A 56,052-nucleotide genomic window follows, 5' to 3' on the forward strand; every position below is an offset into this window, starting at 1 on the left:
GCAGGGGCACGAGATCGATTTCGCGCTGCTCGTCGACGGGCTGGCGGCAGAGCGCGGCCGTCGGCCTGGCGGCGCTCGTCGTAGCCGTGCTCGTCCATGAAGTGGCCGGCCCGCCCGCGCCGCCGCTGGCCGCACGCGAACCGCCCCCCGCCCGCGCGGCAGCGCCGGCCCCGTCCCTGCCCGTTCCGGCACCGCCGCCCACCGAGCACAGCGTGCAGGCCGCCACCATCGTCAATGACGCCCTGCCCGCCTCGCCGGCGGCGCCGGCCGTGACCGTGGCCACGGCGACGAGCGCCAGCGTACCGCGCAAGGCGGCGCCGCCCCTGCGCCAGGCGGCCGCGCGCGCGCCGGCGTCCCGGCCGGCAGCGGCGCCGCCGGGCGACAGCGACGTCGCCTTGCTGACGGCCATGGTCGCGCATGCACATCGACAAGAAAGCACGGCGTCCCCCGTGCGCGACGTGGTGCTGCGCCAGGGGGAGGAGGACACGGCTAGCCTGCTGCAGCGCTGCAAGCAGCTGGGCATGATCGAAGGCATGCTGTGCCGCTCGCGCATCTGCTCGGGCCGCTGGGACAGCGATTCCGCCTGCCGCTGAACGGGGGCGGCGCGAACGGCGGCTCCGCCAGGCTCAGGCGCGCTCGGACACTTCGATCAGGTTGCCGTCCGGATCGCGCAGGTAGATGGAACGGATGGGCCAGTTGGCGCCCGTGCGGGCCACCGGCCCTTCCTCGATGGCCACGCCCAGGCCGGACAGATGGGCGATCACGACATCGAGGGGCACGGCGGCGATGAAGCACAGGTCCAGCGAGCCGGGCGTCGGCAGTGCGGCCTTGGGCAGGAATTCCTTGCCGTACTCGTGCAGATTGATCTTTTGCGCGCCGAACTTGAACGCATGGCGTCCGGCGTCGAAGGTGTCCAGCTGCATGCCCAGCACGCGCGTATAGAAATCGATGCAGGCGGCCTTGTCGCGGGTCGTCAGCACCAGGTGGTCCAGGTGGGAAATCATGCTGTCCTCGGGGGATGGGGCGCGTCCATGCGCCCCCTTAAAAAACCTTCCATCAGCGCCAGCAGGGCTGGCGGCTGCTCCTGGTGCGGCGTATGGCCGCACTGCTCGACCATGGCCGGCATGGCGTTGAGCGCCTGCGCGACGATGGCATCGACCTGGGCCGCACTGCCATACTGGTCTGCCGTGCCCTGCACCACCAGCGCGGGGCATTCGACGGACGGCAGCAGGTATTCGATATTCCAGAACTGGAAGCCATAGCTGAGCCAGGTGTCGGCCCAGGCCTTGAAGATGGCTGGCGTCTTTTCGCCGTGGTACTTCGCCAGCGCGCGCAGCTTGCCCGCGCCGAAGGCGGCATCGGCCGTGCGGATGCCGTCGAGCGTCATGCTTTCCACGAACACGTGCGCCGCCTCCGTGATGATGCCGCGCAAGCGGGGCGGCTGCTGCGCCGCATAGATCAGGGCGATGCTGCCGCCATCGGAGTGGCCGACAAGAAAATGGTCCTGTCCCGGCAGCACGGCGGCGAGCACTTGCGGCAGCTCGCACAGGGCGTAGTCATGCAGGTAATGGATCTGGCGGCGGGCCGCCAGCGGCGAGGACAGGCCATAGCCGAGGCGGTCATACAGCAGGCCGCGGCAACCCGTGGCCTGGCATAGCTGCAGGGGAAAATCCTTCCACATCGCGCAGCAGCCCAGTCCCTCGTGCAGGAAGACCAGCCAGGGCTTGGCGGGATCGCCGTCGATCAGTTCGTAATAGATATCGTTTTCGGCGCTCAGGTTGAGTATCGGCATGGTCTGGGGCATGGGCTGGACAGGCGACCTATTGTGCCATTGTCCGCCCGCGTCTGCGCGCTCCGCCCATAAAAATATCCTGACGGAAAATACACGAACGCTTGCCCGCACGCTCTTTGCGCCAGCGCAAATTCACGCCGTCTTTCGCCGTCCGTGCGGGCCTTTTTGCCGCGCCACGGGCCTAGAATGAACGTCTCCCCCTTCGGAGCAGACGGCTACCTTATCAGCCAGGACGCGTCACTAGCAGCCGCGGCAACAGATAGGGCGTCTTGCCGCACGACGTCAGGCGCGGTGTCCAAACTATCGATCAGGAGTGCATCATGGAAATGAAAGTAGAAGACAGGACCGGCAGCAATCTTGCCGAACAAGAACTCGCCGACTTGCCCGTCCAGCAGGAAAGCAAAACGGCGAAAGGTACGGCCGCAAAGGATCTGAACCTGAGCGGTAATGCCTTCACCACGTATTACACGTGGCGCGCCAACGGCGTTTTCCACGCCGTGAATTTCGTCAATGGCAGCGTGAATGCCAATTCGCGCGTGTTCCTCAATATCAGCGAATACAGCACGGACCCGCAGCACCGCTTCATCGGTGCCGCCCGCATGGCGGTGTACAACATCGCCCCATACAACGGCGGCTTCCTGGCGTGGGTGGAAATTTCCTGGGGCAGCCCGCTCAATATCCGCTTCGACGTGTTCGTCGATCCCTGATCCGGGAAAGCCAGCCACGCAGCCGGCCCCTGCCACCAGCAGGACGGTAGCGCGTGCCATGGACCATTGCTGAAAGAAAGCGAAACAGCGACAAGCGGGCGCACAAAACAAAAGGGCCACGTGTTGCCACGTGGCCCTTAGCTGCTGCTTGTTCTGGCTCCCCGACCTGGACTCGAACCAGGGACCTGCGGATTAACAGTCCGTCGCTCTACCAACTGAGCTATCAGGGAAAGGAGGCCGAATTATATACGTCCATAATGCCCATGTCCAGTTGCAATCTGCCTACACCGAAAAAACCGGCCGCCGACGGCTGCCTGCCGTGACGGGATGCGGGGGCATGTCCTGTGCCACGGCGTGCGTGCGGCAGGCCGGCAGCAGTTGCAGCAGTTGCAGCGGCATGGCGCGCGGGCACGGGGTTTGCCGCAGGCTTACGCCAAACGGAGCAAGGTGGCGGAAAGCGCCTGAGTCCGTCTGCGCGGCGCCACGCAAGATAGTAGAATAGCCGGGCCATCCCCACACGGAAGGCGCAAACCGGCATGCCGGCAGCGGGGCGTCAAACGCGCCGCCGCACCGGTACGCACTTGCAAGGCCTGGCCTTGCCCCTGGCTTTTTGCTCTCAAGCTGACATGACCGAATCAAGCGCACCCGTGATGGACAAGCCCGGCAGCGGCGACAGCTCGGCCGAAATTGCCGAACATATGGCCGCCGCCATCGTGGCGCGCCAGTTGCCGCCTGGAACCCGGCTGCGCGAAGAGGCGCTGTGCCGCTTGTATGGCGTCAGCCGCACGAAGATCCGCGCCGCCCTGCTGATCCTGTCCAAGGATAAATTGATACGCATGGTGCCCGACAAGGGCGCCTTCGTCAGCCAGCCCACGGAAGCGGAAGCGCGCGACATCTTCGCGGCGCGGCGCATCATCGAGGCGGCCCTGGCGCGCACCTTCGTCGCGCGGGCCAGGCCGGCCGACTACCGCATGCTGGAACGGCACCTGAAAGCGGAACGCCAGGCGCTGGCCCAGGCCACGCCGCTGCGCTCGCAGCTGCTGGGCGACTTCCACGTGCTGCTGGCCGACATCGCCGGCAACGCCGTCCTGCGCGATATCGTGCGCGAACTGGTGGGACGCAGTTCCTTGATCACCATGCTGTACCAATCCGGCCACGATGCGGCCTGCTCGTGCGACGAACATGGCCGCTTTCTCGAGGCGGCGCGCAGCGGCGACGCGGACCTGGCCGCGCACCTGATGGTGGAGCACCTGACGCACGTGGAAGCGGCCTTGCGTTTCGACGGCAGCGCGGGTCCCGACAAAAAAGACCTGGTGGCGGCGCTGCTGATGTAAAAGGCCCGGCCCAAAGAAAAGGCCTCCCTGCGGGTGCACGGGAGGCCTTTGTTTTCTGCGGCAATGGGATTGCCGCCGAGGCACGGCTTATTCGCCCAGGTAAATGAACTTGAACAGGAAGATGGCGGCGATGATGTAGGCCACCACGGACACTTGCTTGCCCTTGCCCGTCAACAGTTTCAATACGGCATAGGTAATGAAGCCGAAGGCCACGCCGCTGGCCACCGAATACGTAAACGGCATCATCAGGGCCGTGATGGCGGCCGGGATACTTTCCGTGCTGTCATCCCAGTCGATGAAAGTCAGTTCGCGCAGCATCAGGCAGGCCACGTACAGCAGCGCGGGCGCCGTCGCATACGGCGGCACCGTGTGTGCCAGCGGAGCGAAGAACAGGCTGCCCAGGAACAGCAGCGCAACGGCCACGGCCGTCAAGCCCGTGCGGCCACCGGCCTGCACGCCGGCGGCGCTTTCCACGAAGGCCGTGGTGCTGGACGTGCCCAGGCAGGCGCCGGCGGCGATTGCCGTGCTGTCGGCCAGCAAGGCCTTGTTCATGCGCTCCATCTTGCCGTCCTTCAGCAAGCCGGCGCGGTTGGCCACGCCCATCAGGGTGCCCGTCGCATCGAACAATTCCACCAGGAAAAACACCAGCACCACGTTGACGATGCCGAACGACAGTGCGCCCATGATGTCGAGCTTGAACAGGGTCGGCTCGATGGCGGGCGGCGCGGAAACGATGCCGTTGAACTGGTTGCCGCCAAAGAAGAAGCTGGCGATGGTGATGGTGAGGATGCCGATCAGGATGGCGCCCGGCACTTTCAGGCGGTCCAGGGCGACGATGATGAAGAAACCGACGATGGCCAGGATGGGCGCCGCCTGGTGCAGGTCGCCCAGGGCGATGATGGTGGCGGGATTGGACACCACCACGCCCGCGCTTTTCAGGGAAATGATGGCCAGGAACAGGCCGATGCCGACCGTGATGGCCGTGCGCAGCGCGGGCGGGATGCTGTTGATGATCATCTCGCGCACCTTGAACAGGCTCACCAGGATGAACAGGCAGCCGGAAATGAAGACGGCGCCCAGCGCCACTTCCCAGCTCATGCCCATGCCCTTGACGACCGTGTACGAGAAATACGCGTTCAGGCCCATGCCCGGCGCCAGGGCGATCGGATAGTTCGCGTACAGGCCCATGATCAGGGTGCCGATGGCGGCCGCCAGGCAGGTGGCGACGAAGACGGAATCTTTCGGCATGCCCGCGTCGCCGAGGATGGACGGGTTGACGAAGATGATGTAGGCCATCGTCAGGAACGTGGTCAGGCCGGCCAGCAGCTCCGTGCGCACGGTGGTCCCGTTGTCCTTCAGTTTGAAATAGCGTTCCAGGAACTGCATGATTAACCCCTTGTTTTGGTAGAACCGGGCGCCTGCGTGTGGCCAGTGCGCTCTTTTTATTGCAATACGACTACTTTCCCGGCACGCTGGCCGGCTTGAAGGCCCACCAGCGGCTGCCTGCAAAATTCCACATCAGGCCGATGCCCGTCGCCAGCACCTGGGCCAGCCAGTAATACCAGCCCAGCTGGTGCACCAGCAGCCACATCAGCCCCGTATTGATGCACCAGCCTATGCCCAGCAGGGTGAAATACTTGCTGGCCGCCTCGCCATGGCCCTTGTCGCTCTTGAACGTGAAAAAGTAATTGAGCACATAGTTGACCAGCGAGCCGAAGATATAGCCGATGCCGGAAGCGGCGGCGGCGCTGATGCCCGCCCATTCCACGCCGCTCCACAGCACGGCATACTGCACGGCCGTGCCGGAAGCACCGACGGCGGCAAAACGGAGGAACTGGTGATGCAGGGCATGCGAAGTGGTCGATTCGGACATAGTGATTTTCAAATGGGCGGTAGCCGGGGCCGGGCAAGAATAAAAAATGGCTACGATTGCTCGTAACCATTTTTCAGCCTGCATTTTACTGCAAGTTGCGCCTGAGGTTCAGATTCACGCCCGCTTTGCCGCTGCCGCGTGCCGCCGGCGCAGCCACACCAGCAGCGCGATCAGCAGCAGCGCGCCCGCCACGCCAGCGGGCAGCATGAAGGGTTGCATGCGCGCCAGCAAGGGCTTGTCGCCGCCGCTGCGCGCCTGCGCCACGTAGGCGGGCGTGACGGATACGTCCGGATTGCCATACTGCTTCAGCACGTAATTGGCGATCGAGGCGATCTGCTCATCCGTCAATGGCTGCACGTAGGAACGCTGGTCGAAACGGGGCATGAAGGCTTCGTGCTCTTCCCCTTCGATCTTGCGCTCGACGCCGAACAGGATGGCCGACACCAGGTTGGCCGGCGTGGTGCCGCCCGTCGCCGTGTTGTGGAACAGGGCCGGATAGGCCTGGCCCGTGCTGCCGGCGCCGCTGGCCGAGTGGCAGCTGGCGCAGTAGCCGGAAAACAGCACGGCGCCGCTGTTGAGCGATTGATGCTCGGTGGAACCGGCCATGCCGCGCCGTGCCGCTTCTTCGCTGGCCGCGCTGCCATGGCTGAAAGCAGCCCTGGTTTGCCCGGGCGCACGCACGGGCGGCACGGTGCGCAGGTACGCCACGATGGCGGCCACGTCGTCGTCGCGCAGGAATTGCAGGCTGTTCTGGATGGCTTCGGCCATGCCGCCGGCCGCCTGTCCCTTGCCTTCCACGTGGCCCGTCTTCAGGTAGGCGGCGAGCTCCGCATCCGTCCACGCGCCGATGCCGCTGACCTTGTCGGACGTGATGTTCGGTGCATGCCAGGAACCGAGCGATGCGCCCGCCAGGGTCTGGCTGCCGATTTCCGCCATCAGCGCGTTGCGCGGCGTATGGCAGGCGCTGCAGTGCGCCAGGCCTTCGGCAAGATAAGCGCCCCGGTTGATCTGCGCACTCTTTGCCGGGTCCGGCACGTAGCGTTTATTGTCGAGGAACAAGGTGTTCCAGCCCAGCATGGACAGGCGCACATTGAAGGGGAATGGCAGGGCCGTCTGGCGCGCCGGCTCGTCGACGGGCTTGACCGCCTGCATGAAGTAGTAATACAGGTCGCCCACGTCCGCGTCCGTCAGCCGCGCATAGCTGGTGTAGGGCATGGCCGGGTACAGATGGCTGCCGTCGGCGCGCACGCCTTCGCGCAGCGCGCGGGCAAAGTCGGCCTCGCTGTAGTGGCCGATGCCGCCCTTTTTCGACGGCGTGATATTCGTCGCGTAGATCGTGCCCAGCGGCGAATCGATGGCGTAGCCGCCCGCGTACGGCTTGCCGCCGGCCGCCGTATGGCAAGCCATGCAGTCGGCTGCGATGGCCAGGTAGCGGCCCCGCTCCAGGCGCGCATCGGGCGTGGCGGCCGCCGGCGCGGCGGGACGGTCCGGCGTCAGGGTGACGGGTGGCGCCGAGGCTGGCACGGCAGCGATGGCGCCGCCGGCCAGCAAGGCCAGGCCGAGAGCGAAGGACAGGCGGCGCATCATGCGGCCTCCCGTGCCAGGGTGCGGGCGATGTCGTCGGCCGCGCGCAAGCCGAGCGCGGCCATGCTGAGGGTGGTGTTGACGACGCTGGCCGACGGCATGGCGCCGCCGCCCGGCAGCCACAGGTTGGCGTGGTCGTGGGCGCGGCAGTTGCCGTCGACGACGGAATCGGCGCGGTTCGAGCCCATGATGACGCCGCCCATGATGTGGTTGTTCGCGTTCAGGCTGCTGGTGATGTTGAATTCCACGGCGCCGAACAGCTTGCCGATGTGCTCCAGCTGCGCATGCGCGGCCTTGGCGCCATTGCGCACGTAGTCGCCCACGTCGTAATAAATGTCAGGACAGGCCAGGCCCAGCGGGTCCTTGCGCGTCTTGCTCAATGTCAAGCGGTTGTGCGCTTCCGGCAGCGGCTCCAGGCTGATCGACAGGTCCACGCCAAACGCGGCGCGGCGGCGGATTTCATCATCGAGGTCCTTGCCCACCAGGCCCAGCTTGAGCGACTGCTGCGTCGCCGGTCCCACGCGCGTGATGTTGTTCAGGATCATCTTGTTGGCCGAATACTGGCCACGGAAGGCGCCGTCACGCGGCCCCACCAGGCAGCTGCTCTGCGCGGGGCCACGGCCCGTCCAGATCGGCTCGTTGGCGAGGAAGGTACAGTGGAAACCGGAATGGTCCATCATGTTGCGGCCCACCTGGTCGGAACTGTTGGCGATGCCGTTCGGATTGTTCTGGTTGGCCGCCAGCAACAGCAAGCGGGGCGTCTCGATGCCGTTGCAGGCGATGACGAAAGCCTTGCCCGTCGCCATGTGCGACTGCTTCTTCGCGTCGTACCAGTGCACGGCCGTCACGCGGTTGTTCTGGTCCGTGTCGATGCGGTAGACGACGGCTTCGGCCAGCACGCCCGCCCCTTTCAGTTCGGCCCGCTCCACGTGGTGGATGCCGTTGTACATGGCGCCGATGGGGCAGATGGGCTGGCAATTATTATTGCCGCAGCAAGTCGGGCGGCCCTGCCACGGGCGCGTCGAACGGCCCTGCGGGATCGGCACGGAACGGTAGCCGTGCGGGTTGACCACTTCGGCGAAGCGCTTGTCACCATAGCCCCAGGGCACCATGTCCATCGGGTAAGGCTTGCTGCGCTCGCTGGGCGACTGCAGCGCCGGATCGTTGGGGCCGGCCACGCCCATTTCCTGCTCGGCGCGGCAATAGTACGGTTCCAGCTCATCGTAGGAAATGGCCCAGTCGCGCCCTACCCCGTAATCGCTTTTCATGCGCATGTCGGACGGCAGGTGGCGCCAGCACGACGCGGCCCAGTGCCAGGTGGTGCCGCCCACCGTGCGCAGATATCCCTGCTGGAAACTGCTACCGCTGGGGCCGGACAGTTCCACATAGTTATTCTTCGGGAAGTACAGGGGCGCGGGCGCGTTCTCCGCCTGCGGATACAGGCCCTGGAAGTCCGAGCCGACGCGGTTTTCGAACGGCATGTTGCGCCAGTTTTCCACGGCCTGCCCCCGCTCGATGCGCAGGCCCGCTTCCAGCATGATCACGGAATGGCCTTGCGCGGCCAACTGGTCGGCCATCATGGCGCCGACGACGCCGGAACCGACAATGACGACATCGGCGACGACGTCGCCATTACTCTTGAATTGGGGGGATTTCATTTTGCTTGCTTGCCTTTCGGTTCGGGAGTGCCGGTGGTGGCCGGCGCGGGCACGGGCTTCGGTGCCACGGGCGCGGCAACGCCCACGGCCGGCGGCGCCTTCAGCCACCACAGGGGGCCGTAATTGCAATACGTGGGCACGACCTGGCCATCGGCCACCGTGCGGTACATCAACGCTTCCGCATACGCGACGACGACGGACTTCGTGCCCTGCGCCGCGTTGCCGGCGACCGTGCCCGTGTACCAGGCGGCGACGATGGCCAGCGCCAGCTCGCGCAGGCCGGCGCCGGCGGCGGTGGCGGCCGCCAGCAAGGTCCTGGCTTCCTGTCCCGTGACGAGCAGCGCGCCCAGGCGCGGCAACTGTTCGACGAAGCCGGGCACGTTGATGCGCATGGCCTGTTCGATGCGTGCCGCCGTGGCTGCCGACAGGTCGCGGTGCCCCGTGATGGTTTGCGACAGGGTATAGAACAGCATGCTGCCCGGCGCCAGGCCGGCAGCGGGTGCGCTGGCCGGCGCCTGCATGGCGGCCGACAGTGGATTGCTCCAGAAGCCAGCCTGCGCCAGCAAGGCGGCCAGGCCGATCAGGGCGTGGCGGCGGCTGATGCGCGTGGTGGTGGACGGTGCTGCTGGTGGCCCGGATGGTGCGTTGCCTGGATGATTCATGAGACGAGACTCCCGCAAGACTTGCTATTTTATTGACTACGATGATTGCGTTAAATCACATTTGAGCAAATGCAATCCGTGCCGTTATTATCCTACAGAAATAAATTGTTTGCCAATGTAGTATTACTACGCGAACACCATCCATTCACCCGGTTGTGTGCCGCATCGCATGATCCCGTCCTGCCCCTGGGGAGGCAGTCATGGCCCGCAACAGCATGGCGGCTGGCCCGAGACGATTGCAAATTCGCTTATGAATTGGCGGCATGACAGACAAGCATACCCGTTTAATGCGCACCCATCCGCCACGCACCGAAGCCCACCTTGCCGCTTGCCGCCTTCGCCTGCCTGCCCACGGCACAGCAACCGCAAGCCACGCGCGAACGGCGCGCATGCGAGATATGGCACGGCATGTCAGGGGGATGTCACGGCAAAACCGGCAAGACATCTTGTCCGCGTCGGGGAACAGCTGCAGGGAGAAATACGGGGTGGCGATCGGGCGCTTGAGGCCCTGCGCACGGCAAGGGAGACCGCATCGCCCGGCGCGTCGCAAACAAATAAAAGCCCGGTGCATGGACCGGGCTTTTTCGTGCAATGGCATGCGCTACGGAGGGCGCTCGCAGCGCGGGCCGCAGAAACCCGTCGCGGCGCCCCTGCCTGCGGCAGGCGCACGCATCTGCAGGGGCAGGCTTCTAGCCCCTGCGCGCGCGACGCCGGCGCGCCACCAGGCCCATCAGACCCAGGCCGGCAGCCAGCATGGCATAGTTCGCAGGCTCGGGCACGGCGGCGGTTACCGACACATTGTCCAGTGCCGCACCCCAGGCGCTATTCTTGCTGTAGCCCTGAAAGTACAAGGTACTGCTGGCATTGGTGGCAACAAAGCTGAAACCTTCTGTCACCCAGCCCATGTTCGACGGCGACCTGCCCGTGCTGTCGAAACTGAAGGTGTGCACGCCTGTCACGCCCGCATCCAGCAGTTTGAGGCTACCGCCGCCTTCGGCATTGCCCGCCAGGCTGAAACTGACGTTATACAGCTGTCCGACCACGGTGCCGAAGGACTGCGAAATGCGTCCGCCAGTATTGCCATTCAAATCCAGGCTGTAGCGCCCCTCCGCATGCTGCCAGTAGCGATTGACGATGTCGACACTGCCGCTGTCAACGCTCCAGGCACCCAGATGCGCGCCGCTGTTCAGCTGCGCGAAGGGGCCGTCAAACGTGCTCGATTCGAGGCCGCCGTTGCTCAACAAGTTAGCGTGCGCCATAGGCGCGGCCAGAATCAGGGCCGCCACACCGGCCAATACCGTCAACTTACGCATAATCCCATCCTTTTTATTTTGTTCAAGAAATTTATTTTTCTTGCAACGATCAGCTTAGGGATGAGAAATTAAAATACAAATAATATTTTCAAGTTAACAATGGATGATTTATCCAGATCAAGAAAACCAGCCATCCGGCGGCGATGCCCCCTATCCAGGCGGCCACCCGGCCCGCACTCTGGAGAGCAAGGCACTGGCACGTCCCGGCATCCACGGACGCGCCAACTGGGGACGGACGCGCCGGCCTGCCGCTTTTTGGCTTACCGATCCCGCACCGCGGCAATACCGGCCAGGGCTTTCATGATCAAGGACGCCGTTGCGTGCGGCCGGGATATGTAGATGGCATGGCTGCCGGCGGCTTCGGCCACCGTCGAGCCGGCACGCCGCGCCATCTGGCGTTGCGCCACGGGTGAAATCATCTTGTCCTCGGTGGCAACCAGATACCAGCTGGGCTTGCTCCTCCAGGCTGGCACCGCAACCACGCCCGTCAATGCGGCAAGCCCCCACGGCACCTGCGCCGCCGCCATGAAGTTTGCCTTGTGCCTGGGAACATCGGCCGCGAACGCTGCCGCAAACTTCTTCTGCTCAAGCAGCAGGAAACCATCCTGCGGCGGCAGGATCGGCGGGACCGGCGCATCAGGCGGCGCATTGCGCAGCAGCGTCTCGACAGACTCGCCCTGGTCCGGCACGAATGCCGCAATGTAGACCAGTGCCTCGACCTGAGGGTCGTTCCCCATGGCCGTGACCACGGCGCCGCCGTAGGAATGCCCGACGAGGACTACGGGTCCCGGAGCCGCGCGGATGACCCTCAGGGTGGCCGCAACATCGTCGGCCAGCGATAGCGTAGGGTTTTGCACGATGGACACGTGACAGCCATCCTGGCGCAGCGCCATGTACACGCCTTCCCAGCCAGAGCCATCCACAAAACCACCATGCACCAACACGACCGTTGGCCGTCCAGCACCTGTCGTTTCTGCCATTTGAGCCTCCCAGGAAATCGGAACTGACGGGAATGACGTCCCCTCCGGCGCTGCGAGCGCATGACAAGGCGGGCTGGGATACTGGCGCCGCGGCCAACACTCGCTTGTACAAGCTTATCGCCTTGGACTTGACGACCTGTGCGATTGATCAATAAGCGTGCCGCAATCGGCCCTGCGCAGACGAGCCGGCCCGAAAATGCAAAAAGCCCAACCGGTAAAGGCTGGGCTTTTTGCTACTACATGTTCTGGCTCCCCGACCTGGACTCGAACCAGGGACCTGCGGATTAACAGTCCGTCGCTCTACCAACTGAGCTATCAGGGAAAAGAGGCCGCATTTTATAGGGCTAGGTTGCAGATGTCCAGATTTCCGCCGCAAAATATGTATTTTTTTCCATATGGCGTCGCTTGAGCATGCTCAACCCGGATGGGTCTGCGGGTGATAGTCAAAGACCAGCACGCGCCCCAGCCATGGCTTGAGAAGTTCGACGAAGGCCAGGTGCGCCGGATGGGTCAGGTAAGCGTCGCGCGCTCCGGCATGGTCGAAAGTCAGGGTAAAGCAATCGGTGAAGCCATCCTCGAGGCCTTCCGGACTGACATTCGGCCCCCATTCGAATTGCTGCACGCCGGGTATGCGGTGTTTCAGCTGCGAGAACTCGTAGACGAGCTCGGCGTGCTTGGTGGACGTGATGCCGTCAAGAAAGTCGCACAGGACAATATGGCGCAAGGCAGAGGTACAAGTCATGGGGTGGCGCTCCTGAAGTGATACGGTCAGGATAGCGCAAAACGCGATATCGCACCGGCCGGCCCTGCCGGCGGCGGCGGAAAACAAAAAAGGCCATGTTTTTCAACATGGCCTTCCGAATTCTGGCTCCCCGACCTGGACTCGAACCAGGGACCTGCGGATTAACAGTCCGTCGCTCTACCAACTGAGCTATCAGGGAAAAGAGGCCGCATTATATAGGGCAAATTTTCAATTGTCTAGATTTCCATAGGGAAATTCTCATCCATGCCCCGGCATCCACGCCGATGGCACGCAACAAAAAAGGCCACGTTTTTCAACGTGGCCTTTCGAATTCTGGCTCCCCGACCTGGACTCGAACCAGGGACCTGCGGATTAACAGTCCGTCGCTCTACCAACTGAGCTATCAGGGAAAAGAGGCAATATTATATGTCGCTTATTCCATATTTGCAAGACTCAAACTGCATCTCGCCGCATACGGCCATCACCGACTTTCTACTGCCATCAGCGCCGCACTTGCATGCAGCGCCGAAGAAGCAAGATCTTAAAGCACTTTGGCGATCGCGTCAATAACGATGTCGATATTGCGCGAATTCAATGCTGCCACGCAGATACGGCCCGTGTCGACGGCGTAGATCGACTGCTCGCGCAAGGACGCCACCTGCTCCTTGGTGAGACCGGAGTACGAGAACATGCCGATCTGCTGGCGCACGAATTCGAAATCATGGCCTGGCGCCTTGGCTTTCAGCTTTTCCACGAAGGCGTTGCGCATTTCGCGGATGCGCACGCGCATGCCGGCCAGCTCCTCTTCCCACAGCTGGCGCAGTTCCGGCGTGGCCAGCACGGTGGCGACCACCTTGCCGCCGTGCGTAGGCGGGTTCGAGTAGTTGGTGCGCACGACGCGCTTCAATTGCGACAGCAGGCGTGCCGCCTCATCGGCGCTGGCAGCGACGACGCTCAGGGCGCCCACGCGCTCGCCGTACAGCGAGAACGATTTGGAGAACGAGTTCGACACCAGCAGCGGGCCGCCCGCGTCGGCGAAGCGGCGCACCACGGCGCCGTCTTCGGCGATGCCGTTGGCGAAGCCCTGGTAGGCCATGTCCAGGAACGGCACCAGGCCGCGCGACGTCACGACGCTGATGATCTGGTCCCACTGGGCCACGCTCAGGTCCGCGCCCGTCGGGTTGTGGCAGCAGGCGTGCAGCACGACGATGGAGCCGGCCGGCATGGCATCCAGGCTGGCCAGCATGCCGTCGAAGTTCACGCCATGGGTGGCGGCATCGTAGTAGGTGTAGTTATTCACGACGAAACCGGCGTTCTCGAACAGCGCGCGGTGGTTTTCCCAGCTTGGGTCGCTGATGTAGACTTGCGCGCCCGGCGCGAAGCGCTGCAGGAAGTCGGCGCCGATCTTCAGCGCGCCCGTGCCGCCGATGGCTTGCACGGTGACGGCGCGGCGCTCTTGAATTACGGCGCTATCGGCGCCAAATACGAGTTCTTGCACTGCCTTGTCGTAGGCGGCCAGGCCTTCGATCGGCAGGTAGGTGCGCGGGGCAGCCTGTTCGATCAGGATGGCTTCCGCCTTGCGTACGCAAGCTAACAGAGGCACCTTGCCGTTGTCGTCATAATAGACGCCGACGCCCAGATTGATCTTGGCGGGATTCTGGTCCGCGTTAAATGCTTCGGTGATGCCCAGGATCGGGTCGCGTGGGGCCATCTCGATGGCGCTAAACAGACTGGCAGAAACAGTTGGGTTCGTCATGATAAGATTGGATTCGATTGGAAGCAGGTTCACAGCGGAGTTGTAGACAGCGCCCCGAATACAACGCCAGGGCCGCCAGCAGAGCACTATTCTAACAAAGGTCTGATTCACATGCCCGAATTATCTACCGCCAGCGAGGCGGAAAGCGCAATTATCTCTTTCCCGGACTCCCCCTTCAAGCTGCACCAGCCCTTCCCTCCGGCCGGTGACCAGCCCACGGCGATCGCCCAGTTATCCGAGGGGATTGCCGATGGCCTGGCCTTCCAGACCCTGCTGGGCGTGACCGGTTCGGGCAAGACCTACACCATGGCCAACGTCATCGCGCGCATGGGCCGGCCCGCCATCGTCTTCGCCCCGAACAAGACCCTGGCGGCGCAGCTGTACAGCGAATTTCGCGACTTTTTCCCGCAGAACGCCGTCGAATACTTCGTCAGCTACTACGATTACTACCAGCCGGAAGCCTACGTGCCCCAGCGCGACCTGTTCATCGAGAAGGATTCGTCGATCAACGAACATATCGAGCAGATGCGCCTGTCGTGCACCAAGTCGCTGATGGAGCGGCGCGACGTCATCATCGTCGCCACCGTCTCGGCCATCTACGGCATCGGCAACCCGAACGAATACCACCAGATGATTTTGACGCTGCGCGTCAAGGACCGGGTCAGCCAGCGCGACGTCATCGCGCGCCTGATCCAGATGCAGTACACGCGCAACGAAGTCGATTTCGGCCGCGGCACCTTCCGCGTGCGCGGCGACACCATCGACATCTTCCCCGCCGAGCATGCGGAACTGGCCGTGCGCCTGGAAATGTTCGACGACGAGATCGAATCGATCCAGCTGTTCGACCCGCTGACGGGCCGCGTGCGGCAAAAGATCCCCCGCTTCACCGTGTACCCGGGCTCGCACTACGTGACGCCCCGCTCCACCGTGCTGCGCGCCGTGGAAACCATCAAGGACGAGCTGCGCGAACGCCTCGAGTTTTTCCGCAAGGAAAATAAACTGATCGAAGAGCAGCGGCTGGAACAGCGCACCCGCTTCGATCTGGAAATGATGGCGGAAATCGGTTTCACCAAGGGCATCGAGAACTACTCGCGCCACCTGTCCGGCGCGCTGCCGGGCGAGCCGCCGCCGACCCTGGTCGACTACCTGCCGCCCGACGCCCTGATGTTCCTCGACGAATCGCACGTGCTGACGGGCCAGCTGAGCGCCATGTACAACGGCGACCGCTCGCGCAAGACGAATCTGGTCGACTACGGCTTCCGCCTGCCGTCGGCGCTGGACAACCGGCCCTTGAAATTCGAGGAATTCGAACAGAAGATGCGCCAGACCGTGTTCGTCTCGGCCACCCCGGCCGAATACGAAAAGAACCATTCCGACCAGGTGGTCGAGCAGGTGGTGCGCCCCACGGGCCTGGTCGACCCGCAGATCATCGTGCGCCCGGCCAGCAGCCAGGTGGACGACCTGATGTCGGAAATCGTCGAACGCATCAAGAAGGACGAGCGCGTGCTGGTGACCACCCTCACCAAGCGCATGTCGGAGCAGTTGACGGAATACCTGGGCGACCATGGCATCAAGGTGCGCTACCTGCACAGCGATATCGAGACGGTGGAGCGCGTGGAAATCCTGCGCGACCTGCGCCTGGGCACCTTCGACGTGCTGGTGGGGATCAACCTGCTGCGCGAAGGCCTGGACTTGCCGGAAGTGTCGCTGGTCGCCATCCTCGACGCGGACAAGGAAGGCTTCTTGCGCTCCGAGCGCAGCCTGATCCAGACCATCGGCCGCGCCGCACGTAACCTGAACGGCACGGCGATTTTGTATGGCGACCGCATCACGGACTCCATGCGCCGGGCCATCGACGAGACGGAACGCCGCCGCGCCAAGCAGATCGCCTTCAATACGGCCAACAACATCGTGCCGATCGGCGTGAAGAAATCGATCCGCGAAATGATCGACGGCGTCTACAGCCCGCAGGAAGCGCGCGAAACCCTGCAGGTGGCGCAGGAAGCGGCGAAGTTCGAGTCCATGAGCGAGAAACAGGTCAGCAAGGAAATCAAGCGCCTGGAAAAACTGATGGTCGACCACGCCAAGAACCTGGAATTCGAAAAGGCGGCGCAGGTGCGCGACCAGCTGCACATCCTCAAGCAGCAGCTGTTCGGCGCCCCCGGTACGGACAACGTGGCCTCGATCCTGGGCAAGTAAGCGCGGGGCCGGCGGCCCGCAACGCATGCAAAAAGCCGCGCGGCCCCAGGCCGACGCGGCTTTTTGCATGCCGTCCGGCACGGCAACATAAAAACTTCACTGCGTATATATAAGCACTGATATTATTTCCACATGAAAAAATCTTCGCTGGGCACGCAGCTGCGCCATTTGATCGAATTGCTCGACGGCGCCGTCGGCGCCGCCTATGAAGAAGCGGGCCTGCGCTACCGTCCCCGCTACACGCCCGTGATGCGCGTGCTGATGGCGCAGGACGCGGCCAGCATCGGCAGCATTGCCGCGGCCGCCGGCATCACGCAGCCGGCCGCCACGCAAACGGTGGCGCTGATGATCAAGGAAGGCCTGGTCTTCGCCTCCGCCGGCCCCGAAGACGGGCGCCAGAGACTGATACAACTGACGGCGCAGGGGCGCGCCATGCTGCCGGCGATCCAGCGCTGCTGGCAAGCGACGGCCGGCGCCGCCGCCAGCCTCGATGCCGACCTGCCGTTCCCCCTCTCGCAAGTACTGGCTCACGCCATCACGGCGCTGGAAAGCAAACCGTTCGGCGCGCGCATCCGCGAGGCGGGCGAGTGCCTGGACGACATCGGCAAGGCATCCTAGCAGGCTGCCTTGACGTCCTCGAGATACGCGCGAATGATGCTGGCGAAATCCGCGTCGGCCGTCAGGCCCAGCGCTGCAGCGCGGGCCGTATCCCAGGCGCCGGGCCAGCTCTTGACGATGCGCTCGATGGCGGGATCGGGCGCGTAGCTGATGCGGGCCGTCACGTCGCTGCCGGCCACCTGTTCGAGGGCGGCGATCATCTCGCCCACGCTCACGCTCAGGCCCGGCAAGTTCACCGTGCGGCTGGCACCGAAGGCCTCGCCCGCCAGTTCATGGCCGGCGATCAGGGAGGCGATGGCGCCGCGCGGTGACAGCAACCACAGGCGCAGGTCGGTGGACACGGGGCAGACGGCCGCTTCGCCGTTCAGCGGTTCGCGGATGATGCCGCTGGCGAAGGACGACGCCGCCTTGTTCGGTTTGCCGGGACGCACGCTGATGGTCGGCAGGCGCAGCACGCGGCCATCGACGAAGCCGCGCCGGCTGTAATCGTTGAGCAGCAATTCGCCGATGGCCTTTTGCGCGCCGTACGACGATTGCGGATTCAGGGCGGTCGTGTCCTGCACCACGGCCGGCAGCTGGCCGCCATACACGGCCACGGAGCTGGTAAACACCACTTTCGGCTTGTGTCCCAGTTCGCGGCAGATATCGAGCAGCAAACGCGACGCGTCCAGGTTGATGCGCATGCCCAGGTCGAAATCGGCTTCCGCCTGGCCGCTGACGATGGCCGCCAGGTGGAAGATCGACGCCGTCCGCGCGTCGATGGTGGCGCGCATCAGGGCGCCGTCGGCGATGTCGCCCGTGACGACTGTCACGCGCGCGTCGCCGAAGTCGTGCGCGGCCACCACGTCGACCAGCACCAGCTCGGTGATCGTCTGCATTTGGCCGCCGCTGTCCGTCAGCCGACCTTGCGCCAGCAACTGGCGCGCCAGGCGCTGGCCCAGGAAACCGGCGCCGCCGGTAATGAGTACTTTCATCTTCATGCTCCTTGTTTGTTGTTGTAAGCGGCGAGCCAGCCGAGGCCATCCTCGGTACGCCCGCGCGGACGGTATTCGCAGCCGATCCAGCCGTCATAGCCCAGTTCATCGAGCAGGCTGAATAAATACGGGTAATTGACTTCGCCATCGTCCGGCTCATTGCGCGCCGGGACGCTGGCGATCTGCACGTGGCCGATGCCGTCGAAGTTGTTCCTGAACGTCATGGCGATATCGCCTTCGACGATCTGCGTGTGGTAAAAGTCCATCTGCACCTTGACGTTCGGCGCGCCCGATTCCAGCCGCAACGCATGGCCCTGCGCCTGCGTGACGAGGAAGTAGCCGGGCATGTCGCGGCCGTTGATCGGTTCGATCAACATTTCGATGCCATGCGCGCCCACGGCCTTGGCCGCGTACTGCAGGTTCGCCAGGTAGGTGGCGCGGTGCAGGGCCAGGTCGGCGCCGGCAGGCACCAGGCCCGCCATCATGTGCACGCGCGGGGTACCCAGCGCCAGCGCATATTCGATGGCGCGCGCCACGCCAGCACGGAACTCTTCTTCGCGGCCCGGCAGCGAGGCGATGCCCCGCTCGCCGGCCGCCCAGTCGCCCGGCGGCAGGTTGAACAGCACATTCGTCAAGCCGTGCTCGCGCAGCCAGCCGGCCACTTCCTGCGGCGCATGGTCGTAGGGGAACAGGAATTCGACGCCCTGGAAACCCGCTTGCGCGGCGGCGGCAAAGCGCTGCGGGAAAGGCACTTCGTTGAACATCATGGTCAGATTGGCGGCAAAGCGGGGCATGCGTGTCTCCTGGGTTGCTTAGACATCGAGTTTGAACGTGTGTTTCAGGTCGGCGATCTGCGCCGCGTCGAGAGGGCGCGTGGGAACATCGCGCAGCAGCAGGAACAGCTTGGCCGTCTCTTCCAGCTCCTCGGCCGCATACACTGCCGCTTCCAGGCTGCTGCCCGAGACGACGGGGCCGTGATTGGCCAGCAGGACGGCCGAATGCTTGCGCGCCATGGCGCCGATGGCGCCCGCCAGCGCCGGGTCGCCCGGACGGTGGTAGGGCACGAGCGGCAGGCGCCCCACCTTCATCACAAAATACGGCGTCAGCGGCGGAATGCAATCGTCATGGTTCAAGCCGCACATGCAGGACACGGCGGCCGAATGCGTCGAGTGCAAATGCACGATGGCACCGGCGCCGCCCCGCTCCGCGTACATGGCGCGGTGCAGGAACGCTTCCTTGGACGGCGGCGCGCCGCTGATCAAGTTGCCGTCCCAGTCGAGCTTGGACAATTGCGCGGGATCAAGCCGCCCCAGGCTGGCATTCGTGGGCGTGAGCAGCCAGCCGTCGGACAGGCGCACGCTCAGGTTGCCGCTGCTGCCGGCCGTCAGGCCACGCTCGTACAGGGACTTGCCGAAGTCGACGATCTGCTCGCGCTGGCGCATTTCCTCGGGTGCGACGTGGATGGCAGGCGTCGCGGTACTCATGCCAGCACCTGCCAGGCCTTGCTGAAGAAATCCACCGTGCCGAAATTGCCGGACTTGAGCGCCAGCGCCAGAGGGGCCGCGCCATCGTCGCCCAGCGCGGGCAAGGCTTGCGTCCAGGGCACACCGGGGTCGATCTCGGGGCCGATGCGCAGGCCCGCCACGCCCAGCGCCTTGACCACCGCGCCCGACGTTTCGCCGCCGGCGACGATCAGCTGGCCCACGCCCAGGCGCACCAGGCCTTGCGCGATGGCGGCCAGGGTTTCCTCGACGAGGGCGCCGGCCCGCTCCACGCCCAGCTGCGCCTGTACGGCGCGCACGGCGTCCGGGGTGGCCGTGGCATACACCAGCACCGGGCCTTGCGCCAGGTGCCCGGCCGCCCAGGACAGCGCCTGTTGCACCACGGCGTCCACCACTTCGCCACCGGCCGCCAGCTGCAAGGGGTCGACGTGAAAGGCAGGCGCCACTTCGCGCAGGTGCGCCACCTGCTGCTGCGTGGCCACGGAGCAGCTGCCGGAGATCACGGCGCGCCAGCCGGCCGGCGGCGGCAGGCGCCCCGCCTGGCCCGCGGGCGATGGCGCCAGCTGGCCCCGCTGGCGGAAATTCTGCGGCAGCCCCAGCGCGATGCCGGAGCCGCCTGTGATCAGCTTCAAGTCGGCGCAGGCGGCGCCGATGGCTTCCAGGTCGCGGTTCGAGACGGCATCGACGACCGAAAAATGGCAGCCCTGGCCGCGTAAGTCCGTAAAGCGCTGGGCGATGGCGGCCGCGCCCTTCTCCACCACGGAGAAATCAGCCAGGCCCACCTTGCCTTGCACCTGCTGCTGCAGCACGCGCACCAGGTTCGAATCCGTCATCGGCGTCAGGGGATGCTCGCGCATGCCCGATTCGGCCAGCGGCACGTCGCCGACGAACAGGTTGCCCTTGTAGATGGTGCGCCCGTTGGCGGGGAAGGCGGGGCAGGCGATCGTGAAGTCCGTATCGAGCGCCTGCATCAGCGCCTCGGCCACGGGGCCGATATTGCCGCGCGGCGTGGAGTCGAAGGTGGAGCAGTACTTGAAGTAGAACTGGCGGCAGCCTGCCTGCTGCAGCCAGCGCAAGGCGGCCAGCGACTCGGCCACCGCTTCCTGCGGCGCCGTCGTGCGCGACTTGAGCGCGATGACGACGGCATCGACGTCGGCCGGCGGCGGCCCTTGCGGCACGCCGATCAGCTGCACGGTGCGCATGCCAGCCTTGACCAGCATGCCGGCCAGGTCGGTGCCACCCGTGAAGTCGTCGGCGATACATCCCAGTAGTACGGTCATGATTGTTCCTTCCTGATTCAGTTACGCTTTCGCCGGCAAGTCGATGCCCGGGAAAGTCTTGATGACGGCAGAGTCGTCCTCGCCGCCAAAGCCTGCCGCCGACGCCTGCATGAACATCTGGTGCGCCGTGGCCGACAGGGGCAATGGAAACACGCTTTTTTTCGCGTAATCGAGCACGATGCCCAAGTCCTTGACGAAGATGTTCACGGCCGACAGCGGCGTGTAGTCGCCCTTCAAAATGTGCGGCACCCGGTTCTGGAACATCCAGGAACTGCCGGCGCTGTTTGAAATGACTTCGTACAGGGCATCGGCGTCGCAGCCGGCGCGCAGGCCCAGCGCCATCGCTTCGGCGGCGGCTGCGATGTGCACGCCAGCCAGCAGCTGGTTGATCATCTTGACTTTCGAGCCTTGCCCCGGCTGTTCGCCCAGGCGGTACAGCTTGGCGCAGATGGCGTCAAAGACGCCGGCGCAGGCCGCGAACGCATCGGGCGCGCCGGCCGCCATGACGGACATCTCGCCGGCGGCCGCCTTGGCCGCTCCGCCGGAAATGGGCGCGTCGATGAAGCGCAGGTTCATGGCCGCCAGGCGCGCCCCCAGCGCTTCGGCAAATTCGGGCGCCACGGTGGCGCAGGCGATCACCACGCTGCCCGGCGCCAGGCTGGCCGCCGCGCCATGCTCGCCAAACAGCACGGTTTCCGTCTGCTGCGCATTGACGACGACGATCAGCAGGGCTTGCACCTGGGCCGCCAGCGCGGCGGGCGATTGCGCCGCATGGGCGCCCTTGTCCACCAGTTGCTGCACGGTGTCGGGGCGCACGTCGCAGGCATGCACTTCGAAGCCGCCGCGCAGCAGCGACTGCGCGATGCCCATGCCCATGGCGCCCAGCCCGACCACGCCCACTTTTTCGATTCTTGCGCTCATTATTTGCTCCACTTGTTTACTTGTTCACCAGTTTGGCCGGCACGCGCATGATGATGGCCGCGCCGATCACCAGGATGGCCGCCAGCAGGTAGATGGCGATGTCCGTCGACTGCGTCAGATCCTTGATCGAACCGATCATGTAGGGCGCGGCGAAGCCGGCCAGGTTGCCCACCGAATTGATGGCGGCGATGCCGGCGGCGGCGGAGACACCGCCAAGGAAGGCCGTCGGCAGGCTCCAGAACATGGGCGAGGCAGCCAGGATGCCGCCGGCGGCAATCGTCAGGAAGAAGATGGCCCAGCCCGTGTTGTGGGCGCCGGCCAGCGCGCTGCAGACGATGGCGGCGGCGCCCACCACCAGTGGGATGGCCATGTGCCAGCGGCGTTCGCGGTACTTGTCCGAGCTGCGCCCCAGCAGGATCATGGACGCCACGGCCACCGAATACGGAATCGCCGTAAACAGGCCGATATTGAGCACGCCCGTCACGCCAGCCGCCTTGATCAGGCTGGGCAGCCAGAAGGTCAGCGAGTACTGGCCCATCACGCAGCAGAAATAGATCAGGGCCATGACCCAGATGCGCGGATCGGCGAACATGGCGCGGATCGACGGATGCGAGACCTTGCCCTTCGCTTCCGTGGCGATGCGCTGTTCGAGCAGGCACTTTTCGTCTTCCGTCAGCCACTTCGCGGCGCGGATGCTGTTATCGAGGTACAGCAGCACGGCCACGCCCATCAGCGCGGCGGGAATCGCTTCGAGCACGAACATCCATTGCCAGCCCGCGTAGCCATGCCAGCCGGCGAAGGTTTCCATGATCCAGCCCGACAGGGGGCCGCCGATCAGGCCCGCCACGGGAATGGCGGCCATGAAGGTGCACACCATGCGCGCGCGGCGCTCGGACGGATACCAGTAGGTCAGGTACAGGATGATGCCAGGGAAGAAGCCCGCTTCGGCGATGCCGAGCAGGAAGCGCATGATGTAGAACATGGTCGGCGTGGTGACGAACATGAAGGCGCCCGAGATGATGGCCCAGGTGATCATGATGCGGGCGATCCACACACGGGCGCCGATCTTGTGCAGCATCACGTTGCTGGGCACTTCGAACAGGAAGTAGCCGAGGAAGAACACGCCGGCACCCAGGCCGTACACGGTTTCGGAAAACTGCAGGTCGGCCAGCATTTGCAGCTTGGCAAAACCCACGTTGACGCGGTCCAGGTAGGCGACGATGTAGCACAGCATAAGGAATGGGATGATGCGCCACGTCACCTTGCGGTAGACGGCGTCATCAATGAGTTTCTGGCTTGCGGCGGCGCCTGCCGGCTGGCCCGGCATTGCTTGTGACACTTCCATGCTTGTCTCCTGATCGCTGGGGGATCGACCGTGCCGGGTTTTTATGGTCCACCGGAGGTGGCTGGCAACTTGTCTAAAATTTGTATGGATGTATATTATGTGTGTGTTTTATGTGTGTCAAGCTGTATATTCCATATAATGGCAAGCAGGCAATCCCCTTTGAAAACCGTTAGCGCAAGGATGCACCCGATGGACCGCACGTTCAGCTTCACCCTTCCCGCGCCGGAGCCCGCCGCGGGCAGCTTCACCACCGGCACCCTGGGTGCGCGGGTGGCGGCCCGCCTGCGCCAGCAGATCCAGCACGATGGCCTGGCCGGCGGCACGCGCCTGCCGTCGGAACAGGCGATGGCCGAACATTTCGGCGTCAGCCGCACGGTGCTGCGCGAAGCCATCGCCCTGCTGCAGGCGGAAGGCATCCTCGTCACACGCAAGGGCAGCGGCACCTTCGTGTGCGCGCAGGATGGCGCGAAGGGCGGCGAACGGGGTGACGCGCTGACGGAGCAGTCGGTGCAATCGCTGCTGAACCTGATCGAGGTGCGCCAGGGACTGGAAGCGGAGATCGCCGCGCTGGCGGCCGTGCGGCGCACGCCGGGCCAGCTGGCGGACATCGAGCACGCGCTGCGGCGCATCGAGGAAGCGGTGGCGGCCGGTGTCGACGGCGTGGAAGAAGACGTGCGCCTGCACCTGTGCATCGCCGAGGCGACGGGCAATCCCTACTGGCCGAAGTTCGTCGCCATGTTCGCCGACCCGATCCGCTCGGCCGTCAAGGTGACGCGCGCGAACGAGGCGCGGCGCGCCGACTTTTCCGCCGAGGTGCGGCGCGAACACGAAAAGATCGTGCAGGCCATCGCCGCCGGCGACCCGCAGCTGGCGCGCCAGGCGGCCATGGAACACATGCAGCATGCGGCCGAACGGGTGCGCCTGGCCGACCGCGAATTCTGGCGCGGCGACGGCGGCGCGCTGGCACGCACCCTGGGGCGCGATCCCATCATGCAGAAGTAGCGCGCCGGCTCAGGGATAGGCCGGACGGCGCATCCGGAACAGGCTGTCCGCGGCAATTTCAAAATAATCGGCCGGTCCGCCGCCGCGCAGTATCGGCGCAGCGGCCGCCGTGTCGTACACGCCGTCCTTGAGCAGGTGGCGCGCGATATGCACGCCCACCACTTCGCCCAGCACCAGCCAGCTGCCGACGCCCTCCCCGTTCACGCCCTGCAGCTCGATGATCTGCGTGCGCCGGCATTCGAAGGACACGGGGCTTTCGGCCACGCGCGGCACCGCGACGAGGCGCGAGGCGGCCGGCGTCAGCCCGGCCAGCACGAATTCATCGACCTCGGGCGGCGCCGGCGCGCAGCTGGCATTCATGGCATCGGCCAGCGGCCGCGTCGCCAGGTTCCACACGAATTCGCCGTTCTCCTCGATATTGCGCAGGGTATCCTTGCGCCCGATGCTGGCAAAGCCGATCAGCGGCGGCGTGTAATTGAAGGCGTTGAAAAAACTGTAGGGCGCCAGATTGAGCACGCCTGCGCCGCTGCGCGTGGCGATCCAGCCGATGGGGCGCGGCCCGACAATCGCGTTGAAGGGATCGTGCGGCAGGCCGTGGCCCTGCGCAGGTTCATAGAAATAGCGTTCGTCGGTCATGCAATTCCTGTCGTGTATGGCGGGAGCCGGTATGGCAGCTTAGCAAAATCACCGCCTGGATGCATTTTCCGCTACCTTCGGGAGCGCCATCCGCCTTCTGCCCGAAAGCTGTTTACACCGCTGTTGCAACTTTGCATACTGGTGGCATCGCAATCCGGAGAAGCATGGAACTGATGAGTATCAACCCTGCGCAGCATGACTTTCTCATCCACCGACGCCGCCAAGGCTGGTACGTGGCAGCCATTGCCGTCCTGCATGTGGCGGTGTTCTGGCTAGCCACGCGGCCGGCACGGCAAGACGTGCCACACGACGGCCGGGTCTGGCTAACATTGATGCCGTCGCTGCCGCCAGCGCAGGAGCCCGTCCCCCCTGTCACGCCTGCGCCCAGGCCCCTGCCGGCTGCGCGTGTGGCACCGGCTAGCCCGCCGGATGCGTCACCGCCCAAGGCCGCTTCGCCCGCCGCAACAGTGTCACCGCCAGACAGGCCTGAAGAGCATGCCGTCACGACCGCGCCAGCGACGCCCGCCTCCGGCACGTCCACCCTGGCGCAACAGGCGCTGCAGGCGGTCGGCGCCATCGACCGCCAGCTGCGCGCCGAGCATCCGCAGGAGTTCACGGCGCCGCCCGATACGCCGCAGTCGCGCCTGGCGAAAGGCTTCGCGGAAGCGCATGCGGCGGTCAAGCCGAAGTGGTTCGAAGCGGCCCGCATCGAGCTGTTCAGCGCACCAAACGACCCCAGGCGCATTTACCGCATCATCACGGCGAGCGGCGAATACTGCATCTATTTACCGGACAAGGGCAGCATGTCGCTGAACCTCAGCGCGCGATCTGGCTACGCCGGTTTTGGCGAGGGAACGGCGGCGCCTTGCCCGATCCGGTTCTGATTTTTTCAGCCGCTCCATCAGCAGCGTGCCGCAGATGCCATGACAATGGTGGCATGGCGCACGCAACGCCACAATTGTGTAGCCCGGGCGCCCAGGCCTCGCTTATGATGAGGTAACTCAACCATTATCATTCCGCTACCGCCCATGCCCACCCTCACGCTGCACCAGAAAGTGTTCTTGCTCCTGCTGAGCATCGTCACCATCGGCTTCGGCTGGATACTGGCGCCGTATGCGGGCGCCATCTTCTGGGGCGTGGTGCTGGCCATCCTGTTCGCGCCCGTCTACCGCTGGCTGCTGCGCAAGACGCGAGGGCGCGCCGGGCTGGCTTCGCTGCTGACCTTGCTGCTGATTATCGTCATCGTCATCCTGCCGCTGTCGCTCATTTCCGTGTCGCTGGTGAACCAGGCGGCGGGCGTGGTGGAGATGGTGCGTTCGGGTGAAGTCACGGTCGGCATGTTCTTCAATAAAATCATGGCCGTGCTGCCGCAATGGCTGATCAACCTGCTTGAGCGCTTCAACCTGTCCAGCCTGGCGAGCCTGCAGGACAAGCTGGCCGAGGGCGCCAAGCAGGTGAGCCAGGTGGTGGCCGTGAAAGCCATCAATGTGGGCCTGTACACCTTCGAATTCCTGACCAGCCTGTGCATCATGCTGTACCTGCTGTTTTTCCTCATGCGCGACGGCTCGACCCTGTCGGCCCGCATCCGCGATGCCGTGCCGCTGAGCCGCAAGTACAAGCAGCGCCTGTTCACCAATTTCACCACGGTGATCCGCGCCACGGTGAAGGGCAACATCCTCGTGGCGATCGCCCAAGGCGCCCTGGGCGGCCTGGCATTCTGGTTCCTCGACGTGCCGGCACCCCTGCTGTGGGCCGTGCTGATGGCCTTCCTTTCGCTGCTGCCGGCCGTCGGTGCCGCCCTCGTCTGGGCGCCGGTGGCCATCTACTTCCTGGCCACGGGCGCCATCTGGCAGGGCGCGGGCCTGGCCGCCTTCGGCGTCTTCGTCATCGGCCTGGTCGACAATGTGCTGCGCCCCGTTCTGGTGGGCAAGGATACCAAGATGCCCGACTATGTGGTGCTGCTGTCGACCGTGGGCGGCATGGCCCTGTTCGGTCTGAACGGCTTCGTCATCGGCCCCGTGGTGGCCGCCCTGTTCATCGCGTCGTGGGACCTGTTCGTCTCGGCCAGCGAATTCCATGCGGACTGAGTCCGCCACCCGCGCGCAAACACGGGGCGCGGGAAACTGCGCGCAATAACGGCCGCCAGGATGCGCGGCCGCAACGGCAAGGCGCTGACGCCCTGCCAGGACCGCTTGCATTGCGCCCGGCATTGCACTATCGTTGCAGCACGCGCGTGTTGCCAACCTTGCAAAATAACGGGAGATTCCATCGTGTCGCTCATCCTCTACGGCCATCCTTTTTCCTCGTACACGCAGAAGGTGCTCATCGCCCTGTACGAGAACGCCCTGCCCTTCGATTTCCGCTGCCTGGCGCCGGACATGCCGCAACACCTGCAGCAGTGGCTGGAGCGCTGGCCGCTACGCAAGTTTCCGCTGCTGGTGGACGGCGAGCGCAACGTCGCCGAGACGAGCATCATCATCGAATACCTGCAACTGGCCCATCCCGGCCCGCTGCCCCTGCTGCCGGACGACCCGATGCAGGCGCTGGACGTGCGTTTTCTCGACCGCTACTTCGACCTGCACGTCATGACGCCCGTGCAGCATGCCGTCGGCGCCGCCCTGACGGGCGACCCGGCAAAGACGCGCGAAGGCCGCGCGCATGCCGGAGAAAAGCTGGACCTCGCCTACGCCTGGCTGGAAACCCGCCTGGCCGGCAGGACCTGGGCCACGGGCGAACACTTTACGCTGGCCGACTGCGCCGCCGCCCCCTCGCTGTTCTATGCGGACTGGACGCAGCCGATTCCCGCCACCCTGCCCCTGCTGCGCGCCTACCGCGCGCGCCTGCTGGCCCGCCCGTCGTTCGCGCGCGCGGTGGAAGAGGCACGCCCGTACCGCCACCTCTTCCCCCTCGGTGCGCCGCAGCGCGACTGAAGCGTATCAGGCAAACACGGGCCGGAAGAAACTGCGCTCGTAGCTGACGATGCAGCGCGTCTCTTCCGCGTAGCGGAAGGCGGCCTGGCATTCGGCGTCCTGCATGGAATCGCTGCGGTACTGCTCGTACAGGGTCAGACTGGGAAACGAGAACATGGCCAGCGCCACGTTGCTGGCGCCCTCGGACGGCAAAAAGTAGCCGTGGTGCTGGCCGCCGAAGCGTTCGACGAGCGGTATCCACAGCTTGCCGTAGGCTTCGAATTCCTTCAGTTTGTATGGATCGATGATGTAGCGCAAATAACAGGTGATCATGCGGTTTCCTTGTGAAGTTTCAGATGTGTCAGCATGCCCGCCTCCCACGAGCCGATGGCGGCCAGTGGCGAGGCAGGCAGAAAGTCCAGCGCGCAGGGATACGTAAAATCTTCCTGCGCCAGCACGTCGAGACCGGGCCAGCCGTAGAACAGCAGCTTGCCCTTGCCGATGCGCCCCAGCGCGCTGCCGTCGGGCAGCCAGCGCAGGGCATTGCCCGTGCCGCCGCCCGCCTCCACGGGCACCGTGGCCAGGCGGCGCCCATCGTCGATCGCATGCACGGACAGGTACTCTTCGCCGCCGGCGTGGTGCAGCACGGCCAGGCGCTCGCCATCGGGCGATGGCGCGCATGACATGATGCCAGGCAGCGACAGCACCACGCGGCCGCCGCCCGCCTGTAACGGCCAGTCCCACAGGCTGCAGTAGTCGGGCGGCTGCACCAGCCCTTCCTCCGCCGATTTGACGCCATGCTGCACCAGCAAACGCCGTCCGCCGTCGATGGCGCAAACGCTGCGCAGCATCTCGCGCGCGTGCTCCTGCATGAAGAGCACCTCGCCCGTCTGCGCGTCGCGCACCCGCAGGCGGCCGTCCCAGCCACCGTCGGCCAGATACCGGCCGCAGGGCGACCATGCGGGAGCACAGCCCTCGCCATCCTTTTTATTCTGGAAGTTGAGCAGTAAATTCCCCGATGCGGCATCGACCACGGCCATCTGGCCCGTCGTGCTCTTGATGGCAATCCGGCTGCCGTCGGGCGAAAACGCCATGCTGGAGCAATGCGCGATGAATTTGCGGCGCCACAGTTTCTGGCGCGATGCCACGTCCCACAGGACCAGGTCGCGGCCCAGCACGGCCAGGCGAGCGCCATCCGGTGAAAACCGCACGCCGTAGCTGCAGCCCAGCTTCAGGGGCTTCACGCTTGCCGTCATGGGCGCGCCAGGCGGTACACCACGCTGTCGATGTCGTAGTGGCGCTCCATGCCGACGTACTGCATGCCCAGGCGCGTCATGACCTTGATCGAGGCGGCGTTGTCGGGATGCGCCACCGCCACCACTTCGGGTGCGCCGACGACGTCGAAGGCATGCGCGACGATGACATTGGCCGCCTCGCTCGCATAACCCTTGCCCCAGCCGGCGCGCGCCAGGCGCCAGCCGATTTCGTGCGGTTTCTCCTTGTCGCCGCCGATATGCTGCAGGCAGGCCAGCCCCACCAGCACCTCGTCCTCGGTACGGATCAGGGCCCACCACGAATAACCCCACTCGGCCCAGCGCCCCATGATGCGGGCAACGGCGGCACGTGTATGTTCCTCCGTCTCCGGCTGGCCCGCGTTGAGGTAGGTCATCACTTCGGTATCCGAGTTCATGGCGTGCATGGCGTCGTAATGCTTGTCGGTGACAGGTTCGAGGCGCAGGCGCGCCGTGTGCAGGATGGTCATGGCAATTCCTTGGTCGAAAAAAAAGACGATACACGATCGTCTTTTTTTAGCAAGAGTGCAAGCGAATTACTTGCCTGCTTCGCCCTTCTTGATCCACGCCGCCAGCTGGTGCGGGCGCAGGCCATCGTAGTCTTCGAATGGCTGGTGAATCCATGGGTTGTGCGGCAGTTCGTCCAGGAAGTAGTCGGGACGCACGACGGAGCAGCCTTTCAGCCAGATCACGGCCGACTTGACTTCGGTCACGTCAGGGAAGTTTTCCTTCAGGTGACGCGTGACCTTGTCCAGGGTGACGCCCGAATCGGCCAGGTCGTCGACCAGCAGGATGCGGCCGGCCAGCGGGCCCTTGGTCATCGTCATGTACTTGGCGATATCGAGGTCGCCGCGCACGGTGCCCGCGTCTTCGCGGTAGGAGCTGGTCGACAGGATGGCCAGCGGCAGGTCAAAAATGCGCGAGAACACGTCGCCAGGACGCACGCCGCCGCGCGCCAGGCACAATACCTGGTCGAATTTCCAGCCCGATTCGTAGACCTTGAGCGCGAGGCGCTCGATCAGGCGGTGGTACTCTTCCCAGTTGACCCAGAGATGTTGATCGTTCGATTGTGGGGTAGTCATGATAGTGGAATCTTATTATTGGCTTGATTAAAAAAATCCGCCTTGCGGCGGATTGTGTCCAGCAGCTTATTCGAATGGGTGGCGCAGCACGATCGTTTCTTCACGATCCGGACCGGTCGAAACCATGTCCACCGGTACGCCGACCAGTTCTTCGATGCGCTTGATGTAGGCGCGTGCCGTGGCAGGCAGGGCCGCCAGCGATTTCGCGCCGACGGTGCTTTCCGTCCAGCCTGGCATCTCTTCGTACACCGGTACGCAGCGGGCGGCTTCTTCGGCGCCCGACGGGAAGATGTCCGTGGCCACGCCGTCGATGGTGTAGCCGGTGCACAGCTTCAGGGTTTCGATGCCGTCCAGCACGTCCAGCTTGGTCAGGCACATGCCCGTCACGCCGTTGATCTGCACGGAGCGGCGCAGCAAGGCGGCGTCGAACCAGCCGCAGCGGCGGGCACGGCCCGTCACGGTGCCGAATTCATGGCCCACTTGCGCCAGATGGTGGCCGACGCCCGCATCCGTTGGCAGTTCCGAAGGGAACGGACCGGAGCCGACGCGCGTCGTGTAGGCCTTGGTGATGCCCATGATGTAGTGCAGCATGCCAGGACCCACGCCCGAACCGGCGGCGGCATTGCCGGCCACGCAGTTCGACGAGGTGACGAACGGGTAGGTGCCGTGGTCGACGTCCAGCAGGGAACCTTGCGCGCCTTCGAACAGCAGGTTGGCGCCGGCCTTGTGCGCCTTGTACAGCGCGCTCGACACGTCGGTGACCATCGGGCGCAGACGCGGCACATAGGCCAGCGCGTCGTCGAGGGTCTTCTGGTAATCGATGCGCGGAGCCTTCAGGTAGTGCTCCAGCACGAAGTTGTGGTAATCGAGGTTTTCCGCCAGTTTTTCGGCGAAACGGGTCTCGTTGAGCAGGTCGGCGACGCGGATGGCGCGGCGCGCCACCTTGTCTTCGTAGGCCGGGCCGATGCCCTTGCCCGTGGTGCCGATCTTGGCCGCGCCGCGCGCAGCTTCACGGGCCAGGTCGAGCGCCGAGTGGTAAGGCAGGATCACCGGTGCGGCGTCCGACACTTTCAGGCGCGAGGCGACTTCGACGCCAACGGCTTCGAGCTTGTCGATTTCGCGCAGCACGTCCGGCACGGAAACGACCACGCCGTTACCGATGTAGCAGGCGACGCCTGGACGCATGATGCCCGACGGGATCAGCTGCAGCGCGGTTTTCACGCCGCCGATGACCAGCGTGTGGCCTGCATTGTGGCCGCCCTGGAAGCGCACCACGCCCTGGGCGTGATCGGTCAGCCAATCGACGATCTTGCCTTTACCTTCATCGCCCCATTGGGTGCCGATGACAACAACGTTCTTTGCCATAATTTTCTTTGACATCACTCAACCTAAGTTTTTAAGAATCCAGCTACTACCATTATCGGCAAGTACCAGCACGCGATCGCACTCGAACTCGTCTTGTTCATTACTGTGACCCGGCATACTCTGGATCACGACCTCGCCCGCCTTGCGCAACTCGGCGATTTTTTCCTTCAATTCTGGCGCGCTGCCCCATGGGGCGCGGATCGAATGCTTCCGTTCCGCCGTGGGGAGCAGGCGCGCCAGTTCGCGCAAATCGAGCGAGAAGCCGGTCGCGGGACGTGCCCGGCCGAACGCTTCGCCGACGTGGTCATAACGGCCGCCGCGCGCAACCGCGTTCGGCAAGCCAGGTACATACAGCGCAAACATCGCGCCGCTTTCATATTGGTAGCCGCGCAGGTCGGCCAGGTCGATCGCCACTTCGGCGCGGCCCAGCGCAGATCCTGCCAGCGCGGCCAGTTCGGCCAGCGCCTTGAGCACGCCCGGCAGCGGCGGCAGCACTTCGCGCGCGCGCGCCAGCACGTCGATGTCGCCATACAGGTTCGGCAGGGCCAGCAGCGCATCGCGCGTCACGGCGTCATAGCTGGCCGTCAGGGCGCGCAGGCCCGGCGCATCCTTCGCGCGCAGCAGGGTGTACAGCGCAGCCTCGTCGCGCACGGCGGCGGCGTCTTGCGCAATGATAGCGCGCAACAGGCCCACGTGCGACAAATCCAGGCGCACGCTGTCGAAACCGGCCAGTGCCAGCGAGGCGAGCGCCAGTTCCTGGATCTCGGCGTCCGCTTCCAGGCCGGCGTGGCCATAGATCTCGGCGCCGATCTGCAGCGGCTCGCGCGTGGCGTGCAGGCCCGACGGACGGGTATGCAGCACGCTGCCGGCGTAGCACAGGCGCGTCACGGTGGCACGGTTCAGCAGGTGGGCGTCGATGCGCGCCACCTGGGTGGTCATGTCGGCGCGCAGGCCGAGCATGCGGCCGGACAGCTGGTCGACCAGCTTGAACGTGCGCAGGTCGGTATCCTTGCCAGCGCCGGTCATCAGCGATTCCAGATACTCGAGCAGCGGCGGCATGACCAGTTCATATCCGTACAGACGGAAATTATCCAGCATGAGGCGACGCAGCTCTTCGATCTTGCGCGCTTCCGACGGCAGAACATCGGCAATATTTTCGGGCAAAAGCCAATTCGGCATGAGGGAGCGAGATACGGAAGAAAGTTGAAAAATGCATCATGCGAGGCAGCGGCGGGCGCGCCAGGCAAGAGGCCGAACCTGATATTTTACGCGAAAACACGGGCCTTTAGGGATAAGTTGTCCGAATCGGTGCCGCGCAAGGCGAAAAACACCCCATTTTACGCCTTCCCGCAACAGCATGGCAGGCACAAAAAAACGGGGCCGGCGTCAGACGCCGGCCCCGCTGGTACCGCCCCCGCCCTTGCGGACGGAAGCAGCGTGCTGCTGCCTTACTTCTTGGCCGGAGCGGCTGCGCCGCTGCCCTTGAAGTACTTGAAGAATTCCGAGCTTGGATCGACCACCATCACGTCGCCCTTGTCCTTGAAGGTGGCGCGGTAGGCTTCCAGGCTACGGTAAAACTTGTAGAACTCCGGATTCTTGCCGAAGGCTTCCGCATAGATCTGCGACGCCTGGGCATCGCCCTCGCCGCGGGTCTTTTCGGCTTCGCGGTAGGCTTCGGCCAGGATCACCGTGCGCTGCTTGTCGGCGTCGGCGCGGATTTTCTCGGAGTCGGCCGAACCGGTCGACCGCAGTTCGTTGGCAACGCGCACGCGCTCGGACTTCATGCGGTCGTACACGGAGTTGTTGATCTGCTCGACGTAGTCGACGCGCTTCAGGCGCACGTCGACGATGCCCACGCCGATGGACTTGGCTTCCGCCGAGACCTTGGCCTGGATCGCCTCCATCACCTTGCCGCGCTGGCCCGAGATCACTTCGCGCACGGTGCGCTTGGTGATTTCATCGTTCAGGGCGGCCTTGACGATTTGCGACATGCGGTTGCGGGCACGGCCCTCATCGCCGCCGAAGCTGCGGAAATACAGCTTCGGATCGGTGATGCGCCATTTGACGAAGGCATCGACGAGGATGTTCTTCTTCTCGGCCGTGATGAAGCGCTCCGGCTCCGGCGTGTCGATGGTCAGCACGCGCTTGTCCAGGTACATGACGTTCTGGAATGGCGGCGGCAGCTTGAAGTACAAGCCCGGGGTGCTGATCACTTCCTTGACCTCGCCCAGGGCGAAGACGATGGCGTATTTACGCTGATCGACGACGAACACGGTCGAGGACAGGAGCATGATCGCGATAAAGCCCGCGATCAGGGCGGCAACGATACGGTTCATTAACGGCTCTCCCGTTCACGCGAAGAGCGGCTCTCGCGACGCGAATTGACTTCTACTGTCTGCATGGCTTCCTGTGGCATTACGGTATTGGCTGCGGGTGCGGCCGCCGCTGCGCGCGCTGCCGCGGCCGAGGCGTCCGACGCCGCCTGCTGGGCGATCAACTTGTCGAGCGGCAGATACAGCAGGTTGCTGCCCGTCTTGGCATCGACCATGACCTTGCTGGCACTGCTGAACACCTGCTGCATGGTTTCCAGGTACATGCGGTCACGCGTGACGGCCGGCGCCTTCTGGTACTCGACCAGCACCTGCTTGAAGCGCGACGCGTTACCCGCGGCGTTCTCGGTCACCATGGAACGATACGCCTCGGCTTCCTGGATCAAACGGAATGCGGCGCCGCGCGCTTTCGGAATGACGTCGTTGGCGTAGGCCTGGCCTTCATTCTTCTGGCGTTCACGGTCCTGGCCGGCCTTGACGGCATCGTCGAAGGCGGCTTGCACCTGCTCCGGCGGCTGCACGGCCTGCATCGTCACGTTGGTGATGACGACGCCGACGTTGTAGCGGTCGAGGATCTGCTGCATCAGCTGCTGCGTTTCGTAGGCGACCTTCTCGCGTCCTTCATACAGGACGAAGTCCATCTTGCTGCGGCCGACCACTTCGCGGATCGCCGTTTCGGCGACCTGGCGCAAGGTATCTTCCTGGTCGCGCACGCTGAACAGCCAGGCCACCGGGTCTTTCAGGGTGTACTGCACCGCGAACTGGATATCGATGATGTTTTCATCGTCCGTCAGCATCAGCGATTCGCTGGCCTGCTTGTTGCGCAGCGACGTGCGATAACCCACTTCCACCGTGCGCACCTGCGACACGTTGACGGTTTCGTCGGTCTGGAACGGGTACGGCCAGCGCCAGTTGAAACCGGCCGGCGTGGTGTGGCTGTATTTGCCGAACGTGAGCACGACGCCGCTCTGCCCCTCCTGCACGATGAAGGCGCCGCTGGCGAGCCAGATCAGCACGGCGATCACGCCGACGACGCCGGCCGTGATGCCGGCGCCCTTCATGTCGGGGCGCGGGCCGCCGCTATTGTTGCCGCCATTGCCGCCGTTATCGGGACGGTTCTTCTGTCCGAAAAAGGCATTCAGGCGCTGATTGAAATCGCGCCACAGCTGGTCGAGGTCCGGCGGACCTTCGCCGGGCTTTTTGCCTTCTTGGGCTTTCTTGCCGTCGTCCTTGCGATTGCCCCAGCGGGGATCGTTCAGGGACAACTTCAAGCCTGTTTTTTTGAGTAGGGAGACAAGCATAACTATCGTGTTCCGACTTGGGAGTGGGTGGAAAACCTATCGTCCTCGCCAGGCTCTTCGTCCTGGTCCGGGGCGGCGCCATCGTGCTGGTCGTGCTGACCGTCAAACTGATCTTCCTGCTGTGCCTCATCGTTCAGATACAGGTGGGCCGAACCGGGCGCCTTCCTGGCCATTTCGACAATGGCGTCGCGCAGCAGGTCGAGACCGCTGCCCTTCTGCGCACTGACGAACACGCGACTGATCGTAGCATATTCATCGCGTTCCACCGAAGGTTCCAGCCCTGCCGCATCGATCTTGTTCCACACAAGGATTTGCGGGATATGATCGGCGCCGATCTCTTTCAGGACCAGGTTGACCTGCTCGATCTGCTCCATGCGCACCGGCGACGCGGCGTCGACGACGTGCAGCAGCAGATCGGCATGGATGGTCTCTTCGAGCGTGGCGCGGAAGGCGGCCACCAGCTGGTGCGGCAGCTCGCGCACGAAGCCGACCGTGTCGGAGATCACCACATTGCCCACTTCCTGGCCCAGGTAAACCCGGCGCGAGGTGGTGTCCAGGGTGGCGAACAGCTGGTCGGCGACATACACGCCGGCCTTGGTCACGGCATTGAACAGGGTCGACTTGCCGGCATTGGTATAGCCGACCAGGGACACCGAGAATGTGTGATTGCGGCCGCGCGCGCGGCGCTGCGTTTCGCGCTGCTTGTGCAGCTTTTCCAGGCGCGCGCGCAGGGACTTGACACGCTCGCCGATCAGCCGGCGGTCGGTCTCGAGCTGCGTCTCGCCGGGACCGCGCAAGCCGATACCGCCCTTTTGCCGTTCCAGGTGAGTCCAGCCGCGGATCAGGCGCGTGGCCAGATGCTGCAACTGGGCCAGCTCGACCTGCAGCTTGCCTTCGTGGCTCTTGGCGCGCTGCGCGAAGATGTCGAGAATCAGGCTGGTACGGTCGAGCACGCGCACATTCAGGCGCTTTTCCAGATTGCGCTGCTGGGCAGGTGACAGGGCATGGTTGAAGATGACGATTTCCAGGCCATCGTTGACGACGGCGTCGCCAATTTCATCGGCCTTGCCGCTGCCGACAAAATACGCGGAATCCGGACTGGAACGCTTGGCCGTGATGGTGGAAATCGGGTCCGCACCGGCGGAACGCGACAACAGCATGAGTTCCTCCATGCTGGCGGCAAAGTCGCTGTGACCGAAGTCAACCCCGACTAGTGCCGCGCGCATGATGGCATCGGATACGTTGAGGCGGACGCCGACGCCGATGCAAACGCATCAGCGCCGCTGGCGCGGACGGGGGCGATGGGGAGTGAAAGGCGCTGGGCCGTCAAGCTCAACGCTTTACTCCGCTTCAGATTCAATATTGAGATTGACGGCACGGGCCGGCACCACCGTCGAGATGGCATGCTTGTAGACCATCTGCGTGACCGTATTGCGCAGCAATACGACATATTGATCGAACGATTCGATATGGCCCTGCAATTTAATGCCATTGACCAGATAAATCGAGACAGGAACATGCTCTTTGCGTAATGCATTGAGGAATGGGTCTTGTAACAGTTGCCCTTTGTTGCTCATAACAGCTCCGTTGTTTATGTTGTTGTGTAAGAATTGGAGGCGACTCGCTTGATTTCAAGTGCTCTCACACCTTTCAAAGAGAGAAAGATGCATCGCAGCTACTGTAACCTGTTTTTGCGATCGCTGTCGCGCATGGCGCATTAACACTTTATTATTTCCGTGCAAATGGCCCTATTTATTTGCTGTCGGCGCCGCATTATCTCTGCGGCGCCTTAATATGCACTTAATTTTACTTGCTTGGCGTGCGCGCAAACGGGTTTTTACCCGTGCGCAACTCGATGCGCAGCGGCGTACCGACCAATGCAAACGTATCGCGGAAATGTTTTTCCAGATAGCGCTTGTACGGATCGCCCACGGCGTCGAGCGCATTGCCGTGAATCACGATCACAGGCGGGTTCATGCCGCCCTGGTGGGCATAACGCAGCTTCGGACGGATCGAGCCCTTGCGGCGCGGTTCCTGCTTCTCCACGGCCTCGATCAGGGCGCGCGTCAGCTTCGGCGTCGACAGGTCGCACATGGCTGCCGCATAGGCCGCGTTAAGCGACTTCATCAGCGGACCGATGTTGGTGCCCTTCAGCGCCGAAATGAAATGCATCTGCGCGAACGACAGGAAATCGAGCTTGCGGTCGATATCGATCTTGATTTCGTCGCGCTGGTGCGATTGCAAGCCATCCCATTTGTTCACGGCCACGACCAGTGCGCGGCCCGATTCCAGGATGAAGCCGGCGATATGCGCGTCCTGCTCGGAAATATCCTGCTGCGCGTCGAGCATCAGCACGACCACGTTGGCTTCGGAAATCGACTGCAGGGTTTTTACCACCGAGAATTTCTCGATCGCTTCGAATACCTTGCCGCGGCGGCGGATGCCGGCCGTGTCGATCAGCGTGTATTGCTGGCCATCGCGCTCGAACGGAATCTCGATCGAATCGCGCGTCGTGCCCGGCATGTCGAAGGCGATCACGCGCTCTTCGCCCAGCAGGGTATTGATCAGGGTCGACTTGCCCACGTTCGGACGGCCGACGAGGGCGATCTTGATGCCGCGGTCCGTCTTTTCCAGCTCTTCGGGCTCATCCGGACGCTGCGCGAAGGCCAGGTCCAGCATCACTTCAACGAGGTCGTTGACGCCGTCGCCGTGCGCCGACGAGATCGCATACGGATCGCCCATGCCCAATTCATAGAATTCGGACACGACGGCCGTATAGCGCATGCCTTCGCTTTTGTTAACCACCAGCAAGACCGGGCGGCCGCTCTTGCGCAGGAAGTCGACGATGGTCTTGTCATGCGGGGTCAGGCCCTGGCGGCCATCCACGATGAACACCACCACGTCGGCCTCGGCCACGGCCTGCTTCGTCTGCAGTGCCATCTGGTGCATGATGCCTTCCTTGGCGACGGGTTCGAAACCACCCGTATCGATGACGAGGAAGGGACGTTCGCCGACACGGCCTTCGCCATAGTGACGATCGCGCGTCAACCCAGGCAAATCCGCCACCAGCGCATCGCGCGAGCGGGTCAGACGATTGAATAAGGTCGATTTCCCAACATTGGGTCGACCAACAAGTGCAATTACCGGCTTCATTACATTACTCGACCGCGAGAGCGGTCACTGTCCCTGATTGGGTTTGAAAAATCAAATTCGAACCGGCAACAACGGGAGCCGCAACAATCGGGCTGCCGTCGGTGCTGATCCGACCTATTAATGCGCCATCTTCCCGTGACAGGAAGTGGATATAACCCTGATAGTCGCCGACGGCGACGCTGCGGCCGAAGGAGGCCGGCGTCGACAGGCGGCGGCGTGCCAGCGCGTCATTCTTCCAGGCGCTCTGGCCGCCTTCGCGGCTGAACGCCACCACGGCGCCCTGGTCATCGGCGGTAAACACGAAACGCTGGTCGACGGCCACGCCCACGTCGGACGAGATCGGCTTGGTCCAGCGCGGCACGCCCGTGGCGGCGTCGAAGCAGCCCGCCTTGCCCTGGTACGTGACGGTGCACACTTCGCCTTCGAACACCACCGGCGTGCCGGCGATGTCGGAGACGCGCTCCAGTTCGGTGGCGCCGCGCGGTTCGCTGACGATGATCTCCCAGCGTACCACACCGGTGGCCGCCGTCAGTGCCAGCAGTTTGCCGCCCGGCTGGGCCACGTAGACGTTCGCGCCGCCCAGCACCATGCCCGGTGCATTGCGCAGGGTCAGTGCCGGCGTGGCGCGCTGCACGGTCCACTTGCGCTCGCCCGTCTTGGCGTCCAGGCCGACGATGCGGTTGTCCACGCTGCGCACCACCACCACGCCCTGCCCCACCACTGGCGGCGTCAGCACTTCGCTGGACGCCTGCGCCTTCCACAATTGCTTGCCATCGGCATCGAAGGCCAGCACGGCGCCCTTGGCGGCGCCCACGGCCACGACGCTGCCGTCGCTGCCGGCACCCGACGTGATGTCGCTGCCCGCCTTGATGCGCCACGCTTCACGGCCGCTGGCTGCATCGAGGCGCGCCAGCGCGCCATCGGCGCTGACCACGTACACGCTGCTGCCCGCCAGCGCCGGCGAGAACGCATACACGCCCGCCTTGCCGATCGAATATTTCCAGGCGTCGCGCACGGCAAGGCTCGATTTTAACTCGACCAGCTTGGCTGGCTCGGTTTTCGGATCTTTCGAGGCGAACGGATTCCAGGAAGAGCAACCGGCCATCAGGGCCAACAGGCTTGCAGCTACCAGCTTTTCAGTGACACGCATAAGTGTTATCCAACCTTTTTCTTGTACTTGTAAGGGCAAGGCCGGCGGCAAAAACGCCGCGCGGCCGCACCATCAGTGTTCCTGTCAGGCGGCAGCCTTGTCAGCCTTGGCCTTGTCTTCCGGTACCGTACCGCCGATCGCTTCCAGTTTGACCTGGATCAATTGACGGCCTGGATTATTCTTGTCCGTCGCGGCTATCGCGGCCAGGTAGGCGGTGCGGGCATCGGCCAGCTTGTTTTGCGCCACCAGGATGTCGCCCTTGCGGTCGGCCACGGCGCCGGCAAATTGCGGCACGGTCGCCGTCGCCAGTACCTTCAGCGCTTCGTCGTAGGCTTTCTCATCCAGCAGAACGCCGGCCAGGCGCAGCTTGGCGATGGCCTTGTACTCTTCCGTGCCATGCTCGGCCACCCATTGCAGCTGGGCCTTCGCCGTTTTCAGGTCGTTCGCGTCGAACGCCACCTTGGCCGCGGCCAGGGCGCTCATCTGCGCATACGCCGTGCCGCTGAAGCGCGACTGCATGTCGCCGGCGGCGCGCATCACCTTGGCCGTATCCTTGGCGGTGATGGCGTTTTGCAGTTCATCGTACAGCTGGCCCGCTTGCGCCGCCTGCGTGCGCTGGTAGTACTGCCAGCCGGCCCAGCCGCTGTAGCCTGCCAGCGCCACGATCAGGACCCAGGAGGTCAGATTGCCATTGCGCTGCCACCAGGCCTTGAGGGTTGCCAGTTGTTCTTGTTCTTCGTGATCGTATGCCATGGGTCGTCAGTTTTAATGAGTAGTTGATCGAGGGTGGAACGGTCTTGCTTCAAATCAGTGGTGGTGATGCACGTGGCCGCCTGGGCCATGGTCGTGGCCGCAATCGTGGTCGCCGATGATCTGGTCCACCACGTAGTCGACGACATCGTCGAACGGCACCGTATTCTGCTGCGCGCCCGCATCGGCTTCGCGCATGGCTTTCACCGTGGCGACATGGTTGGCGATTTCATCGTCGCCCAGGATCACGGCAAACGCCGCGCCGCTGGCATCGGCCTTCTTCATTTGCGTCTTGAAGCTGCCGCCGCCGTTGCTCGCTGCGCAATGTAGCACAACGTCCAGGCCCGCATCGCGAATCCGCTCGGCCAGCACGAAGGCTTGCAAGCCTGCCTGCTCGCCCTGGTGCACCAGGTAGACGTCGCACTGGGCCGGGGCTTCCGGCTCGGCCGCGTCCTTCATCAGCAGCACCAGGCGTTCCACGCCCATGCCGAAACCGACGGCGGGCGTCGGCTTGCCGCCGAACATTTCCACCATGCCGTCGTAGCGGCCGCCGGCGCAGACCGTGCCCTGTGCGCCCAGCTTGTCGCTGACCCACTCGAACACGGTGCGGTTGTAGTAATCGAGGCCGCGCACCAGGCGTGGATTGATGGTGAACGGAATATTGTTGTGATTCAGGATCTTCTGCACGCCGTGGAAGTGGGCCAGCGATTCCTCGCCCAGGTAGTCCAGCAGCTTCGGCGCGCCATTGACCAGGTCCTGCATGGCAGGGTTCTTGGTGTCGAGGATGCGCAGCGGATTGCTGTGCAGGCGGCGCTTGGCTTCTTCGTCGAGCAGCTCGCTGTGGCTTTCCAGGTAGGCGATCAGGTCGGCGCGGTGGCGCAGGCGCTCGGCCGCGTCGCCGATCGAGTTCAGTTCCAGGCGGATGCCTTCCAGGCCCAGGTCATCCCACAGGCGGCGCGACAGCATGATGATTTCCGCGTCGATGTCCGGGCCCGTGAAGCCGATGGCTTCCACGCCGAACTGGTGGAACTGGCGGTAGCGGCCCTTCTGCGGACGCTCGTGACGGAACATCTGGCCCTTGTACCACAGGCGTTTCGGGCCTTCGTAGACGAGGTTATGCTCGACGACGGCGCGTACCACGCCGGCCGTGCCTTCGGGACGCAGGGTCAGGTTGTCGCCGTTCATCGAATCGGTGAACGAATACATTTCCTTTTCCACGATATCGGTCACGGCGCCGATGGCGCGCGCGAACAGTTTCGTCTCTTCCACGATCGGCGTGCGGATTTGCTGAAAGCCATAGCTTTGCAGCACGGACTGCGCCGTGTTTTCAAACAATTCCCACAGCGGGGCGTCGGCGGGCAGCACGTCATTCATGCCTTTCACCGCGGTAATTTTATCGAATTTCTTATTTTCGGACATAGTATTCTTCTTTGCTTTAACTTGATTGTCGGATGACGCGCGTAACGCCTCGGCGGCCCCGCTAATCCGACCTACCCGACCGATTACGCGGCAACCGGTGCGGCTTTGCCATAATGGCTTTTAACATAATTCAAGACGATGTCCTGGAATTCCTCGACGATGCGCTCGCCGCGCAGGGTGACGACTTTTTCGCCGTCGACAAACACGGGCGCGGCCGGCGATTCGCCCGTGCCGGGCAGGCTGATGCCGATGTTCGCATGCTTCGATTCGCCCGGACCGTTGACGATGCAGCCCATGACGGCCACGTTCATCGCTTCCACGCCCGGATACGCTTTCTTCCATTCCGGCATCTGCTCGCGCAGGTAGGTCTGGATGTTGTCGGCCAGCTCCTGGAAGGTGGTCGACGTCGTGCGCCCGCAGCCAGGGCAGGCGATCACCATGGGCGCGAACTTGCGCAAGCCCATGGTTTGCAAGATTTCCTGGCCGACGATGACTTCACGCGTGCGGTCGCCGCCCGGTTCCGGGGTGAGCGAAATGCGGATGGTGTCGCCGATGCCTTCCTGCAACAGCACGGCCAGGGCCGCCGTGGACGCGACGATGCCCTTGCTGCCCATGCCCGCTTCCGTCAGGCCCAGGTGCAGCGGATAGTCGCAGCGCTGCGCCAGTTCGCGGTACACGGCGATCAGGTCCTGCACGCCGGACACCTTACAGGACAGGATGATCTTGTCGCGGCCCAGGCCCAGCTCTTCGGCGCGCACGGCGTTTTCAATCGCCGACGTCACCAACGCCTCGTACATGACGGCTTGCGCCGGCCATGGTTCGGCGCGGCCCGCGTTCTCGTCCATGATGCGCGCCAACAAGGCCTGGTCCAGGCTGCCCCAGTTCACGCCGATGCGCACCGGCTTGTCGTAGCGGCACGCCGCTTCTATCATTTGCGCAAATTGCGTATCGCGCTTGGCGCCCTTGCCCACGTTGCCCGGATTGATGCGGTACTTCGACAGCGCGCGCGCGCAATCGGGATAATCGTTGAGCAGGGTATGGCCGTTATAGTGGAAATCGCCCACCAGCGGCACGTCGATGTCCATCTTGTCGAGCTGCTCGCGGATGTAGGGCACGGCCGCAGCCGCTTCCGGGCGGTCCACCGTCAGGCGCACCAGTTCCGAACCGGCACGCGCCAGTTCCTTGATCTGGATCGCCGTGCCGATGGCATCGGCCGTATCCGTATTCGTCATCGACTGCACCACCACGGGGGCGTCGCCGCCCACCCAGATCTGGCGCTGGCCGTGCGCGATCAGCACCTTGCGGCTGTCGCGCCGATCGGAAGGGCCGGAGCCGATCGCTGTTTTCGAAGTCGCCATAATATTATCTTCTGAGTTTGCTTATTTAAACTACTTGCTTAACCGACTAATTTCAATGCCTGATTGATGCTTGTTTGATAATTACTTAATGCTCACGCGCGAAATCGTGCCGCCCGCGACGGTCGGCAAGTCCAGCTTGGCGCCGCGCAAGGTTGCCTGCACAACACCCGGCTTGCCCACCACCAGGGTGGCCGGACCCGTGATATCGAACGTTTCCGTGCTGCCCGCCTTGACCATGCGCGAAATCAGCGGCGTGGTGCCGGGACGGCGGATCTCGACCCACGAATCCTGCTCCACCTTCAGCACCAGCGCATTCGCGCCAACGGCCGCAGCGGCGGCAGGCGGCGTGACGGCGGCCGGCGTGGCCGCTGCCGGCGCAGTCGCGGCCGGTGCCGCGGCCGGCGGCACTGCGGCGGCGGCCGGCGCCGAGGCGATGGCGGAAGCGGCCGGTGCGCCCGTCTGCGTGTCGTTGCCTGGCGGCGGCGGCACGGAAATGAGCGGCACGGACGGCGTCTGCACGGGCGTCAAGTCCTGGCCCGGCTTGATCAGGGTCGTTTCCACGGGACCCACGTCCGCATGCACGGCTTCCTTCTCGGCATGCGAGGACAGCAGGCTGGCCGGCACATAGCCGAGCTTGTACGCGCCGAAGGCAACGGCCACGACGGCCACGACGCCGGCGATCCAGAGGGGTGCTTGGCTCGACGAACGCTGCGTCATCGACGGGAAGCGCGATTCGGAAAACGTGGCGGAAATTTCACGCCGCACGGGCGCGGCCGGGTCCTGCGCCGGCGCCGGGTGGACTTCGATCATGGCCACCAGCGGTGCCGCGTCGAGACGCACCACCTTGGCATAGGCGCGCACGAAACCGCGCACGACGGCCAAGTTCGGCAAGGCCGCCATGTCGCCCTCTTCCAGCGCGATCACCTGGCGCGGCGCCAGCTTGAGCTGGTCCGCCACCTGCTCCACCGGCCAGCCCAGCGCTTCGCGCTGCGCCTTCAACTGCGCGCCAGCCGACGCCAGATTGCCCTGGGGCTGCTGCCGAGGCGTTTCTGCCCACTCTGAATTCATTGGTATCCCTGTCTCACTCATCAAACGCCCCATTTTGATAAGCAGCATATTCGGGCGAGCCGGAATGGTGGTTGCGCAAATGCGCCCCCAGGCCAGCTTCCGCACCCGCATCCCCGAGCTTATGCTGCACCTTGATCCCGAGCCACAGCACATCGGCCGTCTGGCTCCCCATTGTCGCTATCTTACCGAGCCGCTGCAAATAATAGGCCGCTTGCCGGTAGTCTTGCTGTTGGTAATACACGCGCACTAGGCCGGCGTTCGTCACTGCCACGTCCGGTGCGATGCGTACGGCGCGCAACAAATATGCGCCCGCACGCGGGTAATCTTGCAGGGCCAGGCTGCAGGCGCCCCCGTTATTGAGCGCTTTTTCCGGCGATACATACGCCGCGTCGGCCAGGGCCGCATCGAAATACGCCAGCGATTGCGCGGCGCGTCCCGTCTGGCACAAAAACAGACCGTAATTATTGCTCAACTCAGGATTGTGGGGCGCCAGGCGCAAAGCGTAAAGGAAATCTTTCTCGGCAGGCAAAGTTTGCCGCTGGGCCGCGAGGATCAGGGCACGCATGCCATACGCTTGCGCATCGTCCGGCGCCAGCTGCACGGCCTGCTCCACTTCCGCCAGGGCCACGTCCAGCTGGCCTTGCGCATAATACGCGCTGGCCAGCTGCAGGCGCAGCGCGGCACGCTGCGGGGCGCTGGCCTGCGCATCCTGGCGCGCGGACCTGGCGCCGGCGTCCGGCGTGGAAGAGGCACAGCCGACCAGCAGCACAGCCAGGCTAACAGCGGCCACAGCGAGCGAGCGATGGTAAGCCATGCCTTCCCCCATCAGGAGCGGATCTCCACGATCTTGCCGAAATTGGCGCCGAATTTCTGTTGATACTCCGTCATTTTTTCCATGCGTTCCTGCACCCGCGTGCGGTCCTTGACTTCGCCGGCCAGCTGGCCGCAGGCCGCATCGATATCGTCGCCGCGCGTCTTGCGCACGGTGGTGATGATGCCGCCATCCATGAGCACCTGGGCAAAGGCCTTGATGCGCGGGTTTTTCGAGCGGAACAGGCCCGACTCGGGGAAGGGATTGAACGGGATCAGGTTGAACTTGCAGTTCACGCCGAACTCGCGGTCTTGCACCAGCGCCAGCAGTTCGCGCGCGTGCTCGTCGCTGTCGTTGACGCCGTCGAGCATGCAGTATTCGAACGTAATGAAGTCGCGCGGGGCGAATTCCAGGTAGCGCTTGCAGGCCGCCATCAATTCCTTCAGCGGGTATTTCTTGTTGAGCGGAATCAAACCATCGCGCAAGGTGTCGTTCGAGGCGTGCAGCGAGACGGCCAGGGCCACCGGCACTTCCTGCGACAGCTTGTCCATCATCGGCACCACGCCCGAGGTCGACAGGGTGACGCGGCGGCGCGACAGGCCGTAGGCGTTGTCGTCGAGCATCAATTTCAGGGCCGTGACGGTCGGCTCGAAGTTCAGCAGGGGCTCGCCCATGCCCATCATCACCACGTTGGTGATCTGGCGCTCCCCTTTCGGGCCCGGTTCGATGCCCTTGGTGCGGCGCAATTCGAATTCCGCCATCCACAGCTGGCCGATGATTTCGCCGACGCTGAGGTTGCGGTTGAAGCCTTGCTTGCCCGTCGAGCAGAAACGGCAGTTCACGGCGCAGCCGGCCTGGGTCGAGATGCACAGGGTGCCGCGGTTATCTTCCGGAATGAACACGGTTTCCACGGCATTGCCATTGCCCACGTCGACGAGCCACTTGCGCGTGCCGTCCGTCGAGGTGTGGTCGCTGATGATGGCCGGGGCGCGCACTTCGGCGCGCGTGGCCAGCTTGTCGCGCAGCGACTTGGCCAGGTCCGTCATGGCGTCGAAATCGGAAGCGCCGAACTGGTGTATCCAACGTTGCAATTGTTTCGCACGAAACGGTTTCTCTCCCAACTCGGCGCAGTAGGCGATGAGTTGCGCGGGATCGAGGTCCAGCAAGTTGGTGAGGGTCGTCGTATTCATGATCATGTCTATTCTAAAAATCCGTCCCCGCGCGCATCCGGAGCGAAAACTCCACAGCGCAGCGGGAACAGGGGGTGATAAGTTATTTCACAGATAACGCCAGGAAATAACGTTATCTAAGGCAATTAAGCCTTCAGTTCTGGGAAGAAGTAAGCGATTTCCACTTTAGCAGCTTCGACAGCGTCGGAGCCGTGTACGGCGTTGGCGTCGATCGAATCGGCGAAATCGGCGCGGATCGTGCCTTTTTCTGCTTTCTTCGGATCGGTCGCGCCCATCAGGTCACGGTGGGCCAGAACGGCGTTTTCGCCTTCCAGGGCTTGGATCATGACTGGACCGGAAACCATGAAGTCAACCAGATCCTTGAAGAAGCCGCGCTCTTTGTGCGCTGCGTAGAAGCCTTCAGCTTGTTCGCGGGTCAGTTGGGTCATGCGCGCAGCGATGATTTTCAAGCCAGCGTTTTCAAAACGGGTGTAGATTTGACCGATTACGTTTTTTGCAACTGCGTCTGGTTTGATGATCGACAGGGTGCGTTCGATTGCCATGTGTGAAAACTCCAATAAAAAGAAAGGTTTAAAACGGTAAATTGATAACTCAATCAACCTTTGATTTTACCATACTCCACCCCATATCACCCAGACAGGCTGGGGGCTTCTTCTGCCCTTGCCTGTGTTTAATTAAATCTTAAGCTGGTTTTTTTGTAAAAACCGGGGTCCATGCTATCCTTGGGCAAAGTAGTAATTTGAATTGACAACACGGAGGCACTATGAATCAGAACATGCAACGCACCTTTGACCTGTCGGGGGGCATGCAGCAAGTCCGCCACCAGGTCTTGCGCAACACTTACTGGCTGCTGGCACTGTCCATGATACCGACCGTGCTGGGCGCCTTCATCGGCGTGCAGATGCATTTGCCGATGCTCACCGGCGGCATGGGCTTCATCATCTTCATGGTCGTCGCATTCGGCTTCATGTACGCGATCGAGAAAACCAAGAACTCGGGCCTGGGCGTCGCCGTCCTGCTGGGCTTTACCTTCTTCATGGGCCTGATGCTCACGCCTATCCTGACGCGCACGCTCGGCTACTCGAACGGCGGCATGCTGATCATGACGGCGTTCGGCGGCACGGCCACCATCCTGGCCGTGATGGCGACGATCGCCACGGTATCGAAGCGCGATTTTTCCGCGATGGGCAAGTGGCTGTTCGCCGGCGTGATCGTGCTGATCCTGGCATCGGTGGCGAACATCTTCCTGGGCCTGTCGGCACTGTCGATCGTGATCTCCATGGTCGCCATCGCCATCTTCTCGGCCTACATCCTGTATGACGTGCAGCAAATCATCAACGGCGGCGAGACCAACTACATCTCGGCCACCCTGCGCATCTACCTGGACGTGTACAACATCTTCACCAGCCTGTTGTCCCTGCTGGGCTTCGCCGGCGGCAGCCGCGACTAAGCGCTAACGCAAAAACGCCCAAGGCCGCATTGCAGTGCCTCGCCCTGAACGTTTTATGCACTGCGATTAAGAATCAAAAAGCCGACCCTCGGGTCGGCTTTTTTACGTCTGCAGCATCTACCTGACCTTCTCGGCCACGTCGAGCAGGCAGGCGCGGGCGCGGTCCAGGGTGGGGTTGTCGCGCTGCGCCGCATACACGGCGTAGGCGGAGTGCGAGAATTCGGGCGCGTCGCGCACGCGGTGCAGGAGGCCCGCATCGAGGTAGGGCTGGGCCGAGCCGATGCGAAAATAACTGGCGCCGCCCACCTCCAGCAGATACACGAGGGCCAGCGGTCCCAGCGAGATGGAGACGGGCGGGCTGCTCAGCTCCGGATAGGCCGCCTGGTGGTTGGCGGCAAACGCCGGCCCCCAGTCCACGTACACATACGCATCGGCATGCATCTGCCCGTCTTCGCACGAGGTCACCATCACGAGCTTTTCCTCGGCCAGCAGTTCGCTGACGAGGCCCGGGCGCTGGGGTGGGTTGTACAGCACGGCCAGGTCCAGCGAACCGTCGTGCACGGCATCGAGCAGGCGCGCGGGGCTGTCGACTTCCGCGCGCAGGGCGATCTCGGGGCAGTCGCGGCTCATGCGTATGAGCCAGTCGCCCAGCAGCGGCTGCCACAGGCTCAGTTCGCAGCCGATGCTGACGGCATCGTCGCGCCCCGGCGGCAGCGCCACCTGGTGGCGCGCCCGCTCCCACACCTGCACCATCGTGGCCGCGTGGCGCATGAAGCGTTCGCCGGCCGACGTCAGGCGCGCGCCCGCCTTGTTGCGCACGAAGAGCTGGCGCCCCAGCTGCTGTTCCAGGGTGCGGATGCGGGCACTGACGGCCGTCTGCGTCAGGTGCATGCGTTCGGCCGCCATGATGAAACTGCCGCAGGAGGCCACTTCCAGGAAGGTGCGTGCTTGATTGATATCCATCAAGCCATGATATCAGCTGACCCGCTCGTAGCCACCGAGCACGCCCTGCTTGGACAGCACCCATTGCCACAGCTGCAGGTCGCGCGCACGGAAGGCGCCGGCGCAGGACAGCAGGTAGTACGACCACATGCGGTGGAAGCGCTCGCCCAGCTGGGCGGCAAACTGCGGCCAGGCCTGCTCGAAGTTCGCGTGCCAGGCCATCAGGGTCTTGTCGTAGTCGGCGCCGAAATTGTGCAGGTCCTCGGCCACGAACAGGTCGTCCATGGCGTCGCCGATCTGCCCGATCGACGGCAGGTCGCCATTCGGGAAGATGTATTTGTCGATCCACGGGTCGCACGTGGAGTGGCGCTTGTTCTTGCCGATCGTGTGCAGCAGGAACAGGCCGTCGTCTTCCAGGCAGCGGTGCGCCACTTCCATGAAGGTGCGGTGGTTCTTGTGGCCCACGTGCTCGAACATGCCGATGCTGACGATGCGGTCGAATTTTTCATCCGTGTCGCGGTAATCCTGCAGGCGGAAGTCCAGCTGCGCGCCGCCCGGCATGGCGCGCGCGTAGGCGGCCTGCTCTTTCGAGATCGTCACGCCGACGCACTGCACCTGGTATTTTTCGGCCGCATAGCGCATGAAACTGCCCCAGCCGCAGCCGATGTCGAGCACGCGCATGCCCGGCTCCAGGCGCAGCTTGCGGCAGATCAAATCGAGCTTGGCTTCCTGCGCCTCGGCCAGGTTGGCCGCATCCTTCCAGTAGCCGCAGGTATAGGTCATGCGCGGGTCCAGCATGGCCGCATAGAAGGTGTTGCCCAGGTCGTAGTGCTCCTTGCCCACCATCCAGGCGCGGCGCTCCGTCTGCAGGTTGAACAGGCGTGCATACAGCGCGTGGAAGGCCATGCGCATGGGGCGCACGTCGTCGGCCACCCGGGCGCGCAGCAAGTGGCAAAAGAATTCATCGAGCTGCTTCGCATCCCAGTCGCCGTCCATGTAGGCCTCGCCCAGGCCCAGGTTGCCGCTGGCGAAGGCCCGCTCCGGCACGCCCGGCTTGCGCAGCTGCATGTCCCAGGCGGCGCGCCCGTTCAAGTGGATGTCCGCCCTGGCCAGCAGTTCGGCCGCTTCGCGGGTCAGCCGCGTGTCGAGCTGCAGCCCGGCGCTGCCTGCTGGTGTTTGTTGCAACTGCATTCGTGCTTGTGTGGTTTGCTGCGTGTTCATGCCCTGCCGCCTCCAGATGGTTGTCGGTGCCGGCGCGCACCGGCACGTCTACATCAGGTGCCCGGCGGCGCATCAGCCATAAAATTATCCGCCCGCCATGACCATCTGGATAATGAAACATCATGGTCATTCATATCAAAATATTTGCATTGAAATGATTTAAATCAATTATTTTATGGAAATATCTTCGGCACGAAGGGCGCCAAAGCATGAAAAAAGCCGCCTGTTCGGCGGCTGTTCCCTGCGCGTTCGCGGCAATGCGCACGACGATCAAAAGTCGTGATTCGATGGATACTTGGTGTAAAAATCGTTATCCCATTTGAAGTTGGTGAACGCCACCGTCATGGAAACATCGAGCGCTTCGACGAAATGCCAGCAGCCGACGGGCAAGAACAGGATCTCGCCCGGCGCCAGCACGCATTCGCGCACCTGCACGTCGGCCATCAACGGGTAGCGCTGCACGTCGATGGCGCGCCCGTCGACGGGCGTGAAGCAGTGGCGCTGGTTGTACACGCGCGCCACTTCGCAGGCGGCCATGATGCGCAGGCGCTTGCGCCCCGCCACTTGCGCCATGAAATTGTTCGTCAGGTCGTGGTGGAAGGGCGTCACCGTGCCGGCCGGGCCGAACCACAGGAAGCCCGTGGGAGCGCCCTCCTGCTTCAGGTATTCGGGCAGCTGGCCGATATCGTCCCACAGCTCGCGCAAAGCTTGCCGGTTCTGCGAATTGTTGTTCGCCGTCATGTAGAAATCGTTGGTCGCGCCGCTGCCCTCGACGAGGCTGGCGTAGTCGCCGAAGGCCATCTTGCGCTTGTGCGCCACGCTGTTCATTTCGTACTGGGCGTCCGCTTCGCGGCCGAACTGCACTTCCACTTCGCGCTGCGCGAAATGGTCGCGGAAGTAGGCGGGACTCCACCTGGCCATGGCGGGCCAGTCATCCATCATGCCCGTGATGATGACGGGCTGGTTGAGGGAATAGTATTCTTCCAGGAATGCCTGCGCGGACAGCTTGTCGCGGCGGGGAATCTCGGGGGTACGCAGCTGGTTCAGCCGGCGCTGGATGTCGATCACCCAGTCGCGCTTGGCCAGCCGGTTCGACAGGCGCACGGCGCCGGCCAGGTAGGGACTTTGCAGGGCCAGCTCCACTTCGCGGCGCGCCAGGGGCTCCGCGATGCCGGCCTGCTGCAGCACCGGCATCAGCGCCGACGGGTGGCTGCCCAGCATGAGGTTTTCCGCGATCCAGCTGCGCCATTCGCGGCTTAGCTCCTGTTCCTGCTGCTTGACTCCGAATGTCGATACCGCCGCCATCGCCCGCCTCCCGTGTTTTTATATAAATAGACGGCCGGACAGCAGGGCTGCCCGGCCGCGTCTTACGCTACATCAACATTACCGCACTTTCCACACTTCCGTTGCCAGCACGCCATTCGCGTCACCGTCGAGTTCCCACGAGAACGCGCCGCGCAAGCCCTGGTCCTTGACGTATTTCACCTTGGTGCCGATGACGGTCGGATCGTCATAGCTCCACCACTGGCCGCCCGCCCCCGTGTACAGGTACAGCTGCTTGGTGACGGGATGGTAGTAGCGCGTGCCGGACTTGGCCACCAGGACCTTGTAGTCATCGATGCCCGACTCGTACGTGCCGGGCGCCGTGCCCGTGGCCGTCTGGTACAGGCCATCGCCATTCGGCCCCGGCGCCACGCCTGTCCAGCCGCGGCCATAGAATGGAATGCCCAGCAGCAGCTTGTCACGCGGCACGCCGGCGGCGATCATGTACTGCACCGCCTTGTCACCCACGTATTCGCGCGCCATGCCCGTCGACGGATCGGCAGGGTCGGCAAACAGCTGGGCGTTGAAGTTGGTGCTGTTTTCCCAGCCGCCGTGGAAGTCGTAGGTCATCAGGTTGATCCAGTCCATGTACTGCGAGTACAGGGCCGGTTCCGTGTTGTCGATCTTGTCCTTGCCCGCGCCGACGGCGGCCGTCAGCAGGTAGCGCTTGCCGTTGGCGGCGCCCAGCGCATCGAGCTGGCTGCGGAATTCCGCCATCAGCAAGGTGAAGTTGCGCTTGTCATTCGGGCTGACCGTGTTGTACGGCTGGCCGCCGCCGACCGGGTATTCCCAGTCGATGTCGATGCCGTCAAAGATGTTGGCCGCCGAACCCGGACCACCGCGCCCTTGCGAGAGCGGCAGGTTGCCCTTGATGTACAGGTCGATGCAGGAGCTGACCATCTGCTTGCGCAGCGCATCGGTGGCAGATCCCACCGAGAAATTCTTCGACCAGCTCCAGCCGCCCAGCGAGATGAACAGTTTCAGGTTCGGGTGCGCCGCCTTGAGCTTTTTCAGCTGCAGGAAGTTGCCCGACAGGGGAGCATCCCACGGAATGGCCTGGCCATCGACGGTGCGCTTCGGCGTGCGGATGTAGTCGGCCTCGGCATCGCCGCCCGTGCCGGCATCCGGCGCATTCGGATTCGTCGCGCCCGGCTCGGCCTTGGTGATCATGCCGCATTCGTAGCCGCCGTTTTTCGGATAGATGTTGCCGAAGGCGTAGTTGATGAAGGTCAACTTGTCGGCCACGCCGCTCGTGTGCACGTTCGCCACTTCATAGTCGCGGCCATACACGCCCCACTGCGCGAAGTAGGAACCGACTTCGCGGCCCGTTGGGGTCGGTGTCGGCGTTGGCGTTGGCGTTGGCGTTGGCGTTGGCGTTGGCGTTGGCGTCGGCGTTGGCGTTGGCGTTGGCGTCGGCGTCGGCGTTATGCTGCACAGTTCCTGGCTGGTCCATGGCTTGCCCGTGCCGGCGGCGCCGTTGTTGGTCGACGGATTGTCGCCCAGGGTCCAGTAGTTGGCACGGTAATTGGTGCCGGCAAAGCTGACGACGGCGCCCGCGCTGTAAGCCGTGCCCGAGGCCCAGGCCAGCGCGCAGGTGCTGCCCGTGGGTGTCGGTGCCGGGGTCGGCGTAGGCGTCGGGGTGGGATTCGGTGTCGGCGTCGGCGTCGGTGTCGGCGTCGGGGTGGGCGTCGGCGTTGGAGTCGGCGTGGTGCCGCCGTCGCAGGCGCCGCCCGCGCTCCACAGGCTCGGCGTGGAAACGGGATTCCAGCCGGACCCCACGTGATCGGTCTGCGTCACCAGGGCCGTGTAATTGGCGCCCAGGTAGGTGACCACCGTGCCCGCGTTATACGTGCCGCCCTCTTGCCACGGTATGCAAGCCACCGTGCTGACGGCCAGCAATTGCGAACTGGCCGGCGCGCTGGCATCGCCACCACCGCCGCATGCCGCCAGCACACCGCCGCTGGCCAGGCATACCATCATGTTCCTGATCGTTTTTCTGAGTATTAAATTTTCCACGCTGTCTCCTGTTCAGGTTTGCGGAAAGACCACTCTGCTTCAATAAAAGCTACCCTGTGTTATCGTTTTTTTGCAGTTGCAAGAACAGCATGCTGCTGAAAAAATAGGCGGTCAAGTGGTTTTGAAGTGGCATCAGACCGACCAATACCACTTCGCGCAAAAAGCACAGCAGCTTATGCGGACGGCGTGTTGTCCTACTGGAGAACGAAAAAAATGCAGGGGGAAGAGGAAGAAAAGCGCTTGATCCGGAAAAAACAGACCAATTTTATACAACAGTGTAAGTGGTATTGCGGTGGCTTGTTGCCTTGCTGCACTGAGCAACGGCGGGTGCCGCCGTGTCTTATACTTCAACCCGCGCGCTACGCGCCTGAAAAACGTTCAGGCAAGGCACGCAGCCATAGGCGTGCTCTCAGGTGCGCCATCAGGCCAGGTCAAATACCGCCATCGATTCCACGTGGGACGTATGCGGGAACATGTTCACCACGCCGGCCTTGCTCAGTACGTAACCCGCTTCCAGCGCCAGGATGCCGGCGTCGCGCGCCAGGGTCGAGGGGCTGCAGGACACGTAGACGATGCGTTTGGGCAGCATGTCCGGGCGCACTTGCGCCAGGCCGACCAGGGCCTGGCACAGGGCCATGGCGCCATCGCGGGGCGGGTCGATCAGCATGCGGTCGAACTTGCCCAGCGCGATCAGGTCGTCCGTCGTCACTTCGAACAGGTTGCGCGTGGAGAAGGAGGTTTTTTCCGCCAGGCCATTGGCCAGCGCGTTTTCCAGCGCCCGCTCCGTCAGCGTGGTGCTGCCTTCGATGCCCACCACCGTGCTGCCCTGCGTGGCCAGCGGCAAGGTGAAATTGCCCAGGCCGCAGAACAGGTCGGCCACGCGGTCCGTCGGCTGCACTTCCAGCAGGCGCAGGGCTTTCGACACCAGCACGCGGTTGATGTGGTGGTTCACTTGCGTAAAATCAACAGGCTTGAACGGCATCTTGACGCCGAATTCCGGCAGCAGGTAATGCAGCTGCTTGTCCAGCGGATAGAACGGCACGGCCGTTTCCGGCCCCTTCACCTGCAGCCACCATTGCACGCCGTACTCGTCGGCAAACGCTTTCAGCTTCGTTTCATCGTCGGCCGTCAGGGGCGCCATGATGCGCAAGACCATGGCCGTGACGTCTTCGCCGACGGCCAGCTCGATCTGCGGCATCTGGTCGAAGATGGACAGCGACGCGATCAGCGCGCGCAGCGGCAGCAGCATGGCGGAGATGTGCGGCGGCAGGATTTCACAGCTGTCCATGTCGGCCACGAAGGCGGATTTCTTTTCATGGAAGCCCACCAGCACGGCGTCCTTCTTCTTGACGTGGCGCACGGACAGGCGCGCGCGGTAGCGGTAGCCCCACGTCGGGCCATACATGGGACGCATGATGCTTTGCGGACGCACCTTGCCGATGTGCCACAAGTTGTCTTCCAGTACGCGCTGCTTGATCGCCACCTGCGCCGACGGCTCCAGGTGCTGCATGGAGCAGCCGCCGCAGTTGTCGAAATGCTTGCACTTGGGCGTGACGCGCATCGACGATTCGCGGTGCAGCGACGTCATGCGGGCCATTTCCCAGTTCTTCTTTTTCTTGAACGTCACGAAGCTGACGCGCTCGCCCGGCAGCGCGCCCTCGACAAACACGACCTTGCCCGGCGAGCCGTCTTCGTTCTCAATATGGCCAACGCCACGGGCGTCCATGTCGAGCGATTTGATTTCGATGATATTTTCTTGCATAGCGATCAATAGGTAAGAGTGGGCCAGGACGCAGGGCCGCGCTGGAACTTGCAAACAATGGGGGAAAGGTCAGGCGCCGCGAGCGGGGCGTATGATAGCAGATCGCGACCGGCAAAAGCCGCTCAAGCCCGCACCGGCCAGCAAGCCTGAGAAAATGCGCAGGGCAAGGCGCGTGGCCGAAGACAGTACGCCAGTACGGCGAGGCCATGCAACGCCGCCATGCGCGTTTTATCAGACTTGCTACAGCAGGGAGTCACGCACGACGCCGCGCGCCGCCATAGCCCGCTTGAGCTTGATCAAGGCTTCCTGCTGGATCTGGCGCACGCGCTCGCGCGTCACGCCCATTTCCTCGGCCAGGGTTTCCAGGGTGGCGGGATCGTCGTTGTCCAGTCCGAAACGGCGCATGATGACCACGCGCTGCTTGTCGGGCAGCTTGGTCAGCCAGTCGCGCACGAGCACCGTCATTTCATGGTGTTCCGCGCGCGCGTCGGGGCTGTCTTCGCTGGCGCCGGGCAACATGTCCATCAGGGACGACTGCGGGTCGTTGTCGAGCGGCGCGTCGAGCGAGGTCGCGTGCTCGGACAGGGCGAGGATATCCTGTACCTCTTCCACGGGCCGCCCCACCAGGTGGGCGATGTCTTCCGCGGTGGCATCCTTGCCGTCGTGGTGCTGGGCTTCCAGGTGGTATTTGCCGCGCAGGATCTGGTTCAGCTCGCGCACCATGTGCACGGGCAGGCGCACCGTGCGCGCCTGGTTCATGATGGCGCGCTCGATGCTCTGGCGTATCCACCACGTCGCATAGGTGGAGAAACGGAAACCGCGCTCGGGCTCGAACTTGTCGATTGCGCGCATCAGGCCGATGTTGCCTTCCTCGATCATGTCGAGCAGCACCACGCCGCGGTTGATGTAATGCTTGGCGATCGACACGACGAGGCGCAGGTTGTGCTCGATCATGGTTTGCCGGGCTTCGAAGTTGCCCTGCTTGGCCAGGGTGGCGTAATGCACTTCCTGCGCCGCCGTCAGCAGGGGCCGCGTGCCGATCTGGTTCAGGTAATGCTGCGTGGTATCGGTCGACAGTTCGGCCGCCAGCACTTTCTTCAGTTCATCGACACTTTCGACCAGCACGCTGACGCTGGCCACTTCGCCCCCTTCGCCCGCCTCGACGGCATCAATACCGTCGAGTTCGCCCGCATCGTCCGTCACGACATCGTCCGCCCCCTCTTCCGGCGGTTCCGGGTCATCGTCCAGCGGGTCGTGCGGCGCGTGTGTCATTGCTTTACCT

At 63.8% G+C, this 56,052-nt stretch carries 54 protein-coding genes and 4 tRNA genes (1 of these 58 only partly in view); 10 read left to right on the top strand and 48 right to left on the bottom strand.

Annotated elements, in window-relative coordinates; genetic code table 11:
* A partial coding sequence (locus EBS11_RS03725; RefSeq protein ID WP_290600653.1) for a hypothetical protein occupies positions 1–593 on the top strand: 593 nt, incomplete at its 5' end.
* A 33-nt stretch (positions 594–626) separates the two neighbouring features.
* Here EBS11_RS03725 and EBS11_RS03730 read toward each other — a convergent pair.
* Complete coding sequence (locus tag EBS11_RS03730; protein ID WP_290600655.1) at positions 627–1,004, bottom strand: VOC family protein; 378 nt, start codon at positions 1,002–1,004, stop codon at positions 627–629.
* On the bottom strand, positions 1,001–1,804 hold the full coding sequence (locus EBS11_RS03735) for an alpha/beta hydrolase (RefSeq protein ID WP_290600657.1): 804 nt from the start codon (positions 1,802–1,804) through the stop codon (positions 1,001–1,003). Before EBS11_RS03735 ends, EBS11_RS03730 begins: the two co-directional genes overlap by 4 nt.
* A 308-nt stretch (positions 1,805–2,112) precedes the next feature.
* On the opposite strand from EBS11_RS03735, the gene EBS11_RS03740 reads away from it, so the two are divergent.
* A complete protein-coding gene (locus EBS11_RS03740; RefSeq protein ID WP_290600659.1) occupies positions 2,113–2,499 on the top strand; it encodes a hypothetical protein in 387 nt (128 codons plus the stop codon).
* Positions 2,500–2,653: 154 nt separating this feature from the next.
* Here the strand turns inward: EBS11_RS03740 and EBS11_RS03745 are convergent.
* Positions 2,654–2,729 (bottom strand) — tRNA-Asn (locus EBS11_RS03745).
* A gap of 396 nt (positions 2,730–3,125) precedes the next feature.
* On the opposite strand from EBS11_RS03745, the gene EBS11_RS03750 reads away from it, so the two are divergent.
* Positions 3,126–3,833, top strand: a complete 708-nt coding sequence (locus EBS11_RS03750; RefSeq protein ID WP_290600660.1) for a GntR family transcriptional regulator — start codon at positions 3,126–3,128, stop codon at positions 3,831–3,833.
* Between the two features lie 87 nt (positions 3,834–3,920).
* Here the strand turns inward: EBS11_RS03750 and EBS11_RS03755 are convergent, their stop codons facing one another.
* The 12 genes from EBS11_RS03755 to EBS11_RS03810 form a co-directional block, all read right to left on the bottom strand.
* The gene (locus EBS11_RS03755) at positions 3,921–5,219 is read right to left on the bottom strand and encodes an NCS2 family permease (RefSeq protein WP_290600661.1); all 1,299 of its coding nucleotides are present in this window, start codon (positions 5,217–5,219) and stop codon (positions 3,921–3,923) included.
* A gap of 70 nt (positions 5,220–5,289) precedes the next feature.
* Positions 5,290–5,706: a GtrA family protein gene (locus tag EBS11_RS03760; protein WP_290600662.1), complete on the bottom strand. Its 417-nt coding sequence runs from the start codon at positions 5,704–5,706 to the stop codon at positions 5,290–5,292.
* A gap of 114 nt (positions 5,707–5,820) precedes the next feature.
* Positions 5,821–7,293: a c-type cytochrome gene (locus EBS11_RS03765; protein WP_290600663.1), complete on the bottom strand. Its 1,473-nt coding sequence runs from the start codon at positions 7,291–7,293 to the stop codon at positions 5,821–5,823.
* Positions 7,290–8,948 carry a GMC family oxidoreductase gene (locus tag EBS11_RS03770; protein ID WP_290600664.1) on the bottom strand — a complete coding sequence of 553 codons (1,659 nt, stop codon included), beginning with the start codon at positions 8,946–8,948 and terminating at the stop codon, positions 7,290–7,292. The genes EBS11_RS03765 and EBS11_RS03770 overlap by 4 nt, the downstream gene beginning before the upstream one ends.
* Positions 8,945–9,610 (bottom strand): sugar dehydrogenase complex small subunit, encoded by a 666-nt coding sequence (locus EBS11_RS03775; protein WP_290600665.1) that lies wholly within the window; start codon positions 9,608–9,610, stop codon positions 8,945–8,947. The genes EBS11_RS03770 and EBS11_RS03775 overlap by 4 nt, the downstream gene beginning before the upstream one ends.
* Positions 9,611–10,299: 689 nt before the next feature.
* Positions 10,300–10,923: a choice-of-anchor C family protein gene (locus EBS11_RS03780; protein ID WP_290600667.1), complete on the bottom strand. Its 624-nt coding sequence runs from the start codon at positions 10,921–10,923 to the stop codon at positions 10,300–10,302.
* A gap of 260 nt (positions 10,924–11,183) precedes the next feature.
* Entirely contained in the window at positions 11,184–11,903 is a 720-nt protein-coding gene (locus tag EBS11_RS03785; protein WP_290600669.1) for an alpha/beta hydrolase, read from the bottom strand.
* A gap of 246 nt (positions 11,904–12,149) precedes the next feature.
* Positions 12,150–12,225: transfer RNA gene (locus EBS11_RS03790), tRNA-Asn, on the bottom strand.
* Between the two features lie 93 nt (positions 12,226–12,318).
* A complete protein-coding gene (locus tag EBS11_RS03795) occupies positions 12,319–12,645 on the bottom strand; it encodes a Dabb family protein (RefSeq protein WP_290600670.1) in 327 nt (108 codons plus the stop codon).
* 123 nt (positions 12,646–12,768) lie between these two features.
* A tRNA-Asn gene (locus EBS11_RS03800) sits at positions 12,769–12,844 on the bottom strand.
* Positions 12,845–12,979: 135 nt separating this feature from the next.
* Positions 12,980–13,055, bottom strand: a tRNA-Asn gene (locus EBS11_RS03805).
* 131 nt (positions 13,056–13,186) lie between these two features.
* Positions 13,187–14,401 carry an amino acid aminotransferase gene (locus EBS11_RS03810; RefSeq protein WP_290600671.1) on the bottom strand — a complete coding sequence of 405 codons (1,215 nt, stop codon included), beginning with the start codon at positions 14,399–14,401 and terminating at the stop codon, positions 13,187–13,189.
* 111 nt (positions 14,402–14,512) lie between these two features.
* Here EBS11_RS03810 and uvrB point away from each other — a divergent pair, with 111 nt between their 5' ends.
* Entirely contained in the window at positions 14,513–16,600 is a 2,088-nt protein-coding gene (gene uvrB, locus EBS11_RS03815; RefSeq protein ID WP_290600672.1) for an excinuclease ABC subunit UvrB, read from the top strand.
* A 132-nt stretch (positions 16,601–16,732) separates the two neighbouring features.
* Positions 16,733–17,218, top strand: a complete 486-nt coding sequence (locus EBS11_RS03820; protein WP_290600673.1) for a MarR family transcriptional regulator — start codon at positions 16,733–16,735, stop codon at positions 17,216–17,218.
* Here EBS11_RS03820 and denD read toward each other — a convergent pair.
* From denD to EBS11_RS03850, 6 genes are read right to left on the bottom strand one after another with little or no spacing between them, the layout of a single operon-like run.
* Positions 17,215–18,192: a D-erythronate dehydrogenase gene (gene denD / locus EBS11_RS03825; RefSeq protein WP_290600674.1), complete on the bottom strand. Its 978-nt coding sequence runs from the start codon at positions 18,190–18,192 to the stop codon at positions 17,215–17,217. The genes EBS11_RS03820 and denD overlap by 4 nt on opposite strands.
* Positions 18,193–18,194: 2 nt before the next feature.
* Positions 18,195–18,986, bottom strand: a complete 792-nt coding sequence (otnI, locus tag EBS11_RS03830; protein WP_290600675.1) for a 2-oxo-tetronate isomerase — start codon at positions 18,984–18,986, stop codon at positions 18,195–18,197.
* Positions 18,987–19,004: 18 nt separating this feature from the next.
* Positions 19,005–19,676, bottom strand: a complete 672-nt coding sequence (gene otnC, locus EBS11_RS03835; RefSeq protein ID WP_290600677.1) for a 3-oxo-tetronate 4-phosphate decarboxylase — start codon at positions 19,674–19,676, stop codon at positions 19,005–19,007.
* The gene (otnK, locus tag EBS11_RS03840) at positions 19,673–20,974 is read right to left on the bottom strand and encodes a 3-oxo-tetronate kinase (RefSeq protein WP_290600678.1); all 1,302 of its coding nucleotides are present in this window, start codon (positions 20,972–20,974) and stop codon (positions 19,673–19,675) included. The genes otnC and otnK overlap by 4 nt, the downstream gene beginning before the upstream one ends.
* 21 nt (positions 20,975–20,995) lie before the next feature.
* Positions 20,996–21,895, bottom strand: a complete 900-nt coding sequence (ltnD, locus tag EBS11_RS03845; RefSeq protein ID WP_290600679.1) for an L-threonate dehydrogenase — start codon at positions 21,893–21,895, stop codon at positions 20,996–20,998.
* A gap of 16 nt (positions 21,896–21,911) precedes the next feature.
* On the bottom strand, positions 21,912–23,222 hold the full coding sequence (locus EBS11_RS03850) for an MFS transporter (protein WP_290600860.1): 1,311 nt from the start codon (positions 23,220–23,222) through the stop codon (positions 21,912–21,914).
* Positions 23,223–23,429: 207 nt separating this feature from the next.
* On the opposite strand from EBS11_RS03850, the gene EBS11_RS03855 reads away from it, so the two are divergent.
* Positions 23,430–24,242 carry a FadR/GntR family transcriptional regulator gene (locus EBS11_RS03855; RefSeq protein WP_290600681.1) on the top strand — a complete coding sequence of 271 codons (813 nt, stop codon included), beginning with the start codon at positions 23,430–23,432 and terminating at the stop codon, positions 24,240–24,242.
* A gap of 9 nt (positions 24,243–24,251) precedes the next feature.
* Here the strand turns inward: EBS11_RS03855 and EBS11_RS03860 are convergent, their stop codons facing one another.
* Complete coding sequence (locus EBS11_RS03860; protein ID WP_290600682.1) at positions 24,252–24,878, bottom strand: flavin reductase family protein; 627 nt, start codon at positions 24,876–24,878, stop codon at positions 24,252–24,254.
* A gap of 164 nt (positions 24,879–25,042) precedes the next feature.
* Between EBS11_RS03860 and EBS11_RS03865 the strand changes: the two genes are divergently transcribed.
* The 3 genes from EBS11_RS03865 (at position 25,043) to EBS11_RS03875 (ending at position 27,808) form a co-directional block, all read left to right on the top strand.
* The gene (locus EBS11_RS03865; RefSeq protein WP_290600684.1) at positions 25,043–25,762 is read left to right on the top strand and encodes a hypothetical protein; all 720 of its coding nucleotides are present in this window, start codon (positions 25,043–25,045) and stop codon (positions 25,760–25,762) included.
* Between the two features lie 144 nt (positions 25,763–25,906).
* The gene (locus EBS11_RS03870) at positions 25,907–26,965 is read left to right on the top strand and encodes an AI-2E family transporter (protein WP_290600686.1); all 1,059 of its coding nucleotides are present in this window, start codon (positions 25,907–25,909) and stop codon (positions 26,963–26,965) included.
* A 183-nt stretch (positions 26,966–27,148) separates the two neighbouring features.
* Positions 27,149–27,808 (top strand): glutathione S-transferase family protein, encoded by a 660-nt coding sequence (locus EBS11_RS03875; protein WP_290600688.1) that lies wholly within the window; start codon positions 27,149–27,151, stop codon positions 27,806–27,808.
* 6 nt (positions 27,809–27,814) lie between these two features.
* On the opposite strand, the gene EBS11_RS03880 is transcribed toward EBS11_RS03875, so the two are convergent.
* The 19 genes from EBS11_RS03880 to ndk all read right to left on the bottom strand — a co-directional run bounded on the left by EBS11_RS03880 (position 27,815) and on the right by ndk (position 46,598).
* Positions 27,815–28,120, bottom strand: a complete 306-nt coding sequence (locus EBS11_RS03880) for an NIPSNAP family protein (protein WP_290600689.1) — start codon at positions 28,118–28,120, stop codon at positions 27,815–27,817.
* Positions 28,117–29,043 (bottom strand): WD40 repeat domain-containing protein, encoded by a 927-nt coding sequence (locus tag EBS11_RS03885; protein ID WP_290600691.1) that lies wholly within the window; start codon positions 29,041–29,043, stop codon positions 28,117–28,119. Before EBS11_RS03885 ends, EBS11_RS03880 begins: the two co-directional genes overlap by 4 nt.
* Complete coding sequence (locus EBS11_RS03890) at positions 29,040–29,549, bottom strand: GNAT family N-acetyltransferase (protein WP_290600692.1); 510 nt, start codon at positions 29,547–29,549, stop codon at positions 29,040–29,042. Before EBS11_RS03890 ends, EBS11_RS03885 begins: the two co-directional genes overlap by 4 nt.
* 66 nt (positions 29,550–29,615) lie before the next feature.
* Positions 29,616–30,161, bottom strand: a complete 546-nt coding sequence (locus EBS11_RS03895; RefSeq protein WP_034752020.1) for a phosphoribosyltransferase family protein — start codon at positions 30,159–30,161, stop codon at positions 29,616–29,618.
* Positions 30,162–30,227: 66 nt separating this feature from the next.
* The gene (locus EBS11_RS03900) at positions 30,228–31,541 is read right to left on the bottom strand and encodes an adenylosuccinate synthase (RefSeq protein WP_099667093.1); all 1,314 of its coding nucleotides are present in this window, start codon (positions 31,539–31,541) and stop codon (positions 30,228–30,230) included.
* Positions 31,542–31,544: 3 nt separating this feature from the next.
* A complete protein-coding gene (locus EBS11_RS03905) occupies positions 31,545–32,705 on the bottom strand; it encodes an ATP phosphoribosyltransferase regulatory subunit (protein ID WP_035820702.1) in 1,161 nt (386 codons plus the stop codon).
* A gap of 269 nt (positions 32,706–32,974) precedes the next feature.
* Positions 32,975–33,862, bottom strand: a complete 888-nt coding sequence (gene hflC / locus EBS11_RS03910) for a protease modulator HflC (protein WP_290600705.1) — start codon at positions 33,860–33,862, stop codon at positions 32,975–32,977.
* The gene (gene hflK / locus EBS11_RS03915) at positions 33,862–35,157 is read right to left on the bottom strand and encodes an FtsH protease activity modulator HflK (RefSeq protein WP_290600707.1); all 1,296 of its coding nucleotides are present in this window, start codon (positions 35,155–35,157) and stop codon (positions 33,862–33,864) included. Before hflK ends, hflC begins: the two co-directional genes overlap by 1 nt.
* A gap of 2 nt (positions 35,158–35,159) precedes the next feature.
* A complete protein-coding gene (gene hflX, locus EBS11_RS03920; RefSeq protein ID WP_290600709.1) occupies positions 35,160–36,383 on the bottom strand; it encodes a GTPase HflX in 1,224 nt (407 codons plus the stop codon).
* 114 nt (positions 36,384–36,497) lie between these two features.
* Positions 36,498–36,734: an RNA chaperone Hfq gene (gene hfq, locus EBS11_RS03925; protein ID WP_008450615.1), complete on the bottom strand. Its 237-nt coding sequence runs from the start codon at positions 36,732–36,734 to the stop codon at positions 36,498–36,500.
* A gap of 229 nt (positions 36,735–36,963) precedes the next feature.
* Entirely contained in the window at positions 36,964–38,310 is a 1,347-nt protein-coding gene (gene der / locus EBS11_RS03930; RefSeq protein ID WP_070221915.1) for a ribosome biogenesis GTPase Der, read from the bottom strand.
* Positions 38,311–38,314: 4 nt separating this feature from the next.
* A complete protein-coding gene (gene bamB, locus EBS11_RS03935) occupies positions 38,315–39,460 on the bottom strand; it encodes an outer membrane protein assembly factor BamB (protein ID WP_290600722.1) in 1,146 nt (381 codons plus the stop codon).
* An 84-nt stretch (positions 39,461–39,544) separates the two neighbouring features.
* Positions 39,545–40,213, bottom strand: coding sequence for a tetratricopeptide repeat protein (locus EBS11_RS03940; RefSeq protein WP_290600724.1), 669 nt, complete (start codon positions 40,211–40,213; stop codon positions 39,545–39,547).
* Positions 40,214–40,267: 54 nt separating this feature from the next.
* The gene (hisS, locus tag EBS11_RS03945; protein ID WP_290600726.1) at positions 40,268–41,629 is read right to left on the bottom strand and encodes a histidine--tRNA ligase; all 1,362 of its coding nucleotides are present in this window, start codon (positions 41,627–41,629) and stop codon (positions 40,268–40,270) included.
* Between the two features lie 83 nt (positions 41,630–41,712).
* Positions 41,713–42,987, bottom strand: a complete 1,275-nt coding sequence (ispG, locus tag EBS11_RS03950) for a flavodoxin-dependent (E)-4-hydroxy-3-methylbut-2-enyl-diphosphate synthase (protein WP_290600727.1) — start codon at positions 42,985–42,987, stop codon at positions 41,713–41,715.
* A gap of 81 nt (positions 42,988–43,068) precedes the next feature.
* A complete protein-coding gene (locus EBS11_RS03955; RefSeq protein ID WP_290600728.1) occupies positions 43,069–44,055 on the bottom strand; it encodes a helix-turn-helix domain-containing protein in 987 nt (328 codons plus the stop codon).
* A 13-nt stretch (positions 44,056–44,068) separates the two neighbouring features.
* Positions 44,069–44,869, bottom strand: a complete 801-nt coding sequence (pilW, locus tag EBS11_RS03960; protein ID WP_290600729.1) for a type IV pilus biogenesis/stability protein PilW — start codon at positions 44,867–44,869, stop codon at positions 44,069–44,071.
* A gap of 11 nt (positions 44,870–44,880) precedes the next feature.
* Positions 44,881–46,056, bottom strand: coding sequence for a 23S rRNA (adenine(2503)-C(2))-methyltransferase RlmN (gene rlmN, locus EBS11_RS03965; protein WP_071326298.1), 1,176 nt, complete (start codon positions 46,054–46,056; stop codon positions 44,881–44,883).
* A gap of 125 nt (positions 46,057–46,181) precedes the next feature.
* A complete protein-coding gene (gene ndk, locus EBS11_RS03970; protein ID WP_092795197.1) occupies positions 46,182–46,598 on the bottom strand; it encodes a nucleoside-diphosphate kinase in 417 nt (138 codons plus the stop codon).
* Positions 46,599–46,819: 221 nt separating this feature from the next.
* On the opposite strand from ndk, the gene EBS11_RS03975 reads away from it, so the two are divergent.
* The gene (locus EBS11_RS03975) at positions 46,820–47,506 is read left to right on the top strand and encodes a Bax inhibitor-1/YccA family protein (RefSeq protein ID WP_035820723.1); all 687 of its coding nucleotides are present in this window, start codon (positions 46,820–46,822) and stop codon (positions 47,504–47,506) included.
* A 117-nt stretch (positions 47,507–47,623) separates the two neighbouring features.
* On the opposite strand, the gene EBS11_RS03980 is transcribed toward EBS11_RS03975, so the two are convergent.
* From EBS11_RS03980 to EBS11_RS04010, 7 genes are all read right to left on the bottom strand, one after another.
* Positions 47,624–48,469: a LysR family transcriptional regulator gene (locus EBS11_RS03980; RefSeq protein ID WP_290600730.1), complete on the bottom strand. Its 846-nt coding sequence runs from the start codon at positions 48,467–48,469 to the stop codon at positions 47,624–47,626.
* A 12-nt stretch (positions 48,470–48,481) separates the two neighbouring features.
* Positions 48,482–49,639 (bottom strand): cyclopropane fatty acyl phospholipid synthase, encoded by a 1,158-nt coding sequence (cfa, locus tag EBS11_RS03985; RefSeq protein WP_290600731.1) that lies wholly within the window; start codon positions 49,637–49,639, stop codon positions 48,482–48,484.
* Positions 49,640–49,939: 300 nt separating this feature from the next.
* Entirely contained in the window at positions 49,940–50,974 is a 1,035-nt protein-coding gene (locus EBS11_RS03990; RefSeq protein WP_290600732.1) for a cupin-like domain-containing protein, read from the bottom strand.
* 78 nt (positions 50,975–51,052) lie between these two features.
* Positions 51,053–52,972 (bottom strand): glycosyl hydrolase family 18 protein, encoded by a 1,920-nt coding sequence (locus tag EBS11_RS03995; protein WP_290600733.1) that lies wholly within the window; start codon positions 52,970–52,972, stop codon positions 51,053–51,055.
* Between the two features lie 457 nt (positions 52,973–53,429).
* Entirely contained in the window at positions 53,430–54,770 is a 1,341-nt protein-coding gene (gene rlmD / locus EBS11_RS04000) for a 23S rRNA (uracil(1939)-C(5))-methyltransferase RlmD (RefSeq protein ID WP_290600734.1), read from the bottom strand.
* Positions 54,771–55,010: 240 nt separating this feature from the next.
* Positions 55,011–56,042, bottom strand: coding sequence for an RNA polymerase sigma factor RpoS (gene rpoS, locus EBS11_RS04005; protein WP_290600736.1), 1,032 nt, complete (start codon positions 56,040–56,042; stop codon positions 55,011–55,013).
* 8 nt (positions 56,043–56,050) lie between these two features.
* Positions 56,051–56,052: a 2-nt sliver of a peptidoglycan DD-metalloendopeptidase family protein gene (locus tag EBS11_RS04010; protein WP_290600738.1), read on the bottom strand. It continues 919 nt past the right edge of the window; a 2-nt sliver of its 921-nt coding sequence is all that appears in the window; its start codon lies off the right edge, out of view; only part of the stop codon is in view: it crosses the right edge, with 2 bases visible at positions 56,051–56,052.

Origin of the sequence: Janthinobacterium sp., assembly GCF_009923995.1 — a bacterium.
In the GTDB taxonomy this organism is placed as follows: domain Bacteria; phylum Pseudomonadota; class Gammaproteobacteria; order Burkholderiales; family Burkholderiaceae_D; genus Janthinobacterium.

What these genes read in the sequence shown, in the direction of transcription:
- EBS11_RS03740 (WP_290600659.1), top strand. Translation starts at nt 2,113, where the DNA reads ATGGAAATGAAAGTAGAAGACAGGACCGGCAGCAATCTTGCCGAACAA.
- pilW (WP_290600729.1), bottom strand. Translation starts at nt 44,869, where the DNA reads ATGGCTTACCATCGCTCGCTCGCTGTGGCCGCTGTTAGCCTGGCTGTG.
- EBS11_RS03795 (WP_290600670.1), bottom strand. Translation starts at nt 12,645, where the DNA reads ATGACTTGTACCTCTGCCTTGCGCCATATTGTCCTGTGCGACTTTCTT.
- der (WP_070221915.1), bottom strand. Translation starts at nt 38,310, where the DNA reads ATGAAGCCGGTAATTGCACTTGTTGGTCGACCCAATGTTGGGAAATCG.
- EBS11_RS03780 (WP_290600667.1), bottom strand. Translation starts at nt 10,923, where the DNA reads ATGCGTAAGTTGACGGTATTGGCCGGTGTGGCGGCCCTGATTCTGGCC.
- EBS11_RS03810 (WP_290600671.1), bottom strand. Translation starts at nt 14,401, where the DNA reads ATGACGAACCCAACTGTTTCTGCCAGTCTGTTTAGCGCCATCGAGATG.
- EBS11_RS03880 (WP_290600689.1), bottom strand. Translation starts at nt 28,120, where the DNA reads ATGATCACCTGTTATTTGCGCTACATCATCGATCCATACAAACTGAAG.
- EBS11_RS03990 (WP_290600732.1), bottom strand. Translation starts at nt 50,974, where the DNA reads ATGGCGGCGGTATCGACATTCGGAGTCAAGCAGCAGGAACAGGAGCTA.
- EBS11_RS03730 (WP_290600655.1), bottom strand. Translation starts at nt 1,004, where the DNA reads ATGATTTCCCACCTGGACCACCTGGTGCTGACGACCCGCGACAAGGCC.
- ltnD (WP_290600679.1), bottom strand. Translation starts at nt 21,895, where the DNA reads ATGAGCGCAAGAATCGAAAAAGTGGGCGTGGTCGGGCTGGGCGCCATG.
- EBS11_RS03750 (WP_290600660.1), top strand. Translation starts at nt 3,126, where the DNA reads ATGACCGAATCAAGCGCACCCGTGATGGACAAGCCCGGCAGCGGCGAC.
- otnI (WP_290600675.1), bottom strand. Translation starts at nt 18,986, where the DNA reads ATGCCCCGCTTTGCCGCCAATCTGACCATGATGTTCAACGAAGTGCCT.
- otnC (WP_290600677.1), bottom strand. Translation starts at nt 19,676, where the DNA reads ATGAGTACCGCGACGCCTGCCATCCACGTCGCACCCGAGGAAATGCGC.
- EBS11_RS03980 (WP_290600730.1), bottom strand. Translation starts at nt 48,469, where the DNA reads ATGGATATCAATCAAGCACGCACCTTCCTGGAAGTGGCCTCCTGCGGC.
- bamB (WP_290600722.1), bottom strand. Translation starts at nt 39,460, where the DNA reads ATGCGTGTCACTGAAAAGCTGGTAGCTGCAAGCCTGTTGGCCCTGATG.
- EBS11_RS03890 (WP_290600692.1), bottom strand. Translation starts at nt 29,549, where the DNA reads ATGACCATCCTGCACACGGCGCGCCTGCGCCTCGAACCTGTCACCGAC.
- EBS11_RS03870 (WP_290600686.1), top strand. Translation starts at nt 25,907, where the DNA reads ATGCCCACCCTCACGCTGCACCAGAAAGTGTTCTTGCTCCTGCTGAGC.
- hflK (WP_290600707.1), bottom strand. Translation starts at nt 35,157, where the DNA reads ATGCTTGTCTCCCTACTCAAAAAAACAGGCTTGAAGTTGTCCCTGAAC.
- EBS11_RS03865 (WP_290600684.1), top strand. Translation starts at nt 25,043, where the DNA reads ATGGAACTGATGAGTATCAACCCTGCGCAGCATGACTTTCTCATCCAC.
- EBS11_RS03895 (WP_034752020.1), bottom strand. Translation starts at nt 30,161, where the DNA reads ATGACTACCCCACAATCGAACGATCAACATCTCTGGGTCAACTGGGAA.
- uvrB (WP_290600672.1), top strand. Translation starts at nt 14,513, where the DNA reads ATGCCCGAATTATCTACCGCCAGCGAGGCGGAAAGCGCAATTATCTCT.
- otnK (WP_290600678.1), bottom strand. Translation starts at nt 20,974, where the DNA reads ATGACCGTACTACTGGGATGTATCGCCGACGACTTCACGGGTGGCACC.
- hflC (WP_290600705.1), bottom strand. Translation starts at nt 33,862, where the DNA reads ATGAACCGTATCGTTGCCGCCCTGATCGCGGGCTTTATCGCGATCATG.
- cfa (WP_290600731.1), bottom strand. Translation starts at nt 49,639, where the DNA reads ATGCAGTTGCAACAAACACCAGCAGGCAGCGCCGGGCTGCAGCTCGAC.
- EBS11_RS03955 (WP_290600728.1), bottom strand. Translation starts at nt 44,055, where the DNA reads ATGAATTCAGAGTGGGCAGAAACGCCTCGGCAGCAGCCCCAGGGCAAT.
- EBS11_RS03855 (WP_290600681.1), top strand. Translation starts at nt 23,430, where the DNA reads ATGGACCGCACGTTCAGCTTCACCCTTCCCGCGCCGGAGCCCGCCGCG.
- rlmN (WP_071326298.1), bottom strand. Translation starts at nt 46,056, where the DNA reads ATGAATACGACGACCCTCACCAACTTGCTGGACCTCGATCCCGCGCAA.
- EBS11_RS03765 (WP_290600663.1), bottom strand. Translation starts at nt 7,293, where the DNA reads ATGATGCGCCGCCTGTCCTTCGCTCTCGGCCTGGCCTTGCTGGCCGGC.
- EBS11_RS03820 (WP_290600673.1), top strand. Translation starts at nt 16,733, where the DNA reads ATGAAAAAATCTTCGCTGGGCACGCAGCTGCGCCATTTGATCGAATTG.
- EBS11_RS03775 (WP_290600665.1), bottom strand. Translation starts at nt 9,610, where the DNA reads ATGAATCATCCAGGCAACGCACCATCCGGGCCACCAGCAGCACCGTCC.
- EBS11_RS03995 (WP_290600733.1), bottom strand. Translation starts at nt 52,972, where the DNA reads ATGATGGTATGCCTGGCCAGCGGCGGTGTGCTGGCGGCATGCGGCGGT.
- denD (WP_290600674.1), bottom strand. Translation starts at nt 18,192, where the DNA reads ATGAAAGTACTCATTACCGGCGGCGCCGGTTTCCTGGGCCAGCGCCTG.
- rlmD (WP_290600734.1), bottom strand. Translation starts at nt 54,770, where the DNA reads ATGCAAGAAAATATCATCGAAATCAAATCGCTCGACATGGACGCCCGT.
- EBS11_RS03755 (WP_290600661.1), bottom strand. Translation starts at nt 5,219, where the DNA reads ATGCAGTTCCTGGAACGCTATTTCAAACTGAAGGACAACGGGACCACC.
- EBS11_RS03760 (WP_290600662.1), bottom strand. Translation starts at nt 5,706, where the DNA reads ATGTCCGAATCGACCACTTCGCATGCCCTGCATCACCAGTTCCTCCGT.
- rpoS (WP_290600736.1), bottom strand. Translation starts at nt 56,042, where the DNA reads ATGACACACGCGCCGCACGACCCGCTGGACGATGACCCGGAACCGCCG.
- EBS11_RS03905 (WP_035820702.1), bottom strand. Translation starts at nt 32,705, where the DNA reads ATGCCGAATTGGCTTTTGCCCGAAAATATTGCCGATGTTCTGCCGTCG.
- EBS11_RS03850 (WP_290600860.1), bottom strand. Translation starts at nt 23,222, where the DNA reads ATGCCGGGCCAGCCGGCAGGCGCCGCCGCAAGCCAGAAACTCATTGAT.
- hisS (WP_290600726.1), bottom strand. Translation starts at nt 41,629, where the DNA reads ATGTCCGAAAATAAGAAATTCGATAAAATTACCGCGGTGAAAGGCATG.
- EBS11_RS03885 (WP_290600691.1), bottom strand. Translation starts at nt 29,043, where the DNA reads ATGACGGCAAGCGTGAAGCCCCTGAAGCTGGGCTGCAGCTACGGCGTG.
- ispG (WP_290600727.1), bottom strand. Translation starts at nt 42,987, where the DNA reads ATGGCGACTTCGAAAACAGCGATCGGCTCCGGCCCTTCCGATCGGCGC.
- EBS11_RS03940 (WP_290600724.1), bottom strand. Translation starts at nt 40,213, where the DNA reads ATGGCATACGATCACGAAGAACAAGAACAACTGGCAACCCTCAAGGCC.
- EBS11_RS03975 (WP_035820723.1), top strand. Translation starts at nt 46,820, where the DNA reads ATGAATCAGAACATGCAACGCACCTTTGACCTGTCGGGGGGCATGCAG.
- hflX (WP_290600709.1), bottom strand. Translation starts at nt 36,383, where the DNA reads ATGCGCGCGGCACTAGTCGGGGTTGACTTCGGTCACAGCGACTTTGCC.
- EBS11_RS03770 (WP_290600664.1), bottom strand. Translation starts at nt 8,948, where the DNA reads ATGAAATCCCCCCAATTCAAGAGTAATGGCGACGTCGTCGCCGATGTC.
- EBS11_RS03900 (WP_099667093.1), bottom strand. Translation starts at nt 31,541, where the DNA reads ATGTCAAAGAAAATTATGGCAAAGAACGTTGTTGTCATCGGCACCCAA.
- hfq (WP_008450615.1), bottom strand. Translation starts at nt 36,734, where the DNA reads ATGAGCAACAAAGGGCAACTGTTACAAGACCCATTCCTCAATGCATTA.
- ndk (WP_092795197.1), bottom strand. Translation starts at nt 46,598, where the DNA reads ATGGCAATCGAACGCACCCTGTCGATCATCAAACCAGACGCAGTTGCA.
- EBS11_RS03735 (WP_290600657.1), bottom strand. Translation starts at nt 1,804, where the DNA reads ATGCCCCAGACCATGCCGATACTCAACCTGAGCGCCGAAAACGATATC.
- EBS11_RS03860 (WP_290600682.1), bottom strand. Translation starts at nt 24,878, where the DNA reads ATGACCGACGAACGCTATTTCTATGAACCTGCGCAGGGCCACGGCCTG.
- EBS11_RS03785 (WP_290600669.1), bottom strand. Translation starts at nt 11,903, where the DNA reads ATGGCAGAAACGACAGGTGCTGGACGGCCAACGGTCGTGTTGGTGCAT.